Here is a 54,499-nt window from a genome sequence, read left to right as displayed (position 1 = left end):
TGTTCGGCTTGTGCGTTTGTGCTGTGGTACGACGTCGTTGGCTGAATGACCTTGCCATGCGCCAGGCGTGTCCGTGTTGTTGTCGGGCGGACTCGAGCAGCGAAGGCATCCCCACACAGGCCCGTCACCCGGTTGTACGCGGGGGCAGGGAAATGCACACATGAACAGGGACGCTCTACCGGCGCCCACAAGGATCCACCGATGAACTGGCTCAACGATGCAAAGCTTTCGACCAAACTGATTTCCTCCTTTTTCCTGTGCGCGCTGATCACGCTCGCCGTGGGCATGCTTGGCATCAGTGGCGTTTCCGCACTGTCGGCGCGCCTGCAGGCGGTGTTCAGCAACAACCTGGTTTCGGTCGCCAACACCTCGCAGACCAAGACCAAGGCGGTCGGCCAGACCCGTGACATGTACCGGCTGTATGTCGCCACCGCGGGCAATGCCCCGCAGAGCGTCAAGGATGAGTTCCTGGCCTCGATGAAAGCCAACCAGTTGGCCAGCGAGCAGGCGTTCGCCGCCTACCGCAAGGGGCCGCTGGCCGAGGACGAGCGCATTGCCGGTGACCAGATGGCGCGCGACTGGCCGATCTACCAGGCGCTGGTGCAGCGCTATGTGGCGATGATGGCGGCGGGCGACCTGGAGAACGGCCGCGTCTTGCTGCTGGGTGACCTGCAGAAGGCCTACCGCAAGGTCATGGACCAGTTGACCATCATGATCGACTCCAACGATCGCCAGATCAGCGAGGACGCCAAGGCGGCGGCAGCCCAGGAGGCGACGGCCAGGGCGGTGCTGTACAGCGGTATCGGCATCGCCTTCATTGCGGCCGTGCTGCTGGGCTTTTTCATCAGCCGCCTGATCAGCCGGCCGATCGCCACTGCGGTCGACTGTGCCCAGCGCATCGCGGAGGGCGACCTGACCCAGCGCATCAGCAGCCACGGCCGCGACGAGGCCGGCCAGTTGCTCAAGGCCCTGGGCGACATGCAGGACAGCCTGAAGAACACCATCCAGCAGATCGCCAGCGCCGCCGACCAACTGGCGTCCGCCGCCGAGGAACTGACGGCGGTCACCGATGACGGCAGCCGGGCGCTGACCCGCCAGAATGACGAAATCCAACAGGCCGCCACCGCCGTCACGGAAATGACCTCGGCGGTCGAGGAAGTGGCGCGTAATGCCGTGTCGACTTCACAGGCTTCGCAGTCGACCAGTTCGCAGGCCAGCAGCGGGCGCGACCAGGCCCGCAGCGCGGTGCAGGCGATCAACAACGCGACCCGGGAAATCACCTCGTCCACCGGCCTGGTGAAGGACCTGGCGGTGCAGGTGCGCGATATAGGCCAGGTGCTGGACGTGATTCGTGGTATCGCCGAGCAGACCAACCTGCTGGCGCTCAACGCGGCCATCGAGGCGGCCCGCGCCGGTGAGCAGGGCCGCGGCTTTGCCGTGGTCGCCGATGAGGTGCGGGCCCTGGCGGCGCGGACCCAGGCGTCCACCGGCGAGATCGAGGCCATGATTCATGCGGTACAGGACCGGGCCGACAGCGCGGTCGAGGCCATGGGCAAGAGCCAGGCGCTGGTCACCGAGACCCAGGATCTGGCGCGGGCCACCGGTGAGGCGCTGGAACAGATTGCCGACGGCATCGCGCAGATCAACGGCCGCAACCTGGTGATCGCCACCGCGTCCGAGGAGCAGGCCCATGTGGCTCGCGAGGTGGATCGCAACCTGGTGAACATCCAGGATCTTTCGACCCAGACTGCCGCCGGGGCGAATCAGACCAACGCGTCGAGCCAGGAACTGTCGAACCTGGCGCTGTCCTTCAACTCGCTGGTCAGCCGTTTCCGGCTCTGATTCCACTGGGCCGTCCGGCCCGGTTTGTCGCCTGGCGCCATAACGGCGCCGGGTGCTTCATTCCTGGGTGGGCGCCAGCCGTGCTTCCAGTTCGGCGACCTTCGCCTCCAGGCTCTCCAGGCGCGCACGGGTGCGGGCCAGGACCACCATCTGGCTATCGAATTCTTCCCGGCTGACCAGGTCCAGCTTGCTGAAGCCGCTCTGCAGCAGGGCCTTGAACTGGCTTTCGATTTCGTTGCGCGGCAACGGGCTTTCGCCACTGAACAGGCGGGAGGCTTGACCGCTCAGGGCGTCGAGGAAGTCTTTGGGCGCGAGCATGATGTGGATTTCCGGATACAGGGTCGGCCCAGTGTACCACGCAGTGTCTATAGTGATTTTCGTGGGCGGCGGTGCACGCTTTTTGCGCAGGCCGCCGGGCGCCCGCGCACCGTTGTTGTGCGTGCCATTGGGGCGTGGCGCGGCTTTTCCCTGGCCATGAGGGGCAAGAGCTTGAAAATCATGGGTTTTGCAGAGATGGCAAGGTTTCTGCTTAGACACTCATGACCCATGCACTGATGCAGTCGCTGTGACCAGGCAGTGCGGCGGGCTCGGCCAATCGGCAACGGTTGGCTGACGTCGACGGGCTGATCAGGGCTGACGGCGCGTTACAAAGCCAGGCACTGCGCTTAGACTTGAGTCGGGTTTGTTTTCCTGGGGCAAGTCCACCAATTCGGGAGAGAGTTTCATGAAGCTAGTCACTGCCATCATCAAGCCGTTCAAACTGGACGATGTGCGCGAGTCGTTGTCCGAGATCGGCGTGCAGGGCATTACCGTCACTGAGGTCAAGGGCTTCGGTCGGCAGAAAGGCCACACCGAGCTGTATCGCGGCGCGGAATACGTGGTCGACTTCCTGCCCAAGGTGAAGATCGACGTCGCCATCGACGACAAGGATCTCGATCGGGTTATCGAGGCGATAACCAAGGCCGCCAACACCGGCAAGATCGGTGACGGCAAGATCTTCGTGGTCAATCTGGAACAGGCTATTCGCATCCGTACCGGCGAAACCGATACCGACGCCATTTAAGCCGCCCAAACCCCAACGCCCCAGGAGAAAACAATATGACTCTGCGTAAATTCGCAGGGCTAGGAGCCCTGTTGTCCCTAATAATGCCAGCCATGGCCATGGCGGCGGATCCTGCTCCCGCGCCCGTGCTCAATGCCGGTGACACCAGCTGGATGCTGACCTCCACAGCCCTCGTGCTGTTCATGACCATTCCGGGCCTGGCGCTGTTCTATGGCGGCATGGTGCGTTCGAAAAACATTCTTTCGGTGATGATGCAGTGCTTCGCCATCACCGGCCTGATCACCATCCTGTGGTTCATCTACGGCTACAGTCTGGCGTTCGACAGCACCGGGATGGAAGCCGGCGTGGTCAATTTCAATTCCTTCTTCGGCGGCATGAGCAAGGCGTTCCTGGCCGGTATCACGCCTGCCAGCATCACCGGTCCGGCGGCGTTGTTCCCCGAGGCCGTGTTCGTCACCTTCCAGATGACCTTCGCCATCATCACTCCGGCGCTGATCGTCGGTGCCTTCGCCGAGCGCATGAAATTCTCCGCGATGCTGATCTTCATGGGCGTCTGGTTCACTCTGGTCTATGCGCCGATTGCGCACATGGTCTGGGGCGGCGCCGGTTCGCTGCTGGGCGACTGGGGCGTGCTGGACTTCGCTGGTGGCACCGTGGTGCACATCAACGCCGGTATCGCCGGTCTCGTGGCCTGCCTGGTGCTGGGCAAGCGCAAGGGCTACCCAACCACTCCGATGGCCCCGCATAACCTGGGCTACACCCTGATCGGCGCGGCCATGCTGTGGGTCGGCTGGTTCGGCTTCAACGCCGGTTCCGCTGCCGCGGCCAACGGTACCGCCGGCATGGCGATGCTGGTGACCCAGATCGCCACCGCCGCTGCCGCGCTGGGCTGGATGTTTGCCGAGTGGCTGACCCACGGCAAGCCAAGCGCACTGGGTATCGCCTCGGGCGTGGTTGCCGGCCTGGTTGCCATTACGCCGGCTGCCGGCACCGTCGGCCCGATGGGTGCACTGATCATCGGCCTGGCCGCTGGCGTGGTGTGCTTCTTCTGCGCCACTTCGCTCAAGCGCAAGCTCGGTTACGACGATTCCCTGGACGCCTTCGGCGTGCACGGCATCGGCGGTATCCTCGGCGCGATCCTGACCGGTGTGTTCGCCGCTCCGTCGATGGGTGGCTTCAACGCCGCGACCACCGACGTGGCCGCCCAGGTCTGGGTACAGTGCAAGGGTGTTGGCTTCACCGTCATCTACACCGCGATCGTCACTTACGTGATCCTGAAAGTGCTGGATGTAGTGATGGGCCTGCGGGTGACCGACGAGGAAGAATCGGTCGGTCTCGACCTGGCACAACACAACGAGCGCGGCTACAACCTCTAAGCGCCTCGGAAAAAAATGCCCGGCTTGCCGGGCATTTTTTTGTCCGGATTTTGTCCATGCGAAAAGGCCTGAAAGGATTTATCCAGAGGCATTGCGGACAAAACACCGGGCCCTGTTCCCATGGGGCAATGGCTTACAGCATGGCAGGCGTATTAGGCGCTTTGCTTTTTTCCTGAGCGCGCTAGAATGCGCGCCGATGGGCGGAGAACTGTATGTGGCAACAGACACTGATCACCTTGCGGGCCAAGCCCCGGGGTTTTCATTTGGTGACCGATGAGTTGCTCGCGGGCCTGCCTGAACTCAAGGCATGTCGGGTCGGTCTGTTGCACTTGTGGCTGCAGCATACCTCGGCCTCGTTGACCATCAACGAGAATGCCGATCCGGCGGTTCGTCGCGACTTCGAGCGTTTTTTCAATCGACTGGTCCCGCAAGGCGACCTCGACTATGAACACAACGACGAAGGTGCGGACGATTTGCCGGCGCACTTCAAGGCCAGTTTGCTAGGCTGTCAGCTGACTTTGCCGGTAACGGCGGGGCGGCTGGCGCTGGGTACCTGGCAAGGCGTCTATCTTGGCGAGCACCGCGATCATGGCGGTGCCCGTAAAGTCCTTGCCACCCTTCAGGGTGATGGGGCATAAGCCGCTGGACACCAGTGGATGTTGATTTTTTTCCGGCAGCCTTCGACAGTCGGCATAGCTGGGCTATAACTAATCTGCTTTTCGCAAGTCATGAGGTAGAACATGAGCGACGATGATCTGGAAAACGATGACCTCGAAGTAGGTGACGAAGACGAGAACGAAGAAGGCCTGGAAGCGTCTGCAGAAGACGTGGACGTTGCCGACGACGATGGCGGCGACGTTCCTGCTCCGACCTCCAAGGGCAAGGCCAAGGCTGCGGTATCGGTCGATGAGCTGCCCAGCGTCGAGACCAAGAACAAGGAGCGCGATGCTCTGGCGCGGGCCATGGAAGAATTCCTGGCGCGCGGCGGCAAGGTGCAGGAAGTGGAGGCCAATGTGGTCGCCGATCCGCCCAAGAAGCCGGATAACAAGTACGGCAGCCGCCCTATCTGAGTGGCGCTATCTGCTTGTCGAAAAGCCCGCCGTCGCTGCGGGCTTTTTCATGCCTGGGATTCGGGCCTGGCGCCTCTGCGTGGGCCTATCGGGTCGTGGTGTTCCAGGCGGTCAGCAGGGCGGGCAGTTCGGTGAGGCTGCGAATCTCGGCATCCGGGCGGCGCTCGGCTTCCCAGGCCTTGCCCGCGGGGTTGTACCAGACCGCCCGCAGGCCCGCCTGCTGGGCCCCGGCGATGTCGTCGCCGGGATGGTCTCCGATATGCACCGCGGCGCTGGCGGCAATGTTGCCGCCGCGCGCCAGGGCCTCGTGGAACAGCCGTGCATCCGGCTTGGCGATACCGATGTCCTCGGCGCACAGGGCAAAGCGGAAGTAGTCGGCCAGGCCCAGGCGACGCACGTCGGCGTTGCCATTGGTGACCACGCCGAGGGCGAAGCTGCTGCCCAGGGCTTGCAGGGTCGGCTCGACCTCGGGGAACACGTCGATCTGGTGCCGCGCGTGGATGAACACCTCGAACGCCTCGTCGGCCAGTACCGTCGCCTGCGCCTGGGGGTAACCGGCTTCCTCCAGGGCATGGAACAACACTCGGCGGCGCAGGGCGCTGATACGGTGCTTGAGTGTCGGCTCCCGGAGCAGCACGCGTTCGCGGATGGCCCACAGGTGCTCGATCGGGATGCCGCCGAGGTCCGGCGCATGGCTGGCCAGCCACTCGCGCAGCACGTTTTCCGCACTGTGGATCACCGGAGCGGTATCCCACAGGGTGTCGTCGAGGTCGAAGGTGACCAGCTCAATCGTCATTGCGAGGAATCCTTGCTGCGTTTGGCCCGGGGGTGGGCGCTGTCATAGACGGTGGCCAGGTGCTGGAAGTCCAGGTGGGTGTAGATCTGCGTGGTCTTGATGTCCGAGTGGCCAAGCAGTTCCTGCACGCCGCGCAGGTCCTGGGACGATTCCAGCAGGTGGCTGGCAAAGGAATGGCGCAACATGTGCGGGTGCAGGTTCTGCCCCAGTTCGCGTTCGCCCGCGGCCTTGACCCGCAACTGGATGGCCCGTGGGCCGAGGCGCCGGCCCTGCTGGCTGACGAACACCGCATCGTCCGCCGGATTGCTCAGGGCGCGCAGCGGCAGCCACGCCTGCAGGGCTTCGCGAGCCTTGCGGCCGACCGGCAGCACGCGGGTCTTGCTGCCCTTGCCGTGGACCTGCACCAGGCCATCGGCGAGGTCCAGCTGGTCGAGATTGAGCCCGGTCAGTTCCGACAGGCGCAGACCCGAGGAGTAGAACAGTTCGAGGATGGCCTGGTCGCGATGGGCGAGGAAGTCGTCTTCCACGGCGCCATCGAGCAACTGCTGGGCGCGATCGGTGTCGAGGGTCTTGGGCAGCCGGCGTTCGCTCTTGGGCGGTGCCAGGCCGGTGGCCGGGTCGTGATCGCAGAGGCCTTCGCGATTGAGGTACTGGTACAGGCCGCGTACCGCCGACAGCAGCCGCGCCAGGCTGCGCGAGGACTGCCCCTGCTGATGCAGGCGGGCGACCAGCCGGCGCAGTCGCTGGATATCCAGGGCGGACCAACTGCCGAGCTGTTCCTTCTCGCAGAAGGCCAGGACCTTGTTCAGGTCGCGGCGATAGGCCTCGAGGGTGTGGGGCGACACCTGACGCTCACTGCGCAGGTGCTCGCAGTAGGCGTCCAGCTGTCGTTCCATGGCTAGCGCACCGAGCGCAGGGAGTGGGTGAAGCGCGGGACGACGCGGCCCAGGACTTCGGCGATATAGCTGAGGAACAGGGTGCCGACCGAACTCTTGTAGTGCTGCGGGTCGCGGCTGGCGATGGCGAGCACGCCATGCAGGCCCAGGTGACTGATGGCGACCACGGCGGTGGAGCCGATCTGCTTGCGCTGTTCCTCGCCGAACAGGAAGTCCAGCTCATGTTCGCGCAGGCTGCCGCTGACGCTCTTGCCTTCCGAGAGCAGCCCGCCGATCGCCTGCTGGGCTTCGGCGCCGCTGACCCAGCGGCCCACCGGCATGGCGTTGTCACTGAACAGGATCAGGCTGACGAAGGGCACCTGGAAGTCCTGGCGCAGGCTGTCCTCGACGGCCATCACCAGGTCGTCGAGGCTGCCGGCGTCCATCAGGGCGAGGATCAGCCGGCGGGTCTTGTCGAACAGCCGGTCGTTGTCACGGGCGACGTCCATCAGTTGCGACAGCCGGTGGCGCATCTCGATGTTGCGTTCGCGCAGGATCTTCATCTGCCGCTCGACCAGCGACACCGTGTCGCCACGCTGATGCGGGATGCGCAGCGCCGGCAGCAGTTCCTCGTGGGTGACGAAGAAGTCCGGGTGAGCCTCCAGGTAGGCGGCGACGGCGGCCGCCTCAAGGCTCTGTTCTGGCAGTTCGTGGGGCTGTTCGGCTGGAACCTTGGGCTGGTCGGTCATGACGTTCGCTCGCTTATAGACGCACTTGTCCTTCATACACCCGCACGGCCGGTCCGGTCATCATCACCGGCTGGCCGACGCCCGCCCACTCGATGGACAGGCGTCCGCCGGGCAGGTCGATGGTCACCGGCGAATCCATCCAGCCCTGGCTGATGGCGGCCACCGCGGCGGCACAGGCGCCGGTACCGCAGGCCTGGGTTTCCCCGGCGCCGCGCTCCCAGACGCGCAGTTGCGCGCGATGGCGGTCGATCACCTGGAGGAAGCCGACGTTGACCCGTGCCGGGAAGCGCGGATGGTGTTCGATCTTCGGACCCAGCTCGTGGACGGGCGCCGCATTGATGTCGTTGACGCGCAGCACCGCATGGGGGTTGCCCATGGACACGGCGGCCAGCTCGACGGTGCGGCCATCGACCTCGAGCGGGTAGCTCAGGGCCTGGGCCGGTGCCTGGAACGGGATGTCCGCCGGCACCAGGCGCGGGGCGCCCATGTCGACGCTGATCTGGCCGTCCTGGCGGACGTCCAGTTCGATGATGCCGCTCTTGGTCTCGACGCGGATCCGGCGCTTGGCGGTCAGGCGCTTGTCCAGCACGAAACGGGCGAAGCAGCGCGCGCCGTTGCCGCACTGCTCCACTTCCGAGCCGTCGGCGTTGAAGATCCGGTAGCGGAAGTCCACGTCGGGGTTGCTCGGCGCCTCGACGATCAGCAACTGGTCGAAGCCGATGCCGGTGTGGCGGTCGCCCCACTGTTTGGCGTGCTTGGGCAGGATGTGCGCGTGCTGGCTGACCAGGTCGAGGACCATGAAGTCGTTGCCCAGGCCGTGCATCTTGGTAAAACGCAGCAGCATGGGGTTACTCCGGCAGCAGGCTTTCGCCAGCGTACAGTTCGGCCAGGGTTTCGCGGCGGCGGATCTCGATCACCTGCTCGCCATCGACCAGCACTTCGGCGGCGCGGCCGCGGGTGTTGTAGTTGGAGCTCATGACGAAACCATAGGCACCGGCCGAATGCACGGCCAGCAGGTCGCCTTCCTCCAGCGCCAGCTGACGGTCCTTGGCCAGGAAGTCGCCGGTTTCACAGATCGGGCCGACCACGTCGTAGGTGCGCGGCTGGGCATCCCGTGGGCGCACGGCGGTGACGTTCATCCAGGCCTGGTACAGCGACGGGCGGATCAGGTCGTTCATCGCCGCGTCGACGATGGCGAAATCCTTGTGTTCGGTGTGCTTGAGGTATTCGACCCGCGTCAGCAACACGCCGGCATTGGCGACGATGAAGCGGCCCGGTTCGAACATCAGCGCCAGGTCGCGGCCGGCGGTGCGCTCGCGCACGGCCTTGATGTAGTCGGCCACCTGCGGTGGCTCCTCATCGCGATAACGCACGCCGACGCCGCCACCGAGGTCGATGTGCTGCAGGTAGATGCCGCACTCGCCAAGACGGTCGATCAGCGCCAGCAGGCGGTCGAGGGCATCGAGGAACGGGTCCAGGCTGGTCAGTTGCGAACCGATGTGGCAATCGACGCCGAGCACTTCCAGGTTCGGCGACTGCGCGGCGCGAACGTAGGCCTCCTCGGCGTCGGCAATGGCGATGCCGAACTTGTTTTCCTTGAGACCGGTGGAGATGTACGGGTGGGTACCGGCATCCACGTCCGGGTTGACCCGCAGCGAGACCGGCGCACGTACGCCCATCTCGGCGGCCACCTGTTGCAGGCGCTCCAGTTCTTCGGCGGATTCGACGTTGAAGCAGTGGACGCCGACTTCCAGGGCGCGACGCATGTCCTCGCGGGTCTTGCCGACGCCGGAGAAAACGATGCGGTCGGCGCGGCCGCCTGCGGCCAGTACACGCTCCAGCTCACCACGGGACACGATGTCGAAACCGGCGCCCAGGCGGGCCAGCAGGTTCAGCACGCCGAGGTTGGAGTTGGCCTTGACCGCGAAGCAGACCAGGTGCGGTACGCCTTCGAGGGCGTCGGCATAGGCGTGGTACTGCGCCTCGATATGCGCGCGGGAGTAGACATAGGTGGGCGTGCCAAAGCGCTCGGCAATGGCGGACAAAGCCGCACCTTCCGCGAACAGCTCACCGTCGCGGTAGTTGAAAGCGTCCATGGTGATCCCTTACTCGTAGGTGTCGTGCTTGTGCGCCTTGCTCTGCGAGGACTTGGCCTGGTCGTTGGGGTTCTGGCCGTCATCGGGGAGGTACAACGGACCCTTTTGACCACAGGCGGAGACCAGGCAAGCGATCGCGAGGAGCGCAGCAAGGGAAGAGATCAGGCGCTTCATGGCGAAATCCTTTGTAAAAGCATTGATTGCGCCCGAGTATACCGGCCACCCGGCGGCTTGCCTATGCGAGCCGCCAGCCGGACGGTGGCAGGCCGATTCTTGGTGTCTCGTCGCCCCGGGCTGGTTATGCTTTGCAAACATCCGGCGACGCGCTTATCTTCGCCCGCCTGGAGTGACACGCATTTTTCGAGGTTTGTGCAATGAGTTTGACTGAAGCCCGCTTTCACGACCTGGTCGATAGCCTCCAGCAGAATCTGGAGGATGTGTTCGACGAGAGTGACCTGGATCTGGACCTGGAAAACTCCGCCGGAGTGTTGACCGTCAAGTTCGACGGCGGCAGCCAACTGATCTTCAGCCGCCAGGAGCCCTTGCGCCAGCTGTGGGTAGCGGCGCGCTCGGGCGGCTATCACTTCGACTATGACGAAGAGAACAGCCAGTGGGTCTGCGACAAGAGCGAGGAGCTGCTCAGCGAGATTCTCGCCCGGGCGACCTGGGAGCAGGCCGGCGTCAAGCTGGACTTCGACGAGATCTGATGGTGACGCAGCCCGCCGCTTCCGTCCGACCCGCCAAGCCGTTGTACAGCAATGTCAGCCCGGCGGTGCCTTCGCCCTGCGTGAGCCTTTGCCGGCTCGATGAGCAGAAAATTTGTATCGGATGTTTTCGGCACGTCGAGGACATCCGCGAATGGCGCTCGGCGGACGATGAGCGTCGGCGGGTGATCTGCGCGCAGGCCAGGGCGCGCAAGGCTCGGGCCTGAGCCGCTCTCTGTAGGAGCGGCTGGCCGACGCTCGGTTGCCCGCGAAGCTTTTGGCGGCCTCAAGGTCCTCTTCGTGGGCAAACCCGCTCCTGCAGGGATAGCTGCCCGGTAGGGCTGGTACGCTGGGGGTGGCTTGTGTATTTACGCTGCTGTGGTAGTGTCCGGCTATACCCCGCACTGAAGCGGGAAGTGAGAACCCCGCCTTTCGTGGCGGGGTTTTGCTTTTATCGTGCAGAAAAAAGGAGTCTGCCTGGATCATGAGCACCGCACCTTCCATCATTCTTACCCGCCTCGACGTGCAGCGTCTGGAGCGCCTGATCGACAGCCTCGACGACTCGCTGCCGGGCGTCATCGCGCTGCAGGCCGAACTGGACCGCGCTGAAAACGTCGTGGGCCACGAAGAAGTGCCAGCCGGTGTCGTGACCATGAACTCCCGGGTGCATTGCCGCGAGGAAGGCAGTGGCAAGGACTACCGGCTGACCCTGGTCTACCCCCAGGACGCGAATGCCGACGAAGGCAGGATTTCGATCCTGGCGCCGGTCGGCAGTGCCTTGCTTGGCCTGCAGGTCGGCCAGCACATCAATTGGCCGGCCCCGGGCGGCAAGACCCTGAAGCTGGCCTTGCTCGACGTCGAATACCAGCCGGAAGCCGCTGGCGACTACCACCTCTGAACCGGCTTCAGACCAGATCCAGCGCGATGTTCAGCGAGTTCTCCAGCTCGGCCTTGTAGCGCAGGTGCAGGTTGGTCGAACCCGCTCCTTCGCCGACCAGGCCGCTGAGGTCCAGGTCGGTGATGTAGCAGCGGTAACGCTCGATCTCGCGGCGTTGGCCAACGATTTCCTGGGCCACCGCGATGTACAGCTGGTTGCCGTATTCCAGCTCGGAAAACTCCCGCTGATTGCAGTACAGGGTGACCTGCACCTCGTCCTGGCCGGTCTTGCCGACGATAGCCTGGACGTCGTAGAACGGCTTGTTGACCGGCGTCCGCGGTGCCGGTCGGGCCTCGACCCGGCGCGCCCGGCCCGGCGCTGAAGGCAGCAACTGGTAGTACAGGACTTCCAGCGTGCGGCTGGACGCCGAGTCCATCGGCATCAAGGCTTCGCGACGGTAGAGGATCGACTGCAGGAAGCGTTGCAGCGGCACCAGCAGGCTCTGTTCGTCGTGGAACGGCAGGCGCTGCTGCCACAGGGCATTGAACTCATCCAGCACATACAGCTCGGCCTGGTCTTCGTTGATCCGGTAGAACACCTGCACGCAGTCGGGCTGGCCCATCGGCAGCACCAGGGCCAGGTCGTGTTCTTCCATGGCGCGCAGGTCCAGATGCAGCGGGCTGTAGGCCGACAGGTCGCTGCTCAGGTAGTCGAGCAGCAGCGAGATGCTGTCCAGGGCGATGTGCTTGACGTGGCCGGGCACCAGCTCCAGCACGTGGTAATGCTGCTGGACCTGCACCAGATAACGGTGGTTGAGATTGCCCAGCAGCAGTTCCTGGGCTGTGTTGAGCACTTCCTCGACCCGCTGGGCGATGAACTGCGCACGGTTGTGGCAGAAACAGCGCACCTGCAGCCGCGGCATGTCGCGGCCCAGGGGCAGGTTGTTGAGGTAGTCGCGTACGCAGTCGAGCAGCGCATGCGGCCCGTCGTAGCGGTTGATCAGCACCTCGTTCCAGCTGTTGAGGGTGACCTGGTCGAGGGTCAGCACCAGGTTTTCCCGGACTCCGGCATAACTCAGGGAGTCGGTGCGCTCGGTGGTCATCAGGATATTCAGGTCGCGGTGGTGCTTGAGCGGGTCGACCCCGACGTTGACCAGGATCAGCACCTCGCCGGGGATGCTGGGGCGCAGCAACTGTTCTTCGTCGACACTGCTCAGTGGCAGGGCGATCAACTGCTGCAGGCTGCCGAGCAGGTTGAACAGCTCGAACTCGGTCAGGTCGCTGCTGCCGGGGTGCAGGGCCAGGCGGGTGCTGCTGTCGATCACGCCGTTGCGATGGCACCAGGTGAGCAGTTCGAGCAGCTCGCGGCTGCGCTTGATCGGCGCGAAATGCTCCCATTCCTGGGCGCCCAGGCTGCCGTTGTACAGGCCCCAGTGGGTCTGCCCCGGCTCCTTGCGGTTGGGCGACTGCACCAGGGTGAGGGTGTCCTCGGCCATGTCCGGGGCGATTCCGGGGTTGATGAATTCGATCTTGCCGGCCTTGCGCTCGAAGGCCGCGTAGAGCCGGCGGCCGAGCACGTTGAGGTCGCGCTTGTTGATCAGGCTGACCGCCTGCTCGCTGCGGGCGAACTGGGTCAGGAAGCGATAGCTGTAGTTCAGCTCGTTGACCAGCGCCCGGCGTTCGGCGCTGACCTGGCGGACCTTCCACTGACTGCGGCTGTCGAGCAGCGTCAGTTGCCGGCGGTCCCAGCCCCACTCGCCGGCCAGGCGGATCAGCAGCAGACGCTGCCAGCTGCTGTTGCGCGTGTTGCCGCCGGTGAGCTTGCGGTTGACCTTGAGATACAGGCTGCGCCGCACCAGCTCCAGCCGCTCCGGTTCGTTGCGGGCCTTGAGGTATTCCTCGATCCGCCGGTAGACCACGACATAGGGGTCCAGCTCGTCCAGGTCCAGCCGGTTGGCGAACACCGCCTGCTTGAAGCGCAGGCTCAGGCATTCGACCTGTGGGTGTTCGCTGGCATAGACCTCGGTCAGCAGCAGCTTGAGCACCGACTTGTAGGGCGACTCGATGCCCTTGAACAGTTGCCAGAGCCCGGCACCGATGAACTCTCCCGGCGGAATGTGCGCCAGGTGACCGAGGTCCAGGCACTCGTCGGCGCGGATGAAACGCTTGGACAGCAGGGTGTGGGTGTACTGGTCGTAGCGCGATTCCTCGTACACCGGCACCAGCCACCACAGCGGCGTGCGTCCGGCGAGCCAGATGGCGGTGCGGTAGAACTCGTCCAGCAGCAGGTAATGCTGGGTGGTGCCGCAGTCTTCCGAGCTCAGTTGCGCGTCGCGCTCGCCACGGACGAAACGGGCCGGATCGATCAGGAAGAAGTGCGCCTCGGCGCCCTGGCTGGCCGCCCAGGCTTCGAGCAACTGGCATTTCTTGCGCAGTTCGGCCAGTTCGCCCTGGCTCAGGTCGCTGGCATGGCAGACCCAGAAGTCCATGTCGCTCTGGTCGGCCTGGGCCAGGGTGCCCAGGCTGCCCATCAGGAACAGCCCGTGGATCGGCCGTGGCAGGCTGGCGGGGCGGCTCTTGTAGGAGAACGAGCGGGTCAGGCGCTGGGCCTCGACCAGGGCCGCATCGTTCGGTTCGTAGTTCGACAGACCGGCGGGCGTGCTGCCCGAGACGTAGCCGGGCAGCAGCGGATGATTGACGTGGAAGAACAGCGGCAGCACGTTCAGCACCACCTGCTGGCGCGGCGACAGGCCTTCCAGGGCGCGCTCCAGTCGCCCCTGATTGAGTTTCAGGAAGCGCGAGCGCAGTTGACTGAGCACCTGGCGGTCAATGCCCTCGTCCAGGTTAGGGCGTATTTCGTGGGTGCGCGTCATCGGCTTGCGGCGCTCGGCATTAGGAAATATCTGAAAGACGCAGTTTACAGGCTAAGCGGGCCCCGCTTTAAGCTGAATTTGTCGATGGGTGTCAGATGGTCGGCTCACTGATCACGGGGAGCCCGCGCAGTCCGGGCAGAGGCGGGACCGCGTGGGCAATCTGCGCAATCAGGCAGCTTCTCTGACGCTCAGGATGGTCAGCAGGCCCTGGGCATGCTCGGCGGCATCGCGGCCCAGGCTGGTCAGGTAGCCACCATCGACCTGGGTGATCAGTTCCTTGTCGAACAGGCGTTTGGCGGCAGCGATGGCTGAAGGGGCGGCGGTCTGATGAATTTTCAGGCCCTCCTGGGAGCTTCCCAGGTTGAACAGTGCAAGGATTTCCAGTTCGGCAACCAGCTCAGGGGTATACGACATAAGGACTCCAGACTTTCAGGAATTATTATCGGGCGACGCACCACTAAGGTGATCCCACTTGCCCGGGCTGTCCAGTGCCGGGGCGTTTTCAGTGTAGACGGAGCGGGGATGGGTGTTGTTTTATCGGCCCTGTTCGCGGGCAAGCCACGCTCCTACAGGACGGAGCCAAACACAAGTCTTGTGCTCGACACGGACCTGTAGGAGCGTGGCTTGCCCGCGAATGGTCTCTGACGTCGCCGAAATCCCCTGAGGTTCATTCCTTTTCGGGCGGCAGCTCTGGCAAGGCGCGCAGGGCTGTTTCGTACCACTCGCTGTCGAACGGGCGATCGTCGTCGAGCATGGCGTCGATCTCCACCGCCAGCACATGGGCCATCAGGTTGAGGATCTCGTCGCGCTCGTAGCCGACCAGGGTCAGCTTGTTGAAGGTGGCCTTGGCGGCCGGCGGGTTGCCGCTTTCGATCTGGTTTTCGATGGCCTGGGTCAGGGTGGTCTCGGCGAACGCTTCGTCGTCGTTGTCGATATCGCTTGGCTCGCTCATGGCAGGCTCCTGTGGGTGAGGGCGCCAGTTTACCCGTATTGGGCGCCACGGTGCTGCTGGTCAATTTTTATCCAGTGCACTATAACTGCCTGCGCCCACCCCGCACGGCCTGGAGGCTCTGTGATGCTCAAGCTTTATGGATTTTCGGTCAGCAATTACTACAACATGGTGAAGCTGGCCCTGCTCGAAAAAGGACTGCCTTTCGAGGAGGTCGCTTTCTACCCCGGACAAAGCCCGGAAGCCCTGATGATCAGCCCGCGCGGCAAAGTACCGGTGCTTGGCGTTGAACAGGGCTACATCAACGAAACCACGGTGATTCTCGAGTACCTGGAAGACACCCAGGGCGGCCAGCCGCTGCTGCCGCGCGAGCCGTTCCAGCGGGCCCAGGTCATGGCGCTGGCCAAGGAGATCGAGCTGTACATCGAGCTGCCGGCGCGGGCCTGCTTTACCGAGGCGTTCTTCGGTATGCCGGTGCCGGAAGCGATCAAGGAAAAGACCCGTGGTGAATTGCTGCTCGGATTTGCCGCGCTCAAGCGCCATGGCAAGTTCGCCCCCTATGTGGCGGGCAGCGAGTTCACTGTGGCGGACCTGTATTTCCTCTACAGCGTCGACCTGGCCTGTGCGGTGGGTGGCAAGCTGTTCGGTATCGACCTGCTGGCCGACATGCCGCAGGCGAAGGCGTTGCTGGAGCGGTTGCAGCAGACCGAGCATGCCAGGCGGATCGCGGCGGACAAAGAGGCGGCGATGCCGGCGTTTCTGGCGATGATTGCGGCGAAGAAGTAGCTCTCCGACCTGTGGGGGCCGGCTTGCTGGCAGTCCGCCGAGGGCGGCCAGCAAGCACTCGTGTGGCGCCAGCTATCGCCAGCAAGCGTCCCGCCCCACCGGCTCCCACAAGGGTTGGACGGGTGTCCGGCTTTCTGGGGGCCGTCCAAACCGTGGGAGCGGGCTTGCCCGCGAATAGGCCCCACAAGTTCCGTGGGAGTCGACCGGGCTGGCGATCCGTTCCTAGCGGCTGGCGAGCAGGGCCTGGCCGCGGGCGACCGCTGCCTTGACCTGGGCCGGGGCGGTGCCGCCGATATGGTCGCGGGCATTGACCGAACCTTCTAGGGTCAGTACGGCGAACACGTCCTGTTCGATCTGGTCGCTGAACTGGCGCAGTTCCTCCAGGCTCATTTCCGCCAGGTCCTTGCCGGTCTCCACGCCATATTTCACCGCATGGCCAACGATTTCGTGGCAATCACGGAACGGCAGGCCACGGCGCACCAGGTAGTCCGCCAGGTCGGTGGCGGTGGAGAAACCGCGCAGCGCCGCTTCGCGCATCACCGCGTGGCGCGGCTTGATCGCCGGGATCATGTCGGCGAACGCGCGCAGCGAATCGCGCAGGGTGTCGGCGGCGTCGAACAGCGGCTCCTTGTCTTCCTGGTTGTCCTTGTTGTAGGCCAGCGGCTGGCCTTTCATCAGGGTCAGCAGGCCGGTCAGCGAGCCGAACACCCGGCCGGTCTTGCCGCGTACCAGTTCCGGCACGTCGGGGTTCTTCTTCTGGGGCATGATCGAGCTGCCGGTGCAGAAGCGGTCCGGCAGGTCGATGAACTGGAACTGCGCGCTGGTCCACAGCACCAGCTCCTCGGAGAAACGCGACAGGTGCATCATCGCGATGCTGGCCGCCGAGCAGAATTCGATGGCGAAGTCGCGGTCGGAAACGTTGTCCAGCGAGTTGCCGCCCACGGCCTCGAAGCCCAGCAGCTGCGCGGTGTACTCGCGGTCGATCGGGTAGGTGGTGCCGGCCAGCGCGGCGCTGCCCAGGGGCATGCGGTTGGTGCGCTTGCGGCAGTCGACCAGGCGCTCGTAGTCGCGGCTGAGCATCTCGAACCAGGCCAGCAGATGGTGGCCGAAGGTCACCGGCTGGGCGGTCTGCAGGTGGGTGAAGCCGGGCATGATGCTCCCTGCCTCGCGCTCGGCCTGTTCCAGCAGGCCTTTCTGCAGGCGGGTGATTTGCGCCAGGATCAGGTCGATCTCGTCACGCAGCCACAGGCGGATGTCGGTGGCGACCTGGTCGTTGCGGCTGCGCCCGGTGTGCAGCTTCTTGCCGGTGATGCCGATGCGGTCGGTCAGACGCGCCTCGATGTTCATGTGCACGTCTTCCAGGTCCACGCGCCAGTCGAAGTGGCCGGCCTCGATTTCGCCCTGGATGGTGGTCAGTCCGTCGATGATGCTGTCGCGCTCGGCATCGGTCAGCACGCCGACCTTGGCCAGCATCGTCGCGTGGGCGATCGAACCCATGATGTCGTGGCGGTAGAGGCGCTGGTCGAACGTGACGGAGGCGGTGAAGCGGGCGACGAAGGCGTCGACCGGTTCGCTGAAACGGCCGCCCCAGGACTGATTGGTCTTGTCGGTGCTCATGGATTCGCTCGTGATCTGCTGAAGATGGATTGCCGGAAAAATTGTTGCCGATCATAGCAGGGTTGCTCCGGCTGGGGCTGACACCGGTCGTGCGGTTTTTATTTCGACCGAATCGGTCGCATGGCTTGTCGTCGACAGCACAGACGTCGACACTGGGGGTATGCCAACCTCACGAACGAACACCGGGCGTGATGCGCCCGCGACACCGGAATTCTTCCTGCCGGAGCTCTGCCTGCCCGAGGCGCTGCTGGTGCTGGTGGTATTGGCCGAGCTGCTGGTGATGGTGCTGGTGCTCAGCGAACCGATGCCCGCCGGCTTCGATTGGGTGCGCCTGGCCCTGACGTCGCTGTATGTGCAGTGGATCGTGCTGCTCTCGGCGGCCGTGCTGTGCGCCGCCCGGGCCTGGCTGGCGCGCCTGCGCCCCGGCGTGGCCGGGGTATTGTGCTGTCTCCTGGTGGTCGGGCTGACACTGGCCTGCACCGCGCTCACCGAATACTTTTCCCTCGTCGCCACCCAGGCCGACAGCGGCAGCCCCGGCCGTTATCTGCGCCATGCGCTGATCAGTCTCATCATGTCGGCGCTGATGCTGCGCTACTTTTACCTGCAGAGTCAGTGGCGGCGCCAGCAGCAGGCGGAGTTGCAGGCCCGGCTGGAGGCCTTGCAGGCACGGATCCGCCCGCACTTCCTGTTCAACAGCCTGAACAGCATCGCCAGCCTGGTGGCGAGCGACCCGCGCCAGGCCGAGCAGGCGGTGCTGGACCTGTCCGATCTGTTCCGGGCCAGTCTCGCCAAGCCGGGAAACCTGGTGACCTGGCGCGAAGAACTGGAATTGGCGCAACGATATTTGTCGATCGAACGCTATCGTCTCGGCAACCGTCTACAGTTGGACTGGAGGGTCGGCACAATTCCGGAGGATTTGCCGATCCCGCAACTGACCTTGCAGCCTTTACTGGAAAACGCTCTGATCTACGGCATCGCTCCGCGTGTCGAAGGCGGGGTGGTCAGGGTCGAAGCCGACTATAGAGAGGGGGAGTTCGTATTGTGTATCAGCAATCCCTATGACGCCGCCGTGCAGCAGGCGTCCAACGGTACTCACCTGGCACTGGTGAACATTGGTGCACGACTTGCGGCACTTTTTGGGCCTCGCGCTAGTCTTAGCGTGGATCGCCGTGACGGCCGTCACTTCACCTGTCTACGCTATCCTTGTGCGAGACTCACTCAGGAATCCAGCGCAATATGAATGTCCTGATCGTTGATGACGAACCCCTGGCCCGCGAACGCCTGACCCGTCTGGTCGGCGAACTCGAGGGTTACAGTGTATTGGAGCCCAGCGCCACCAATGGCGAAGAGGCATTGGCCCTGATCGACAGCCTCAAGCCGGATATCGTCCTGCTCGACATCCGCATGCCCGGCCTCGATGGCCTGCAGGTGGCTGCGCGCCTATGCGAACGCGAAACACCGCCAGCGGTGGTGTTCTGCACCGCCCATGACGAGTTCGCCCTGGAAGCCTTCCAGGTCAGCGCGGTGGGCTATCTGGTCAAGCCGGTACGCCCCGAGCATCTGCTCGAAGCCCTGAAGAAGGCCGAGCGGCCCAACCGTGTGCAACTGGCCGCGTTGACCCGGCCGGCGGCGGAAAGCGGCAACGGGCCGCGGACCCATATCAGCGCGAGGACCCGCAAGGGCATCGAGCTGATCCCCATCGGCCAGGTGATCTACTTCATCGCCGACCACAAGTACGTGACCCTGCGCCATGAAGGAGGCGAGGTGCTGCTCGACGAGCCGCTCAAGGCCCTGGAAGACGAGTTCGGCGAACGCTTCGTGCGCATCCACCGCAACGCACTGGTGGCCCGCGACCGTATCGAACGCCTGCAGCGCACGCCCCTCGGACACTTCCAGCTGTTCCTCAAGGGCCTCAACGGTGATGCACTGATCGTCAGCCGGCGGCATGTCGCCGGTGTGCGCAAGATGATGCAGCAGCTTTAACCCGGGGCTTGCAACAGGCCCCGGGGTTCATCCGTCCGCTGTTCCAGGCCAGGGAGGCTGCGGACTTCCTGATACAAGTCAAAGCTGGCCGGGCTGAACTGTTATTATCTGCCGTATCTATTCAGTACGGACCGTTCCATGTCTTCTCGCGAAATCCGCATCGCTACCCGTAAGAGCGCGCTCGCCCTGTGGCAGGCCGAATACGTCAAGGCCCGCCTGGAACAGGCTCACCCGGGGTTGCTGGTGACCCTGGTGCCGATGGTCAGCCGCGGCGACAAGCTGCTCGACTCGCCCCTGTCGAAAATCGGTGGCAAGGGCTTGTTCGTCAAGGAGCTGGAAACCGCCCTGCTCGAGAACGAAGCGGACATCGCCGTGCACTCCATGAAAGACGTGCCGATGGATTTTCCCGAGGGGCTGGGCCTGTTCTGCATCTGCGAGCGTGAAGATCCCCGCGACGCCTTCGTCTCCAATACCTACGCCAGCCTGGACGCCCTGCCGGCCGGGGCGGTGGTCGGCACGTCGAGCCTGCGCCGCCAGGCCCAGTTGCTGACCCGCCGGCCCGACCTGCAGATCCGCTTCCTGCGGGGCAACGTCAATACCCGCCTGGCCAAGCTCGACGCGGGTGAATACGACGCGATCATCCTGGCGGCGGCGGGGCTGATTCGCCTCGGCTTCGAAAACCGGATCAGCTCGGCCATCAGCGTCGAGGACAGCCTGCCGGCGGGTGGCCAGGGAGCCGTGGGCATCGAATGCCGCAGTGCCGACCACGAGATCCATGCGTTGCTCGCCCCCCTGCACCACGCGGACACTTCCGTGCGGGTCACGGCCGAGCGGGCGCTGAACAAGCATCTCAACGGCGGCTGTCAGGTGCCGATCGCCTGCTACGCGGTGCTGGAAGGCGGGCAGGTCTGGCTGCGCGGCCTGGTCGGCCAGCCGGCCGGCGGCCTGCTGCTGACCGCCGAGGCCCGCGCCCCGCAGGCAGACGCCGAGGCCCTGGGCGTGCGGGTTGCCGAGGACCTGCTGGGGCAGGGCGCCGATGCCATTCTCAAGGCGGTCTACGGCGAGGCCGACGGCCAATGAGTGGCTGGCGCCTGCTGCTGACCCGGCCGGCGGACGAGTCGGCCGCGCTCTCGGCGACTCTGGCCGAAGCCGGAATTTTCAGCAGTGCCCTGCCATTGCTGGCGATCCAGCCGCTGGTCATCGAAGGTGCCGAACTGAGCAAGATTCTCGAACTGCCTTTCTATGCGGCGGCGATCGTCGTCAGCAAGCCGGCTGCGCGCCTGGGCCTCGACCTGGTCGACCGCTACTGGCCGCAGCCGCCGATGCTGGACTGGTTTACCGTGGGCGCCGCGACGGCGGGCCTGCTGGACGACTATGGCCTGCGCGTGCACTACCCGGCCGAAGGGGACGACAGCGAAGCCCTGCTGGCGTTGCCAGCCTTGCAGGAGGCGTTGGCCCAGCCCGAACCGAGGGTGCTGATCCTGCGTGGAGAGGGCGGACGTGAACTGCTGGCCGAGCGTTTACGCGCCCAAGGTGCTAGTGTCGACTATCTGGAATTGTACCGCCGCCTCCTGCCCGAATACGCCGACGGCACCCTGACCCGGCAGATTCAGGCGGAACGCCTGAACGGGCTGGTGGTCAGCAGTGGACAGGGTTTTGACCACCTGCGACAGGTGGCGGGAGCGGATTGGCCTGAAGTGGCCCGGTTGCCGTTGTTCGTTCCAAGCCCGCGGGTGGCGCAGATGGCCCGTGCCGCCGGGGTGGAACATGTTGTGGATTGTCGTGGTGCCAGCGCCACGGCCTTGCTGGCGGCGTTGCAGGAGTACCCTGTGCCCGCTTTCTGAATGCAAAGGATGGACACGTGAGCGATACAGCCTTGCCAAAAGAACAAGCTCAACCGGCGCCCGAGACGCCGGCCAAACCGCCGGCGGCGCCTGTCGAGCGCCGTGGCAACGGTCTGGCGATCCTTGCCCTGCTGCTGGGGGCCGCCGGTGTGGCCGCCGGTGGCTGGGGGATCTGGCAGGTGCGCAACCTGCAGGCCAATCACCAGCAGCAGAGCGGGCAACTGCAGGACCTGGGCAACCAGGCGCAGTCGCTCAAACTCAGTGAACAGCAACTGTCCGCGCGCCTGGACCAGTTGCCGGCCGCCTCCGAGCTGGAGGACCGGCGCCGCCTGGTGGCGCAGTTGCAGGGCGACCAGCAGCGACTGAGCCAGCGCCTGGAAAGCGTGCTGGGGGCCAGCCGCAAGGACTGGCGTCTGGCCGAGGCGGAGCATCTGCTGCGCCTGGCCACACTGCGCCTGTCCGCCTTGCAGGACGTGACCAGTGCCCTGGCGCTGGTACAGGGTGCCGACGACATCCTGCGTGAGCAGAACGACCCGGGTTCGTTCGCCGCCCGTGAACAACTGGCCAAGAGCCTGGCGGCGCTGCGCAGCACCGAGCAGCCGGACCGCACCGGGTTGTTCCTGCAACTGGGCGCACTGCGCGACCAGGTTGCCCAGCTCAACGAACTGGCGCCGGAATACAAGGATCGTGGCGACTCGTTGCTGGGCCTGACTTCCGATGGCGATGGCGCCAGCCGCTGGGCCCAGTGGTGGGACGAGATCTCGCGCTACATCCGCATCGACTTCAACGCCAACAAGAACATCCGGCCGCTGCTGGCCGGGCAGAGCCTGACCCAGGTCCGCCTGGCCCTGAGCCTGGCCCTGGAGCAGGCGCAGTGGGCGGCCCTGAACGGCCAGGCGCAGGTGTACACCCAGGCCCTGACCGAGGCCCGTGACGTGTTGACCGGCAGCTTCAACCCGGACAATCCGCAGAGCAAGGTCATGGTCGAGCAGCTCGCCGAACTGAGCCGCAAGCCGGTGACGGTGCTGACACCTGATCTCGCCGCGACCCTGGGCGCCGTCCAGGCCTACCTCGAGCGGCGGCACGTGGAAACCGAGACGCCGGTACGCGGCGAGGCGAAACCGGCGCAGGAGACCAGCCCATGAAGCGATTCATCGCCATTGCCCTGCTGGTCATCGCCGTTGTCGGCCTGGTGGGGTACGCGATTTACCGGCATGCCGGCTACGTGCTGATCGCCTATGACAGCTTCCGTTACGAATCCAGCCTGTGGGCGTTCCTCGCCGTGCTGCTGGTGTTGTGGCTGGTCTATCGACTTCTGAAGTTGCTGGTCGGTCTGGTCACGGCATCCAGCTCGGCGGCCAATCCCTGGTCCCGGCGCAACCGCAGCCGACGCGTCCAGCTGGCCATCGAACACGGCCAGATGGACCTCGCCGAAGGCCGCTGGGCCAGTGCCCAGAAGCATCTGCAGCGCGCCGCCGAGGCTGAGCGCCAGCCGTTGCTTTATTACCTTGGCGCGGCGCGCGCGGCCAACGAGCAGGGCAAGTATGAGGAATGCGACAGCCTGCTGGAGCGGGCCCTGACACGCCAGCCGCAGGCCGAACTGGCGATTGCCCTGAGTCACGCGCAGTTGCAGGTCGACCGTGGCGATACCGACGGGGCCTTGGCTACCCTGCAGGCGATGCACGATCTGCATCCCCACAGTGTCCAGGTGCTGCGGCAGTTGCAGCGTTTGCACCAGCAGCGTGGCGACTGGTCGGCGGTGGTCCGGCTGCTGCCGGAGTTGCGCAAGGACAAGGCCCTGCCGCCCGCCGAACTGGCGGAACTGGAGCGACGTGCCTGGGGGGAAAACCTGAGCCTGGCGGTGCGCCGCGAGCAGGATGGTGAAGCCGGGCTGAAATCCCTGGAGCGCGCCTGGCAGCAGTTGTCCGCGGCCCAGCGCCAGGAGCCGCAACTGGTGCTGGCCTATGCCGAGCAACTGCGTCAGCTGGGGGCGGACGGCGAGGCCGAGGAGGCTTTGCGTACGGCGCTCAAGCGCCAGTACGACAGCCATCTGGCCCGGCTCTACGGCCTGTTGCGCGGGCGTGACCCGGTGCGCCAGTTGCAGACCGCCGAGGGCTGGCTCAAGGAGCATCCGGGCGATGCCAGCCTGCTGCTGACTCTGGGCCGCCTGTGCCTGCAGAACAGCCTGTGGGGCAAGGCGCGGGATTACCTGGAAGCCAGCCTGCGGGTGCAGCGCAATCCGGAGGCCTGCGCCGAGCTCGCCCGGTTGCTGGCCCAGTTGGGCGATACCGAGCGCAGCAACCAGCTGTTCCAGGAAGGTCTCGGCCTGCTGGATGAGCGCCTGCTCGCGCGGCCGCTGCCGGTTCCGGTCAGCGCCTGACGGCGGCAAGGGACGGGGCGCCTGTGGTGGGCGTTCCGTCCCGGACACGCGGCCTATTTCCCTGTAATGCCTTGATACCGAAATCCTACTTGCCACGTAATGGTTTCATCGGACGCCTATCGGTAATTCCTTACAGGCTTGAGGAATTATCTGCGCTGGCTTGCCTTGAAAGGGCCGCGGCCTTTCCTCTACCGTAACTGCCTGTCTCTCCTGTTACGGAATAGCCATGTTCCTGGCCCGCTCACGTTCTCTGTTCTCCCTGGCCTTCCTGGCAGCGGCGCCGGTCATGGCGGCTTCGTTGTACCTGGAGTATGGGGTGGGACTGGAGCCTTGCTCGTTGTGCCTGGTCCAGCGGCTGTTCCTCGCCGGCTTCTGCCTGGTCAGCCTGTTGGGCGCATTGCACGGGCCGGCGCGAGTCGGCTGTCGGGTGTATGGCGCGCTGGGCCTGCTGTTCGCCCTGGCCGGCGCGGCGACCGCGGCCCGTCAGGTCCTGCTGCAGCAGGTGCCACCGGAGGAGTTGATGATCTGCCAGCCCGGCCTGCATTGCCTGATGGAGCAGGTATCGCCGTTGCAGGCGCTGCAACTGATGTTCCGGGCCACCGCCGAGTGCGCGCAGATCCATTGGACGCTATTCGACCTGAGCATTCCCGAGTGGAGCCTGCTGGCCTTTGTCGGCATGAGCCTGGTGGCGGTCTATCAGATGATCGGCCCGGTTCTCGGTGGTTGGCGCGGTGCCTCGCGCGACCGATAGTCGCCCCCGCGGATTAAACGCTTGTATGAACTTTCTCGTCTGCGTACCTTGAAGCAGGTGTCGTGCGGGCATAATCTGGCCCGCACGCATCCAACGCAAACAAGGTTGCCCTGTTTGGCCAAGTCAGGATCCTCGGTGGGTACGAGGTGTCGGGCGGCATGACCCTGAAGGGAAGAAATCACCATGCTCGAAAGTTGTCAGAATGCCCAGGAACGCTGGGGCGGAGTCCATCTGCTGATCGATCGCTGGTTGCAGCATCGCCATGAGCTCGTGCGGGCCTATGATGCGCTCGGCGCCGAGCCCGGAGCCCTGGCGGACAGTCGCCAGCCGTTGCAGGAGTTCTGTGGGGTCCTGGTGGACTATGTGTCGGCCGGACACTTCGAAATCTATGAACAGCTCACCAGCGAGGCCAAGGCCTTTGGCGACCAGCGCGGGCTGAAACTGGCCGATACCCTCTACCCCCGTATCGATGTGATCACCGAAAAGCTGCTGGCCTTCAACGATCTGTGCGACGCCGGCAAGTGCGTGGCGGAGAAGTTCAAGGAACTCGGTGGCCTGTTGCATGAGCGCTTCGAGCTTGAGGACTGCCTGATCGAAGTGCTGCACAACGCCCACAAGGAAGAGGCCGTCGCCCAGGCTTGAGCGGTAATGGGCAGTCCCTGAAGACGGTGCGCATGGCGCACCGTTTTTCGTTTCAGGCCAGGTTCAACTGGCGACGCCGAGCAGTTCGATATCGAAGACCAGCGGGGTGTAGGGCGCGATCAGGTCGCCGGCACCGTCCGCACCATAAGCCTGTGCCGACGGCAATACCAGGCGCCATTTGGCCCCGACCTGCATCTGCGGCAGGGCGCTGCGCCAGCCATTGATCACACTGTCCAGGCGAAACCACTGCGGCTGGTCGTTCTGGTCGAAGACCGTGCCATTGGGCAGGTGCCCGACATAGCGCACCTGGACCCGTCCGTTGGCGGCTACCTTTTCGCCGGTGCCCGGTGTCAGCTCGGTCACCAGGATACCGTCGGCCAGTTCGCGGACACCTGGCTTGGCTTTCTCTTCGGCGAGGAATTTCTTCTCGGCCTCGAGTGCGACTTCGCTTTGCGGCTTGGTCGAATCGTCGGCGGCCTGCGCTTCGTGGGCGGCGAGGAGCTGTTCGATCCGTTCGTTCGTGAGTGCCAGCGGCTTGCCCTGATAGGCCTGTTGCAGACCCTCCACCAGCGCCTTGAGTTGCAGGTCCGGCACCTCCTGGCGCAAGCGTTCGCCCAGGCTGGCGCCGAGGCTGTAGGCGAGGTCATGGGCGTCGTCGGCTTTTCCCTCCGTTGCGCCGTGGGCCAGCGGCAGAACAAGACACAGCGACAGCATTAGGTAACGCGACATGGCAACTCTCCGACCTGAGACCCGACGGATTATGCCAGTGCCGCACACCGGTTGTGGGGCTGCGCGAATGATCCCCGAGAACATTTTTTGCCGCATGCAACGTCGGCCCTCCAATACTGTCAACATGCCCTAGCGGCGGTAGTCACAGAAGGTCTAGTATGAGCCGCACTCACGTCAGCCAGGAGGTAAACCATGTCGGCCACCAAGAAGCCTGTAAATACTCCGTTGCACTTGCTCCAACAACTGTCGGGCAGCCTGCTCGAGCATTTGGAAAACGCTTGCTCGCAAGCCTTGGCTGATGCTGAAAAACTGCTCGCCAAACTGGAAAAACAACGCGGCAAGGCTCAGGAAAAACTGCACAAGTCGCGCACCAAATTGCAGGACGCCGCCACTGCCGGCAAAGCCAAGGCGCAAGCCAAGGCCAAGGCCGCTATCGGTGAGCTGGAAGAGCTGCTCGACAAGCTGAAAACCAGCCAATCGGAAACCCGCGCCTACATCCTGCAACTCAAGCGTGATGCACAGGAAAGCCTGAAGTTGGCGCAAGGCGTTGGTCGTGTGAAAGAAGCCGTGACCAAGGCGCTTTCGACCCGTGAAACCAAACCGGCCGCACCGGCCAAGGTCGCTGCCAAGCCTGCCGCCAAGCCAGCCGCGAAACCTGTCGCTGCTAAAACTGCCGCCGTCAAACCTGCCGCTGCCAAGCCTGCTGCCGCCAAGCCAGCTGCTGCTAAAACGGCTGCTGCCAAACCCGCTGCGAAACCTGCCGCTGCCAAGACTGCTGCCGCCAAACCCGCTGCGAAACCGGCTACTGCCAAGCCTGCTGCCGCCAAACCCGCTGCGAAACCGGCTACTGCCAAGCCAGCTGCCGCCAAGCCCGCCGCGAAACCGGCTACTGCCAAGCCAGCTGCCGCCAAGCCCGCTGCGAAACCGGCTGCTGCCAAGCCAACTGCCGCCAAGCCTGCGGCGAAACCGGCTACTGCCAAGCCAGCTGCCGCCAAGCCCGCGGCGAAACCGGCTACTGCCAAGCCAGCTGCCGCCAAGCCCGCTGCGAAACCGGCTGCTGCCAAGCCAACTGCCGCCAAGCCCGCTGCGAAACCGGCTGCTGCCCCTGCCGCAGCCAAGCCGGCCACTCCGGCAGCCGCTCCTGCGGCTTCGGCTTCGGCTCCAGCGACTGCCGCTGCTCCTGCTTCGGCCCCTGCCGCGCCAGCGACCACACCGGCCGCCAGCAGCACCCCTACCAGCGCTTCCTAAGCCTGGCTCACCACGACGCGCAGCTGGTGCAGCGCGTCGTGGTTCAGGTGCGCCGCTTCACCGGCCGCACTTTCCAGCCACACCGCCAGATCATCGGCCGCTTCCCTTGGCCAATCCCCGCTCAAGGCCTCCAGGCGCGACAGCAACTGCTGCTCGGCTTCCAGTTCGAGGGCCTTGATCCGATCACGCAGCCTCTTCAGTTCGCTGTCCTGCAGGGCCATGGCCCGCCATTGCCCGCGCAGTTGCCGCAGGGGCTGCACCACCTGTTCGTGCCAGGGGTGCGCGACCCGCCGCAAGCCCTCCAGCCGCCCAGGCGCGTACTTCACGCCGCGTACTCCGAGCCAGGCCGCGCAGAGCAGCAGGCAGACATTCGCCCCATGCCCCTGCAGCGCCAGGCAGGTTCCTTCCACGCCAGGCTTGGCGTAAATATCCAGGGAAAACGTCCACAGGTCAGCATGCATGGTGAGATCCGCGCCAGTTGCGAGGGAAGCTGGTAGACTCCGCCGCCATTATGATTCGACTTCAGAACCTGACTTTACAGCGTGGCCCGCAGCGTCTGCTAGAAGACGCCGAGCTGACCCTGCACGCCGGCCAGAAAGCCGGCCTGATCGGTGCCAACGGCGCCGGCAAATCGAGCCTGTTCGCCCTGCTGCGGGGCGAGCTGCACCCGGACTCGGGTGACTGCTTGCTGCCGGCCGATTGGCGTATCGCCCACATGCGCCAGGAGGTCGATACCCTCGAACGCCTGGCGGTCGACTATGTGCTCGACGGCGACGTGCGCCTGCGTCAGGTGCAACGCGACCTGGCTGCCGCCGAGGCGGCCCAGGACGGTTCGGCGCTGGCCCGCCTGCACTCGGAACTCGACAGCGCCGACGGTTATACCGCCGATGCCCGTGCCCGCAAGTTGCTGGCCGGCCTGGGTTTCACCAACGAGCAGATGGATCGTCAGGTCGGCGACTTCTCCGGTGGCTGGCGGATGCGCCTGAACCTGGCGCAGGCACTGATGTGCCCGTCGGATCTGCTGCTGCTCGACGAACCGACCAACCACCTCGATCTCGATGCGATCATCTGGCTGGAGGAGTGGCTCAAGAGCTACCCCGGTACCCTGCTGCTGATCTCCCATGACCGTGACTTCCTCGATGAAGTGGTCGATCACGTGGCCCATGTCGACCAGCGCAAGCTGGTGCTCTACCGCGGCGGCTATACCGCGTTCGAGCGGGCCCGTGCCGAGCGCCTGGCGCAGCAGCAACAGGCCTACGAGAAGCAGCAGGCACAGCGTGCGCACATGGAAAGCTACATCGCCCGCTTCAAGGCCCAGGCCACCAAGGCCCGCCAGGCGCAGAGCCGGATCAAGGCCCTGGAGCGGATGGAGGAGCTGTCGGCGGCCCATGTCGATTCGCCGTTCGACTTCACCTTCCGCGAGTCGCACAAGATCTCCAGCCCGTTGCTGGACCTCTCCGATGCGCGCCTGGGCTATGGCGAGAAGACCATCCTGGAGAAGGTCAAGCTGCAGCTGACTCCGGGGGCGCGGATCGGTCTGCTAGGCCCCAACGGCGCGGGCAAGTCGACGCTGATCAAGAACCTCGCCGGCGACCTGTCGCCCCTGTCGGGTCGCCTGACCCGTGGCGAGAACACCGTGGTCGGCTACTTCGCCCAGCACCAGCTCGACTCCCTGGATTCCAAGGCCAGCCCGTTGCTGCACCTGCAACGCCTGGCGCCGACCGAACGCGAGCAGACCCTGCGCGACTTCCTCGGCGGTTTCGATTTCCGTGGCGCGCGCATCGACGAGCCGGTACTGAATTTCTCCGGTGGCGAGAAAGCCCGGCTGGCCCTGGCGTTGATCGCCTGGGAGCGGCCGAACCTGTTGCTGCTCGACGAACCGACCAACCACCTGGACCTGGAAATGCGCCTGGCGCTGACCATGGCCCTGCAGGAGTTCAGCGGTGCGGTGCTGGTGGTTTCCCACGACCGCCATCTGCTCAAGAGCACCACCGACAACTTCTTCCTGGTCGCCGACGGCAAGGTCGAGGAGTTCGATGGCGACCTGGATGACTATGCCCGTTGGCTGGTGGAGTATCGTCAGCGCAGCGCACCGGTCAGCAGTGCGCCGGTCAACCCCGACAAGACCGACAAGAAGGCCCAGCGTCAGGCCGCCGCAGCCCTGCGTCAGCAACTGGCACCGCACAAGCGTGAAGCGGACAAGCTCGAAGCCGAGCTGGGCAAGCTGCACGAGCGCCTGGCGACGGTCGAGGCGAGCCTCGGCGACAGCGCACTCTACGAAGCCGCCCGCAAGGACGAGCTGCGTGATCTGCTGGCCGAGCAGGCCAAGCTCAAGGGCCGTGAGTCCGAGCTGGAGGAGGCCTGGATGGCGGCCCTGGAACTGCTGGAAAGCATGCAGGCGGAACTGGAGGCGTTGTCCTGACGGACGCGCCCTCGCTGCTTCAAGAAAACGGTGGTCAAGTTCACGCCTTCGGATTAGCTTAGAGGTTTGTTACAACTCTTATCCGAGGTGCGTGATGCTGCTTGAGACATGGCTGGCCTTTTTCGCTGCATGCTGGGTGATCAGCCTGTCTCCAGGGGCGGGCGCCATCGCCTCGATGTCCAGTGGCCTGCAATACGGCTTCCTGCGTGGCTACTGGAACGCCCTCGGCCTGCAACTGGGACTGGCGGCACAGATCGCGGTCATCGCTGCCGGTGTCGGGGCGATCCTGGCGGCATCCTCTACCGCCTTCTACGCCATCAAGTGGTTCGGTGTGGTCTACCTGGTCTACCTCGCGATCAAGCAATGGCGTGCGCTGCCCAGCGACATGACCGAAGAGGCGACGATCCGTTCGGTCGGCAAGCCGCTGACCCTGATGTTCCGCGGTTTCCTGGTCAACGTCAGCAACCCCAAGGCCCTGGTGTTCATGCTCGCGGTACTGCCGCAGTTCATCGACCCCCATGCGCCGCTGGTACATCAGTACCTGATTCTCGGGGTCACCATGATCGCTGTCGACATGATCGTCATGGCCGGCTACACGGGCCTGGCGGCCAAGGTCCTGCGCCTGCTGCGCACGCCACGGCAGCAGCGGCGGATGAACCGGACCTTTGCCGGGTTGTTCGTGGGTGCGGCGGGCTTCCTGGCGACCCTGCACAAGGCCACCACCTGAAACGCGGGCGAGGCAAAGAAAAAGGCGACCTTGATGGTCGCCTTTTTTGTCGCGTCTGGAACTACTGCAGAACCCTGGCCGGTTCATCCGGTGGCAGGTTGTTGCGTTGCAGTGGCGGGCGCGAGTCCGGAGACATGTCCGGACCACCCAACTGCAGGCTCAGTTGCCGTGCGACATCTTCGCCCAGGGATTTCGACACATCGCGTACCACCCGCGGGCGGTTCAGCGACACGCGGATATCCCGGCTGTTGACCAGCTTGGTGTCCTGGCCTTCGCCCATGGCGGTGAACGCCGAGGTGATCTGGTAGGTACGGGTGTTGATCAGGCTGAAGTCGCCCACCAGGGTCAGGCCCAGCACCGCCGAGTAGCTGTTGGTGTTGGCCAGTTCATTGATGTCCTGGGTGAAGTCGATGTCCGATACGGTGCCGAACAGCACGTAGTCGGCCCCCTTGAAGCTGCCGCCCTTGATCCGCTTGATGACGTCGTAGACGTCACCCTTGGAGTTGGACGTATAGGGCGTGCCCTGGACCAGCTGGAACATGCCGCTGCGCAGGATCTCACCCTTGATGTCGCCGGTGAACTTGCGCAGTTCGCCCTGCTCGATGTAGCTGCTGCGGCTTTCGTACTCGTCGTAGCTCGCCGAGCCGGACGAACCGTAATAGCCCTGCTGGAAATTGCCGCGTGCCGAGACGCTGCGGATGTACTGCTCCACCTTCGCCTGATACGCGAGGTCCGCCACCGCGACTTTCGGCGCGGCCTGTACGCCAAAGGCCCAGGCCAGGCCGATAATGCCAATCCATGCTCGCATAGCTTAACGCTCCGTGGTTTTGCGGATCTCTTTCTCGTCCATCCATTCGGCCAGGCCGCTTTCGACGTCGATCAGTTGCAGGCTGAACTTGTAGAACACGTCCTTGTAGTCGCTGCTGCGCTTGACGATCGAGCTGATCGAGCCTTCCAGGCGGTACTTGGCGGCGATCATGTTGCCGGTCTTGCTGATGGTGCTCTTCTTGTACAGGCCGCTCTGGTTCTGCAGCTTGAGCTGGTCGACCTGGCTCTGCATCTCGGTGTTGTCGCTGGCGAAGCGGGCAGTACCGGATTTCATCAGCTGGGTCTTGATCGAGGTGGTGATCTCGCGGGTGTCGATGTATTCGCTGGTCTTGTTCTTCACGTCATACACCTGAACCACCGGGCGGCCTTGCAGCACGCCGGACTGGGCCAGGGAGCGGGTCATGGATTCGGCGATCATCTGCAGGTCGGTGGAGCCGAACTCGTTGGTGACCAGCTCGACAGCCTTGGTATCCCCGTAGCTGATGTTCTTGCCGCCGAGGACCGGCGAAGTGTTCTGGGCGCAACCGCTGGCCAGCAGGGCAACGACGGCGAGGAGCGAAAGGCGTGCAAACATGGAGAGGTTCTCTTCAAAGGGGCGCAAGGGATGGCTTCGCGTCAAGGCGTCTTGACTTCGAGGCGGAAGTCGACGGCCTTCGGCGTCGGCGCGATGGCGGGCAGGAAGGTGCTCTGGGCGCCATACAGGCTCAGGGTCTTCCAGGCTTCCTCGTCGGCGATCGGGAAGCCGTCGTTGCCCAGCCAGGCAAAGCGGTAGTACATCATCTTGTTCTTGGTGCGCGTGTTGCTCAGTTGCACCTTCACGGTCAGGAAGCCGTTTTCCCGGGCAACGCGAATGGCGCCGACCTGGATGTCTTTCATTTCGCCCATGACGACGATCTTGCTCGCGGCGCTGCCCGGCGCCGGTGGTGGCGCAGGGGTTGCACAGCCGGCCAGCAGGGCCAGGGCAACGACAGCGGTCAGTTTGAAACGCATGGAAAAAGACTCCGTTCTCAAGGTTGTTTGATACTGGCCACGGCGGTCGGGCTGGTGCTCGGGATCCGCTGGGCCGCCAGGCCGCTGGTGAATACCTGGTTGCCGATGGCCCGCAGGCTGATCACCTGGTAGTGCCGATCGACGTTGATCCTGACCAGCGAACCGCCAGCGGCGCTGGGCAGCGAGACCTGGTGCTCGCCCTTCTTCAGGCGCAGGCGGACCACCTGGGTGGTGTCCGGCAGGGTGCGCCAGGTGCGGGTATCGGCGCCCTCGAGCACGGCGGAAGTGATGCCCACGGCCAGGCCCGCGATCGGGTTGACCTTGTTCAGGTTCTTCTGGGCGATGCCGCGGCTGATGGCCCGTACGCTGGTACGCAGGATGATGCCCGGCATGTCGTCGCGCAGGGCGCGGCTGGACATGGCGGTGGTGCTGTTGAGGGCGGTCAGGTTGACCTGCTGGCCATCGATGCCGATCTGGCCGAAGCCGGGGGTCGAGGTGTCGGCCTTGATGATCGGGAACGACAGCGGGGTGATCACCACGTTGTCGGAGATCAGCAGCGGCAGCGGGATGCGGATCGAGTCGCGGGCCGGCGCCAGGCCGCTCTGCACGACGATCAGGATATCGCTGTCATCGTCCTTGCCGGCCGGCTTGTCGAGATTGACCAGGGCCTGTTCGAGCAGCGGGGTGTTGGGGCGCAGTTCGGCCGCCTGGCGATAGCCCGGCGCGGCCAGGTCCTTCTCGCCCAGCGCTTCATAGATGTAGCCGGCGAGGTAGTGGCTGAAGGCGCTCTGGTAGCTGTTTTTCAGGCTGACCACTTCGGGCGCGTCCAGGCTGGCCACCGGGTAGCCCTTGAGGTCCTTGTACTGGGTCTTGATGCCTTGCTTGTCGGCTTCCTCTTCGCGCTTGAGGTATTCCTTGTCGCGTAATTCGGCGATCACCGCTTCGCGTTCGTGGGTCTTCTTGATCGCGGTGCGGGCGCTCTCGAAGTCGTTGGTGGCGAGGAAGTTCAGCGCCATCTGGGTGGTCAGCATGACCTTTTCGTAGTCGTAGCCTTCGTAGCGGCGGACCTTGTCGTTGACCAGGAAGCTGCCGAACTGGGCGGCATACCTGGCGTAGTCGACCTTGACCGCATCCTCCCACTGGCCAACGACCTGGTCGGCGCTGTTCCAGGCCTGCTGGCTGCCGGTGATGTCGCCCTTGGCCCGCAGCAGTTCGCCTTTCTCGAAGTAGTACAGCAGGTCACGGTCTTCGCCGGTGTTGTTCTTCTCCAGCAGCGACAGCGCCGCGTCGACATTGCCGGAGGCCAGTTGCTGGTTGGTCTGCGCCAGCTCACCGTCGTAGTTGCGGAACACCGAGCAGCCGGACAGCAGGGTCACGGCCCCAAGGGCGATAAGAAGGCGGGTGCTGGGTGTCATGAGCGACATCTTCCCTGATGGTGAAAGCAGCCGGAGGGCGGGTCTGGCTGGATGAACCCATTGGCAGGGCAGGCTACCCTAACAATTCCTCATTAAAAGAGGAGCTTTTATTGCGTTTGCCCATAACGCCGGCGCGGCATTATAGGCGGCGAGTGCTGGCTATGTAATGGCTTTTTTGTTCCAAAATGATGGCTCATTACCGCGTCGAGCGATGACGGCGCCTGACCACGTTAAAGGGGGGCGGGTTGTGGCGTCGACGTGTCGGGGGAGGAAGATCGCGTAGGAGTCCGCGTCTGTCTGCGCAGGTCGGATCCGGGAGTTGTAGGGTGATTGCGCAACTGTCGTGGCCTGCGCCTGGGTGTCCTACCCACGTGCAGGAAACTTCAGGGTTTCGCCGGGGACGAGTGAATCGCGTAGCCGCTGGCGAATACCCGCGGCAGATCGAGCAACTGCCCATCAGGCGGCAGAGCGGCAAGGGAGTGAGCAGGCGCCAGGCCGTGGTTTTGACTCTCTTCCTGGCGGGCGTTCGGAGCGGCTATTTGTCTGTTTGCACCGCGTAATGCTTGAGTGAGGCGCGGTGAGAGGGAACAATATGTTACTTCGCATTTCCATTTAGGTCGTTTCAATGATTGTTCCCACGCGTTTCCTGGCCTGGCTGATGCTGCCGATGTTCGTCCTATGCAGCTCCAGCCTGCTGGCGAATACGGTGGAAGGCGCTCCCCAGGCCCTGCACCTGATCGATTACATCGGCGCGGACTACCCGGCCACGGTGGCGGATGGCAAGGTCATCGACGAAACCGAATACCACGAGCAACTGGAGTTCCTCAGCGCGTTGCAGAAGCTGGTCGTCGCGTTGCCGGCCCGTGCCGAAAGGGCGGAGCTGGAGCAGGGCGTTGCCGACCTGCGCAAGGCCATCAGCGAACGCCAGGAGGGCTCGCTGGTGGCGCGTCAGGCCCGCCAACTGGGCGCCAGGCTGGCCGTGACCTATGAGGTCAGCCAGGCTCCGGCCATTACCCCGGACCCGGCCCGTGGTGCGCCGCTCTATGCCCAGCAATGTTCGGTCTGCCATGGCGAAAGCGGGGCCGGCGACGGCCCGGCGGGCAGCGGCATGACGCCGCCGCCGGCCAACCTGCGTGACGCCTCGCGACTCGATCGCCTGAGCCTGTACGGCATCTACAACACCCTGACCCTGGGGGTCGAAGGGACGGACATGCCGTCGTTCGCCGATCAGCTCGACGAACGCCAGCGCTGGGACCTGGCGACCTACATCGCCAGCTTCAGTGCCGCACCGGTTGCGCAGACCGACAAGACCTACAATATCGCCGACCTGGCGCGCCAGACGCCCAGCGAGATCCAGGCCGCCGAAGGCGACGAGGCCGCGGCGCTGTTCCGCGCCCAGCGGGCCCAGCCGCCGCAGGTCAAGCGGGGGCCATCGCAACTGCTCGACTACACCGCGACGACCCTGGACAAGAGCCTGGCCGCCTACCGTGCCGGCGACCGCGAGCAGGCCTACGACCTGTCCGTGGCGGCCTACCTGGAAGGCTTCGAACTGGTCGAAAGCTCCCTGGACAACGTCGATGCCAACGTGCGCAAGGACACCGAGAAGTCGCTGATGGCCTATCGGCAGTCCCTGCAGGACGGCCTGCCGGTGGAGCAGGTCGAACAACGCCTGGCGTTCGCCAAGGACAAGCTCAAGACGTCTGCCGGTCTGCTCGGCAACGATGGCCTGAGCCAGTCGCTGAGCTTCATCTCCGGCCTGCTGATCCTGTTGCGCGAAGGCCTTGAGGCGATCCTGGTGCTGGCGGCGATCCTGGCGTTCCTGCGCAACACCGGCCAGCAATCGGCGGTGCGCAGCGTCAACATCGGCTGGGGCCTGGCCCTGCTGGCGGGGGCTGGCACCTGGGCACTGGCGGCCTACGTGATCGACGTCAGCGGCTCCCAGCGCGAACTGCTCGAAGGCTGCACCGCGCTGTTCGCCAGTGTGATGGTGCTCTGGCTCGGTGTGTGGATGCACGATCGCCGGCATGCCGCGGCGTGGCAGGACTACATCAAGAGCAGCCTGGTCGGTGGCGGCGGTCGTTTCGGTTTCGCCGTGCTGGCGTTCTTCTCGGTGTATCGTGAACTGTTCGAAGTGATCCTCTTCTACGAAACCCTCTGGCTGCAGGCCGGCCCTGCCGGGCACAGCGCGGTGCTGGCCGGCGGGGCGACGGCGCTGGTGCTGCTGGTGGGCCTGGCCTGGGTGATCCTGCGCGGTTCGGCGAAATTGCCGCTGGCGCTGTTCTTCGGCATCAATGCCGGGTTGCTCTGCGCCCTGTCGGTGGTGTTCGCCGGCCACGGCGTCAAGGCACTGCAGGAGGCCGGGATCTTCGGTACGCGGCCGGTGGCATTCTTCGACTTCGAGTGGCTGGGCATTCACGCCGACGCCTACTCGTTGGGTGCCCAGGTCGTCGCGTTGCTGGCGATCATCGTGCTCTACGGCCGTAGCCGGCTGGCGGAGAAGCGCCAGTTGCAGGCGTCCTGAGCATGCGCGTGTGGATCGATGCCGACGCTTGCCCACGGATCGCCCGTGACCTGGTGGTGAAGTTCGCCCTCAAGCGGCAGTTCGAGGTGGTGCTGGTGGCGGGGCAACCGCAGCCCCGGCCACCCTTCGCCTGCGTGCGGCTGATCGTGGTGCCCAGCGGGCCGGATGCCGCCGATGACTATCTGGTGGAGCATGCGGTGACGGGGGAACTGGTGATCTGCAGCGACGTACCGCTGGCCGATCGCCTGGTGAAAAAGGGCGTGGCGGCACTCGATCCCCGGGGCAAGCCGTTCGACGAGCAGAACATGGGCGAGCGGCTGGCGGTGCGCAACCTGTTCACCGATCTGCGCGAGCAGGGGCAGGTCGGCGGTGGCCAGGCGCCCTATGGCGAGCGCGAGAAGCAGGCGTTCGCCAATTCGCTGGATCGGATCCTGACCCGGCTCGCTCGCGCCACCTAACCTTCCTGGGCCAGTTCCAGCACCCGGTCCACCAGCTTGTTGATCCCCGCCGCCGCTTCGCCAATCGACCGGGCGAGCATGTAGGCGGGGGTCGTGACCAGCTTGCGGGCCTTGTCCTCGACAATTTCATCCACCGCGCACTCCTGGTGGTTGGCGCCCATGCGGCCCAGGGCCGCGGCGGTGTCGGCGTCGTTGCCGATGGTGCAGGTCACGCCCGGGCCGTAGATCTTCGCCGCCAGCGCCGGGGTGATGCAGATCAGCCCCACCGGCTTGCCGGCCTCGGCGAAGGCTTCGGCCAGCGCCAGGACTTCGGCCTGCACGCTGCAGCCGGCGCCTTCGATGGCAAAATTGGAGAGGTTCTTCGCCGCGCCGAAGCCGCCCGGCACGATCAGCCCGTCGAATTCCCGCACATCGGCCTCGCGCAGGTCGCGGACCTGGCCGCGGGCGATGCGTGCCGACTCCACCAGCACATTGCGCGACTCGGGCATTTCCTCGCCGGTCAGGTGGTTTATCACCTGCATCTGTGCGATGTTCGGGGCGAAGCACTGCACCTGGGCGCCACGCTGGTCCAGGCGCAGCAGGGTCAGCACGCTTTCGTGGATCTCGGCGCCGTCGTAGACGCCACAGCCGGATAGGATTACCGCGATTTTCCTGGTCATGTTGGATCTCCCGATGTCTGGCGTTAAATGTCTACCAATCTGGCATTCATTGTCAGCGGAATTTGCAGCGACTACACCTAATCTTGGGCCAATCGTTCCTCTTGGGTAGCGCCATGGACCTCATTCCTTATGCGATTCCGTTTTTCGTCGTACTGATCATCGTCGAGCTGCTGACCGACTATCGCCGCGGTACCCGCAACTATCGGGTGGCCGACGCGATCAACAGCCTCAGCACCGGCGTGCTGTCGACCACCACCGGCCTGCTGACCAAGGGCGTCGGCCTGGTGACCTACGCCGTGGCCCTCGACCACCTGGCGCTGTTCGATCTGCCGGCCGACAGCCCGTGGGTCTGGGTCATGGCCTTCGTGGTCTACGACTTCTGCTACTACTGGCTGCATCGCATGGGCCATGAGCGCAATATTCTCTGGGCCGCGCATTCGGTGCATCACCAGAGCGAGGACTACAACCTGTCCACCGCCCTGCGCCAGACCAGCACGGGCTTCCTGCTGAGCTGGATCTTCTACCTGCCGCTGGCGGTGCTCGGTGTGCCACTGTCGGTGTTCATCACCGTGGCGGCGCTGAACCTGCTCTACCAGTTCTGGGTGCACACCCGGCACATTCCCAAGCTCGGCTGGTACGAGTGGTTCTTCGTCACGCCGTCCAACCATCGCGCGCATCATGCGCAGAACCCTCTCTATATGGATCGCAACTACGGCGGCGTGTTCATTCTCTGGGACCGGCTGTTCGGCACCTTCCAGGAGGAGGACGACGCCGAGCCGGTGGTGTTCGGGGTGACCACGCCGCTGGCCAGCTGGAACCCGCTGTGGGCCAACCTGCAGTTCTACGCGCAACTGGCCGCTGACGCCCGGCGTGCCGAGCGCTACCGGGACAAGCTGCGTATCTGGTTCATGCCCACCGGCTGGCGCCCGGCGGACGTCGCGGCGAAGTACCCGATGGCGAAGCATGACCTGGCGCACTTTCGCAAGTTCGAGGTGCCGCTGGAGCCACGTCAGCAGGTCTATATCGCCTTGCAGTTCGCGGTGTACGTGGCGCTGGGCAGCTACCTGATGAACTTCGCCGAGAAACTGCCCCAGGCGGCGCTGGTGCTCGGCTGGGCGGCGATGCTGCTGGGGCTGTTCGTACTCGGGGCGGGCCTGGAGAACCGGCCATGGGCGTTGAAGCTGGAGGTGACGCGGCTGCTGCTGAATGTGCCGTTGGCCTGGCTGGCGCCGCTGGTCGGGCTGTGGCCGGCCAGCCCGTTGGGCTGGATCGGCCTGCTCAGCTACAGCCTGCTGAGCTTGATCGGGCTCTACTGCAGCAGGGGGCGGGTCATTCGGCTGGCGGGTTCGTAGGGCCGGCCAGGGACTGTTCGGCCTCGGCCCTGCGGGCCAGGCGGGCGCTCTTGAAGCGCCGCCAGCTCCAGAGGACCAGGCCGACCAGCAGCAGGCCGCCGAGCACCCACAGCTCGTACTTCTTCACGCTGCCGAGCATGCCTTCGAGGATCGCCCCGAAGTGATAGGCCGCCGCCGCCAGGGCCGCGGCCCAGATGGCCGCGCCGATGCCGTTGAGCAGCAGGTAGCGCCCCGGTGGATAACCTGACAGGCCGATCGCCACCGGCATCACCGTGCGCAGGCCGTAGACGAAACGGAAGCTCAATACCCAGATGTCCGGATGGCGGCGGATATGTTCCAGGGCCCGGTCACCCATCGACTGCCAGCGCGGCTTGCGCGCCAGCAACTTGCGGCCATGCTTGCGCCCCAGGAAGTACCACAGCTGGTCGCCGGCATAGCTGCCGAAGAACGCCACGATAACCACCAGGTTGATGTCCATGTATCCGCGAAACGCCAGGAAGCCTGCGAGTACCAGAATGGTCTCGCCTTCGAAGAACGTTCCGAGAAACAGGGCGAAGTAGCCGAAATCCTGCAGAAATTGTTGGAGCATTGTCTGGATGCTGGCGAAATGAACGCGCAGCCTAACCCTTCGACGACAGAGAGGAAAGTGTCCAAATGTGTCTCGACGTTAACATTTCCTACAAAAGTCGCGACTGCGGCGCCCGGTCGCAGGAGTAAGCACAACTGTCATTCCTTCGTCATAATGGCCGCTTATAACTGCCATGCTCGCCCGCCCGCGCGGGCTCAGGAGTCTGCCGTGAGCTTTACCCCCGCCAATCGCCTGTTTCCCGCCACCCGCCTGCGCCGCAATCGTCGCGACGACTTTTCCCGACGCCTGGTGCGCGAGAATGTTCTGACAGTCGACGACCTGATCCTGCCGGTATTCGTGCTCGATGGTGAGAACCGTCGCGAGACGGTGGCGTCGATGCCGGGGGTCGAGCGCCTGACCATCGATCTGCTGCTCGAAGAGGCGGCGAAGTGGGTCGAACTGGGGATTCCCGCCCTGGCACTGTTCCCGGTGACGCCGGCCGGGCTCAAGTCGCTGGATGCCAGCGAGGCCTGGAACCCGCAAGGCATCGCCCAGCGCGCCACCCGCGCGTTGCGGGAGCGCTTCCCCGAACTGGGGGTGATTACCGATGTGGCCCTGGACCCGTTCACGACCCACGGCCAGGACGGTATCCTCGACGAGGAAGGCTATGTTCAGAACGACATCACCGTCGACGCTCTGGTGCGCCAGGCGCTGTCCCACGCCGAGGCCGGTGCCCAGGTGGTGGCACCCTCGGACATGATGGACGGTCGGGTCCAGGCGATTCGCGAGGCGCTGGAGCTGGCCGGTCACGTCAACGTGCGGATCATGGCCTACTCGGCGAAATACGCCAGCGCCTACTATGGCCCGTTCCGCGATGCGGTCGGTTCGGCCTCGAACCTGGGCAAGGCGAACAAGGCTTCGTACCAGATGGACCCGGCCAACGGCGACGAAGCCCTGCATGAAGTGGCTGCGGACCTCGCCGAAGGCGCCGACATGGTCATGGTCAAGCCGGGCATGCCGTACCTGGACATCCTTTACCGGGTCAAGAATGAATTCAAGGTGCCGACCTTTGTCTATCAGGTCAGCGGTGAATACGCCATGCACATGGCGGCGATCCAGAATGGCTGGTTGAGTGAAGGGGTCATTCTCGAATCCCTGACCGCCTTTAAACGTGCCGGTGCCGATGGCATCCTGACTTACTTTGCCGTTCGTGCCGCTCAATTGCTACGAGAGCAAAAATAGCCCTCACAGGAACACTCGATGAATACCGAAGGACTCAGCGAAGTTGAAGTAAAAGAAGCTCAACCGGTGGTCGAGCAGATCGTCGAAACCCCGCCGGAACTGGAACCGGCGCCGGTGGTGGCCGAGGCGCCGCATGTGGCGGTGCCGTCGGTGGTGGCGATCCCGAACCTGGATGACAGCAGTCTCTACATCCACCGCGAGCTGTCGCAGCTGCAGTTCAACATCCGCGTGCTGGAGCAGGCGCTGGACGAGTCCTATCCGTTGCTGGAGCGGCTCAAGTTCCTGCTGATCTTCTCCAGCAACCTCGATGAGTTCTTCGAGATCCGTGTCGCCGGGCTGAAGAAGCAGATCACCTTCGCCCGCGAACAGGCCGGCGCCGACGGCCTGCAGCCGCACCAGGCGCTGGCACGCATCAGTGAGCTGGTCCACGGCCAGGTCGATCGCCAGTACGCGATCCTCAACGACATCCTGTTGCCGGAGCTGGAGAAGCACCAGGTCCGCTTCATCCGTCGGCGCTACTGGACCACCAAGCTCAAGACCTGGGTCCGCCGCTATTTCCGCGACGAGATCGCGCCGATCATCACCCCGATCGGCCTCGACCCGACGCACCCCTTCCCGTTGCTGGTGAACAAGAGCCTGAACTTCATCGTCGAGCTCGAGGGTATCGATGCCTTTGGCCGCGACTCCGGTCTGGCGATCATTCCGGCACCGCGCCTGCTGCCGCGGATCATCAAGGTCCCGGAAGACGTCGGTGGCCCTGGCGACAACTATGTATTCCTGTCGTCGATGATCCATGCGCACGCCGATGACCTGTTCCAGGGCATGAAGGTCAAGGGCTGCTACCAGTTCCGCCTGACCCGCAACGCCGACCTGGCGCTGGACTCCGAGGATGTCGAGGACCTGGCCCGCGCCCTGCGCGGCGAACTGTTCTCCCGTCGTTACGGCGATGCCGTACGCCTGGAAGTGGCCGACACCTGCCCGAAACACCTGTCGGACTACCTGCTCAAGCAGTTCAACCTGTCCGAGAACGAGCTGTACCAGGTCAACGGTCCGGTGAACCTGACCCGCCTGTTCAGCATCACCGGCCTGGACAGCCATCCGGAGCTGCAATACACGCCGTTCACCCCGCAGATCCCGAAACTGCTGCAGAACAGCGAGAACATTTTCAGCGTGATCAGCAAGCAGGACATCCTGCTGTTGCATCCGTTCGAGTCCTTTACCCCGGTGGTCGACCTGCTGCGCCAGGCCGCCAAGGACCCGCATGTCCTGGCCGTGCGCCAGACCCTGTACCGCAGCGGTGCCAACTCGGAGATCGTCGACGCCCTGGTGGACGCGGCGCGCAACGGCAAGGAGGTCACCGCGGTGATCGAGTTGCGGGCGCGTTTCGATGAAGAGTCCAACCTGCAACTGGCCAGCCGTCTGCAGGCGGCCGGTGCGGTGGTGATCTACGGTGTGGTCGGCTTCAAGACCCACGCCAAGATGATGCTGATCCTGCGCCGCGAGGCTGGCGAGATCGTTCGTTACGCCCACCTGGGCACCGGTAACTACCACGCCGGCAACGCCCGCCTGTATACCGACTACAGCCTGCTGACTTCCGACGACGCCCTGTGCGAAGACGTTGGCAAACTGTTCAGCCAACTGATCGGCATGGGCAAGACGCTACGCATGAAGAAGCTGCTGCATGCGCCGTTCACCCTGAAGAAGGGCATGCTCGACATGATTGCCCGGGAGACCCAGTTCGCCATCGATGGCAAGCCGGCGCACATCATTGCCAAGTTCAACTCGCTGACCGATCCGAAGATCATCCGTGCGTTGTACAAGGCCAGCCAGTGCGGCGTGCGCATCGACCTGGTGGTGCGAGGCATGTGCTGCCTGCGTCCGGGTATCGCCGGGGTTTCGCACAATATCCATGTGCGTTCGATCATCGGTCGCTTCCTGGAGCACACCCGGGTGTTCTACTTCCTCAACGGCGGCGAGGAGCAGCTGTTCCTGTCCAGTGCCGACTGGATGGAGCGTAACCTCGACAAGCGGGTCGAGACCTGCTTCCCGGTCGAGGGCAAGAAGCTGATCCTGCGGGTCAAGAAAGAGCTGGAAAGCTATCTCACCGATAACACCCACAGCTGGAGCCTGCAGTCGGACGGTCGCTACATCCGTAACACGCCAACCGGCAACCAGAACCCGCGCAGTGCCCAGACGACCCTGCTCGATCGTCTGAGCAGCCCGGTCCTCAGCGTACGTTGAGGGTGATGCTGACTCGGGTCAGCCACTCCGCCTCCAGGGCGAAGTCGGCCTGAGTCAGCTGGTTCTGCTCCAGCCAGCCCTTGGGGAACACCACATCCAGGGTATCGCCGTCGGCGCGCAAGGCGACCTGCGGCATTTCCTGGGTGCCGCGGATGTGATGGAACAGGATCGCGAAGCGCAGCAGCACGCACAGGCGAATCAGCTTGATGCCGTCGTCGCCGAACTCGGCGAACTTGTCCTTGGGAATGTTGCGACGATGCCCGCGAACCAGTAGCGCGAGCATCTGCTGGTCTTCCCGGGAGAAACCGGCCAGGTCGGAGTGCTCGATCAGGTAGGCACCGTGCTTGTGGTACTGGTAGTGGGCGATGTCCAGGCCGACTTCGTGGACCTTGGCTGCCCAACTGAGCAGCTCGCGCCAGACGCCGTCTTCCAGCTCCCAGTCCTTGGCCACCTGGTCGAAGGCATGCAGTGCCTTGCGCTCGACGCGCACCACCTGTTCCTGGTCGACGTGGTAACGCTCCATCAGCGAGGTGAGGGTGCGTTCGCGCACGTCTTCATGGTGGTGGCGGCCCAGCAGGTCATAGAGCACGCCTTCGCGCAGGGCGCCGTCGCAGTGGTCCATGCGCTGCAGGTCGAGGGAGTCGAAGATCGCTTCGAGAATCGCCAGGCCGGCAGGGAAGATGGCGCGGCGGTCCGGCTTGATCCCTTCGAAATCGATCTTCTCGATTTCGCCGAGCTTGAACAGCTTGCGCTTGAGCCAGGCCAGGCCTTCGGCATTCACCTCGCCGTTGCCCTGGCCACCGGCCTTGAGGGCCAGGCCGATGGCGCGGATGGTCCCGGACGAACCGATCGCCTCGTCCCAGGTCAGGCGGTGCAGGGCGTGTTCGATGCTCATGATCTCCAGGCGCGCCGCGGTGTAGGCCTGGGCGTAGCGGGCCGGGGTGATCTTGCCGTCGCGGAAGTAGCGCTGGGTGTAGCTGACGCAACCCATCTGCAGGCTTTCGCGCAGCAGCGGTTCGAAGCGTTGGCCGATGATGAATTCGGTACTGCCGCCGCCGATGTCGGCGACCAGGCGCTTGCCCGGGGTGTCGGCGAGGGTGTGGGAGACGCCGAGGTAGATCAGGCGGGCCTCTTCGCGACCGGAGATGACCTCCACCGGGTGGCCGAGAATCTTTTCGGCGCGGTGGATGAATTCGGCGCGGTTGCGTGCCTCGCGCAGGGCGTTGGTGCCGACGATCCGTACGGCGCCCAGGGGCATGCCGTTGATCAGTTGGGCGAAGCGCTTCAGGCAGTCGAGCCCGCGTTGCATCGATTCTTCGCTGAGTTTGCGCTCTTCATCGATGCCGGCGGCCAGCTGAACCTTTTCGCCGAGCCGCTCCATGATCCGGATTTCACCGTTCTGGGCCTTGGCCACGACCATGTGGAAGCTGTTCGAGCCCAGGTCGATAGCGGCGATCAGGGAAAGATTCTTGGCTTGGGAATGGGGCATGGTTGAAGGATCTCGGTCGATAACCCCTCCATCGTGCCACGATCAGGCTCTGACGCCAACGTAGGGCGCCCGGGAGCAGCCGGTCAGGGTCGGTTGCGGGGTGGGTGGAACATCATTGCGTCAATTTTCCTACATGAATATGTCACATTCATTACTTGTTTGGCATGGTCAAGGTGACACCGATATCCAAGGCATCCGATTCCGCCTGTTCTTTATTCAACTAACCGATTGCGAACGCTCCGGTTTTTCTGGCGTGGATCAATAGGGAAACTAGCGCCCGGCAATCTTGCCTTGGTGTCAGTTATTTAATTGTTGCTGGCTGTAGAGACTGAAGTGTCCTGGGTGCAGTGGGGTTTCGGTTAAAACAGACGGCCTTGAATAACTCATGCCCGCTAAAAACAGAATGACATGGAGGGGGAAAATGAAGTTGTTATCCAAGTTGACGCTCGGCGCCCTGCTGGTTGCAGTCGGAGGTTATGCCAGTGCCGCTGACCTGCTGGTGACAGGCACGATCATCCCGCCGGCTTGCACGTTGACCCTGCAGAACGGCGGTATTGTCGACTACAAGAAGATTGATGGCGGCTCCCTGAAACCGGACAACTATACGCGCCTGGAGGCCAAGAGCGTGCCGTTCCTGGTCAAGTGCGAGGGTGGCACCCGGGTGGGCGTGAAGACCATCGACAACCGCGCCGGCAGCAAGGTCCCGGGTATCGTGCAGGCGTCCATCAATCCGGGCTACGACGACATCTACAACTATGGCCTGGGCACGACGTCGGGTGGCCAGCGGATCGGCGGCTATGCGTTGATCATCAAGAAGTCCTTGGCCAACTTCCCGTTGGTCAACACCATAGTGTCGGGTAACAACGGACTGAACTGGAAGCGTGGCGACGGTGCCCTGGGCCAGTATCAGAACATCATGTCCTGGAGTGGTTTCATGGCCACTCATCCCGCTTCGGTGGAACGGGTCAGTGGCGTACTGGAAGTTCAGGCGGTCATCAACAAGACTTCCGAGCTTGATATAAAAGAAGCAGTAAGCCTGGACGGTTCGGCAACCCTGGAACTGCGCTATCTCTGAATAACTTGGATTCAAATGGCAACTAACCAGTAGAGAAGAAGCCGGCACGCAAGTGTGTGCCGGCCATCTCGTCATGTCTGTATCAAACGGATCTTAATATATGTTCGCCAGGGAGCGTGTCACTTGGAGACCATGCCTCGTATGCCCTATTTTGCCGGTGCGTTGTTCTTTCTTCTGGGTGTGTTATGGGGGAACGCCCGGGCCGATGGTGTGCAACCGGAAACCACGGTGGTCATTCTCCATGAGGAGGAGGGTCAGGCCAGTATCCATGTGCGCAATACCGAGAGCGGCACGGTCCTGCTGAATTCGGCCATCGAGTCCATTCCCGAGGACCTTGAGGCGCTGGTGGTGGTGGCGCAGCCGGTCTCCCGGCTCGACGGCGGCGAGACGCAGGTGGTGACCTTTCTTGCCATCAACGACCAACCGCTCAAGACCCAGCGCCTGAAGCGGGTCACCTTCGAGGGCATACCGCAGCGCAAGTCCGCGGACGGCGCCACGGTAGGTATCAACCTGCGCCAGAACCTGCCGCTGATCCTGCATCCCAGAGGCTTGGCACGTAATGGCGAGCCCTGGAAGGCGTTGACGTGGCACCAGCGCGGATCCAGGCTGCTGGTACGTAATGACAGCCCTTATGTCGTGCGCCTGGCGCCGGAGCTCCAGCTCAACCCGCACAAGACCAGCGTGATGCTGGGCCGCAGTTACGTGCTGCCGGGGGAGGTGCTTGAGATCGAAATGGACCCGGCGCTGCCGAGGAGTACGTCGGTCACTCTGCAGCCGGCAACGGTCTACGGATTTGCGGTAGCCAGCTACGAAGCACCGATTCTTGCCGAAGCACTGTGATGCTTGCATGAGAACGCCTGAGCGACGAGCCGGTGAGGGCCATGGCCGATGCCTGCCGATTTCCAGGTCGGCCCAGTGGCTGATCAGGGGGCTGGGGCTGGTCTTGCTGGGGTTTGGCGAGCCTGTCTCGGCCCAGAAGAAGGAGGAGGCCGCCGAGGTGGAGTTCGACTTGTCGGTGCTCTCCGGACGCGGCATCGATCCCGCAGTTGCTGATTATTTTCGCCTGGCACCGCGCTTTCGCGAAGGGCAGCAGGTGGTGAATCTGGAGCTCAACGGCGATTCGCTGGGCCTTGCCAAGCTCCATTTCGACCAGGAGGGCCAGTTGTGTTTCACCACGGCGTTGCTGGACAAGGCCGGCTTGAAGCCGATCGCCACCACTGCCGGCAGGGTACTTGACCAGGACTGCCATGACTTCTTGCAGGCATATCCGCAGACCCGGGTTTCCCTGCGACCCCGTCGCGAGGAGGTGGCCCTGCTGGTGCCGACCCAGGCCCTGCGCGGCCAGCGGCTCGACGAGGGTGCCTACAGCCGTGGCGGTACGGCGGCCTTGCTCAATTACGAGGTGTTGGCGGTCGACACCCGTTCGCAGCAGCGGACCGAACGTTTTCTTTCGGCGGCGACCGAGGCGGGGTTCAATGCAGGCGACTGGGTCGTGCGCAGTCGCCAGTTGCATGTCGCCCACGATGGGAAACGGCAAACGGAGCATCTGTATGCCTACGCGCAACGGGACCTGAACGCCTGGCAGACAACGTTCCAGGCCGGCCAGATCAGCAGTGCAGGGCCGATATTCGCCGGTGTCCCACTCTCCGGTGTGCAGTTCATGCCCGGCGGTTCGTTGGTGGGTCGGGCCGGGCATGGCGTGGTGGTCCGGGGCGTGGCGTTCGATTCCTCGCGCGTGGAGGTTCGCCAGTCCGGCGTATTGATCCATACCACCCTGGTCCCCCAGGGACCCTTCAGCCTGGCCGGTCTGCCGTTGCTCGGCGACAGCGTCGACCTGGAGGTCCGGGTCATCGGCGAGACGGGCGGCGAACAGCGTTTTGTCGTACCTGCGGCATCCTTCCCGGGGGCCGCGTCGGTCCCGCCGGGTTACCACCTGGCCCTGGGGCGGCTGCGTGAGGGCGATGGCGACGGTGCGGATGAGCCATTGCTGGCGACCGGTAGCGGCACCTGGGGGCTAGGCCGATTCGGCTCGTTGAGCAGCGGGCTGTTGGCCAGCGACGACTATCGTGCCACCGGTTGGGCGTTCGACAGCCGAGTCTGGGAGCGGGTCGGCCTGGGTTTGCGCAGCACCCTGTCCCAGACGACCCGGCACTCCCTGACAGGGCGGCAGGACAGCCTCTCGCTGAGCAGCCCATTCGTGGCGGATATCGACCTGAGCCTGAGTGCTACCCTGCGCACTGCCGGTTATCGCGATCTGTTCGAGGTGCACAGTGCAGATCGCAATAATGATTCCAGCCTGCGCCTCAGGCGACAGTACACCACTGCACTCGGCTGGTCGGATGCGCAACTGGGCGGTTTCAGCCTGGGCTACTCGCGCAACCTGATGTTCGATGGGCGTTCGTCCCAGCGCCTGCATGGGCTCTGGAGCAGGGACTACCGGTATGCCAGCGTCAACCTGAGCGTCGACTCCAGTGTCGGGCCACGCGAGGGGCGTCATGCGTCGGACCCGGGGCTGGGGATGCGCCTGGGCGTCAGCATCCCGTTGGGTGGGGATCGGCGGATTGGTTCCTACGTCAGTCGTCGCGGCGACCGGCTCAATGTCGGTGGCGATTACCGTGAGCGGGTCAGCGACACCCTGAGCTACGACCTGGGGCTGGAGCGCGATCTCGACAACCGGCAGCAGCTCACCAGGGCCAACCTCAGTCTGCTGCCGCGCTACACCCAGGTAGGGCTGGGGGCGACGCGCAACCCTTCCGGCACCCGTTACAGCGGGCAGTTGTCCGGAGGCGTCGCCCTGCATGGGGGAGGGCTGACGTTCTCGCCCTACGCCATCCAGGAAACCTTCGGGGTGGCCTCGGTGGGTGAGCTGTCCGGCATCCGCCTGGCCACGCCGCAAGGCCCGGTCTGGACCGATTTCAGCGGGCAGGCGGTGCTGCCCGGCCTGTCGGCCTATCGGGAGAGCCAGGTGGAAGTCGACAGCCGCTCGTTGCCGCGGCGTGTCGACCTGATCAATGGGGTGAAGCGTCTGGAGGCCGGGCGCGGGTCGTTCAACCGGGTTGATTTCTCGGTGGTCAGTGCCCGCCGGCTGCTGCTCAAGGTCACCGACGAAAATGCCGAACCGCTGCGTCAGGGAGCATTGGTGTCCAGCGTCGAGGGCGGGCTGCTCACCACGGTCGTCGGCGAAGGCATGGTTTTCCTGAATGATGCCGAGGCTGGGCAGCGACTGAGTATCCGCCTGGCCGAGCATACCCACTGCGTCCTGACTGTCGAACTGGCCGAAGCCGTCGACAACGACAGGCCCTACGAAACGGCCACGGCGGTTTGCCGGGCGATCTGATCCAGAGGACACCGTCATGACTTCTTGCGCCAGCAGCATCCTGCGCCGTTGTTGCCTTGCTCTTGCCTTGTGTTCGTTACCCGTTGCCGCCCATGACTGCACGTTGTCCCTGAGCCAGGCGCAGATTGATCTCGGCTCGCTGCGCCTGGGGAGTCTGCCAATCCAGCCCGGGCAGTCCGAGTTGTCGCTGGGTCTTCGCCGACTGAGCCTGACGATCGTCTGCCCCCGGTCCACGGCCATGCTGTTGCGTTTCGAAGGGGCCGCGGCGGGGCCGCAGGCCTACCGTCTGGCTCGGGGCTACTTCACCGTCGGCCTGGGCAACGCCCGGCTGGATGGCGAGCCCGTCAGCCTGGCGGTGGAGGGCCGCCCGGAAGAGCACGGGGCCGATTGGCTGATGGCCCCAGGCCGGACTGTGCGAGTGCTGGCGCAAGGGCTGCCGGCCAAGGGGCGGTTTTTCTCGGCGCAGGTCGAGGTCGAACCGCGCCTGCCCCTGGCCATGAGCCGAGTCGGCGACGAGACTGAAATCCAAGGCCGCGGGCGTTTCGAACTGGTGCCGGGCGAATGAGCGGTCTCAGGCGGGGGCTTCCACGCTGCCGATGAAGTTCGCCAGCTCCGCGGTCTGCGGATTGGCGAACAGCACCTTGGGGTCACCGACCTCATGAACCTTGCCCTGGTGCATGAACACCAGTTTGTCGCCGACTTCCCGGGCGAAGCGCATTTCATGGGTGACCATGATCAGGGTCATGCCGTCCCTCGCCAATTGGCGCACCACGCTGAGCACTTCATTGACCAGCTCCGGGTCCAGCGCCGAGGTGATCTCGTCGCACAGCAGCACTTTCGGCGACATCGCCAGGGCCCGGGCAATCGCCACCCGCTGTTGCTGGCCGCCGGAGAGACGATCCGGGAAGGCATCGAACTTGTCGCCCAGGCCGACCCGTTCGAGCATCTGCCGTGCGAGTTCGGCCGCCTTGGCTTTGGGAACCTTCTGTACCACCTGCGGGGCGAGCATGACGTTTTCGCCCACACTCAGGTGCGGGAACAGGTTGAACTGCTGGAACACCATGCCGACCTTCTGCCGTAGGCTGCGCAGGTCGGCACGGGCCGCATCGAGGTATTCGCCGTCGACCTCGATCACGCCGTCGTTGATCGATTCCAGGCCGTTGAGGGTGCGCAGCAGGGTGCTCTTGCCCGAGCCGCTGCGGCCGATAATCGCCACCACCTGGCCTTGCTCGACACTCAGGTCGATGCCCTTGAGCACATGATGGTCGCCGTAGTACTTGTGCAGGGCGGAAATTCTAAGAAGCGACATGCAGTCTCCTTTCCAGGTAGCGCGCACTGAGGGACAAGGGGTAGCAGAGGAGGAAATAGCCGACGGCCACCAGGCCGTAGACCATGAAGGGTTCGAAGGTGGCGTTGGCGAGCATGCCGCCGGTCTTGGTCAGTTCGGTGAAGCCGATGATCGAGGTCACCGCGGTGCCCTTGATCACCTGCACCGAAAAGCCCACGGTCGGTGCGATGGCGATGCGCAGTGCCTGCGGCAGGATCACGTGGCGCAGTTGTTCGTAGCGGTTGAGCGCCAGGCTGGCCGAGGCCTCCCACTGGCCGCGGGCGATGGATTCGACGCAGCCGCGCCAGATCTCCGCCAGATAGGCGCCGGTGAACAGGGTCAGGGCGATGGCGGCCGCCAGCCAGGGCGAGATGTCCACCCCGAGCAGGGCCACGCCGAAAAACACCATGAACAGCTGCATCAGCAGCGGCGTGCCCTGGAACAGTTCGATATAGGCGCGGGCCAGGCCGCGCAGCAGGGGCTTTTCGGCAATGCGCAGCACCATCACCAGCAGGCCGAGCAGGCCGCCGCCGAGGAAGGCCACCAGCGACAGCACCAGGGTCCACTGCAATCCGCTCAGCAGGTTGTTGAGGATGTCCCAGAACGTGAAATCCATCAGCGACTCCTCGCCAGGTAGCGCCGTCCCAGCCAGTTGAGCAACTGGCGGATCAGCAGGGCCATGCCCAGGTAGATCAGGGTGGTCAGGGCATAGGTTTCAAAGGCGCGGAAGTTGCGCGACTGGATGAAGTTGGCGGCGAAGCTCAATTCCTCGGTGGCGATCTGCGAGCACACCGCCGAGCCAAGCATGACGATGATGATCTGGCTGCTCAGGGCCGGCCAGACCTTGCCCAGCGCCGGGCGCAAGACCACATGGCGGAAGGCCTCGAAGCGGCTCATGGCCAGGGCCGCGGCGGCTTCCAGCTGCCCGCGGGGAATCGCCTCGATGCCGGCGCGGATGATCTCGGTGCTGTAGGCGCCGAGGTTGATCACCATCGCCAGCACCGCCGCCTGCCACTCGGAAATCTGCAGTCCCAGGGACGGCAGGCCGAAGAAGATGAAGAACAGTTGCACCAGGAACGGCGTGTTGCGGATCAGTTCCACATACACCCCGAACAGGGCCGAGAACGGCTGGATCTTCCAGGCACGCACGGCTGCGCCGAGAATGCCGAGACCGACTCCCAGCAGGGTGCCGATGGCAGTCAGCTCCAGCGTGAACAGGGCGCCGCGCAGCAGCAGGTCGGCGTTGTGCAACACCGGCAGAAAGTCGAACTGATAAGCCATGGAGCGGGCCTCGGGAAAACCGGATCAGAGATCGGCGGGCAACGGTTGCTTGAGCCATTGCTGGGCGTTCCTGTCCAGGCTGCCATCGGCCTTGGCGGCGCTCAGGATCTGGTTCACCTTGTCCAGCAAGGCCGGCTCGTTCTTGTTCACGCCGACATAGACCGGGGAGTCCTTGAGCTTCACCTTCATCGCCGGCACCCGTTTCGGGTTGCGTTCGGAAATGGCCACCATCACCACGTTGCCGCTGGCGATCAGGTCGACCTGGCCGGCGAGGTAGGCGGCGATGGTCGAGTTGTTGTCCTCGAAGCGCTTGATCGTCACGCCCTGGGGCGCCACGGCGGTCAGTTCGATATCCTCGATGGCGCCACGGGTGACGCTGATGGTCTTGCCCTTGAGGTCATCCAGGCCATTGATCGCGGCTTCGGGCGGGCCGAACACCGCGAGGTAGAAGGGCGCGTAGGCCCGGGAGAAGTCGATGACCTTTTCCCGCTCGGCGTTCTTGCCGAGGCTGGAGATCACCAGGTCGACCTTGCCGGTGGTGAGGAACGGGATGCGGTTGGTGCTGTTGACCGGGGTCAGTTCCAGCTTGACCTTGAGCTGGTCGGCCAGCAGTTTCGCGGTGTCGATGTCCAGGCCGCGGGGTTTCATGTCCGGCCCGACCGAGCCGAAGGGCGGGAAGTCCTGAGGCACGGCGACCTTGAGTGTGCCACGGGCGACGACATCGTCCAGGCCATTGGCATGGGCGACTGCCTGGCCCAGCATCAGGCTGGCGAAGAGGGCGGCGAGCAGGGCGTTGAAGCCTTTGGTCATGGCGGATCTCCGAATGCGAAAAGGGGAGGGTTACGGTTCGATATGCATTGCACAGCCCATGCCATACCGTGCGAAAAGCCCTGTATTCCGGGCCTCGTCAGGGTTTTCATGGTCTTACTGGTCTGAACAGTTGCTATTCTTTTCGCACCGTTATCGCGCATGGGTCATGGGGCGCGAACCAGTGCTGGGCGTGACTTGCCGCCCGCCTGTAATAGCTTTACAACTAGCGCTTTATCGGACCTTCCAGCCTGGGCACCATGAACTCGATTTCCCGCGCCGTACCTGAAGTGGCGCTGCAAGCCATTCGTAAATTGATCAGCGAGGAGGGCTACGGCCCGGGCGACGCCCTGCCCTCGCAGCGTGACCTGGCGCAGCGCCTGGGGATCAGCCGGGCGTCGCTACGCGAGGCACTGTCGTCCCTGAGTGCGCTGGGGGTGATCAGCGTGCAGCCGGGCAAGGGGGTGTTCGTCCAGGCGCAGGGGCAGGCGCCGTCCGGCAGCGGGCTGGCCTGGCCGTTCGCGGCCCAGGCTTCGGCCGAGGACATTTTCCAGTTGCGCTATGCCCTCGAAGGGTTTGCCGCCGGGCTGGCGGCGGTCACGCTGACGGCGGATGAGCTGGATATCCTGCAGGACAATGTCGACGCCATGCGTGCCGAGCTGCTCGCCGGGGACTTCGAGGCTGCCGCCCGGCTGGATTTCGACTTTCACCGGCGGATCCTCCTGGCCAGCGGCAACCAGGCCATGGTCGGCATTCTCAGTGCCACGGCCGAATTGTTCCTGGAGAGCCAGAAACTGCCGTTCATCCGGGCCGAACGGGCCATGGAAACCTGGCAGGAGCACCGCAAGATCCTCCGGGCTTTGGCCCGGCATGCGGCGGGGCCGGCGCAGAAGGCCATGCAGGAGCATGTGCGCAATGCGGCGCTGCGCACCGGGATCGCTTTCGTCACGCCGGCCTGATTCTGCGTTGCACGGAGCGGGGCATCGGCCCCACAGTGTGCACACGGGATTTTTGTAGTCACCCGTACCTTGTGAGAGCAGGATCCATCGGCGAAAGCGCCGGTACAATCACCGCCACCCCTGGGCTTTCTTGACCGCTTGTCGGCTGTGAGTCCAGGACAGTTGGCTCCCACGGATTGGGTGATACTCAAACTCATGGAGTACCATAGTTAGACTCAATCATCTGCGGCTTCCTGTACGTAGGAAGGGCGGCTATGATGGGCAACGTTTTTTTGGGTTTACCACTGCGGAGAATTCCATGAGCAGCCATCATCACCACCACCTTATCAAGCACGTCACCGACGCGTCCTTCGAAGCAGACGTCCTGAAGGCCGAAGGCCCTGTGCTGGTTGACTACTGGGCTGAGTGGTGCGGTCCTTGCAAAATGATCGCTCCGGTCCTGGACGATATCGCCGCTCACTTTGAGGGCAAGCTGACCGTCGCCAAGCTGAACATCGACGAAAACCAGGATACTCCGGGCAAGCACGGTGTGCGTGGTATCCCGACCCTGATGCTGTTCAAGAACGGCCAGGTCGAAGCGACCAAGGTCGGCGCCCTGTCGAAGTCGCAGTTGCAAGCTTTCCTCGACGCGCACCTCTGATCGTCGTTAAAAGGCCCCGCAAATAGCGGGGCTTTTTCGTTGTTTGGGGCTAGACTCTGTGAAATGCAGGTGTTACATTCGGCCCCGCACTGGTTTCGCCATTGCCCCCTGCTAGCCGTCGCCGACGCTCTCCTTTTCGAACAAGTACGCGATCCTGTCGCCTTCTCTGCGGCGCGGCCTCATTAAGCCAAAAGCTTAATTTCCCCCCTCCATAAATGATTACGTCATTCCTATATGAATCTGACTGAACTCAAGCAAAAGCCGATTACCGAACTGCTCGAATTGGCCGAACAGATGGGCATAGAGAACATGGCCCGTTCGCGCAAGCAGGATGTGATTTTCTCCCTGCTGAAAAAGCACGCGAAAAGCGGTGAGGAAATCTCCGGTGATGGCGTGCTGGAGATCCTCCAGGACGGCTTCGGCTTCCTTCGTTCTTCCGACGCGTCCTACCTGGCCGGCCCTGACGACATCTACGTGTCGCCGAGCCAGATCCGTCGTTTCAACTTGCGCACCGGTGACACCATCGTTGGCAAGATCCGCCCTCCAAAGGAAGGCGAGCGTTATTTCGCCCTGCTCAAGGTCGACACGATCAACTACGATCGTCCGGAAAACGCCAAGAACAAGATCCTGTTCGAAAACCTGACGCCGCTGTTCCCCAACGAGCGCCTGAAGATGGAAGCCGGCAACGGTTCCACCGAAGACCTCACCGGCCGCGTCATCGACCTCTGCGCCCCGATCGGCAAGGGCCAGCGTGGCCTGATCGTCGCCCCGCCGAAAGCGGGCAAGACCATCATGCTGCAGAACATCGCGGCCAACATCACCCGTAACAATCCCGAGTGCCACCTGATCGTCCTGCTGATCGACGAGCGTCCGGAAGAAGTGACCGAGATGCAGCGCACCGTACGGGGTGAA

The 54,499-nt window shown here is 64.2% G+C and carries 56 protein-coding genes (1 of these 56 only partly in view); 32 read left to right on the top strand and 24 right to left on the bottom strand.

From position 1 onward, the window contains the following. The first annotated feature begins 201 nt into the window (after positions 1-201). Positions 202-1,842: a methyl-accepting chemotaxis protein gene (locus tag ACMGT0_RS30710; RefSeq protein WP_273825881.1), complete on the top strand. Its 1,641-nt coding sequence runs from the start codon at positions 202-204 to the stop codon at positions 1,840-1,842. A 57-nt stretch (positions 1,843-1,899) separates the two neighbouring features. On the opposite strand, the gene ACMGT0_RS30705 is transcribed toward ACMGT0_RS30710, so the two are convergent. Further along, positions 1,900-2,160, bottom strand: coding sequence for an accessory factor UbiK family protein (locus ACMGT0_RS30705; protein ID WP_054059369.1), 261 nt, complete (start codon positions 2,158-2,160; stop codon positions 1,900-1,902). Positions 2,161-2,566: 406 nt separating this feature from the next. Between ACMGT0_RS30705 and glnK the strand changes: the two genes are divergently transcribed. From glnK to sutA, 4 genes are all read left to right on the top strand, one after another. Next, on the top strand, positions 2,567-2,905 hold the full coding sequence (gene glnK, locus ACMGT0_RS30700; RefSeq protein WP_002555808.1) for a P-II family nitrogen regulator: 339 nt from the start codon (positions 2,567-2,569) through the stop codon (positions 2,903-2,905). 35 nt (positions 2,906-2,940) lie between these two features. Then, complete coding sequence (locus ACMGT0_RS30695; RefSeq protein WP_054059368.1) at positions 2,941-4,281, top strand: ammonium transporter; 1,341 nt, start codon at positions 2,941-2,943, stop codon at positions 4,279-4,281. A gap of 212 nt (positions 4,282-4,493) precedes the next feature. Continuing rightward, positions 4,494-4,919: a secondary thiamine-phosphate synthase enzyme YjbQ gene (locus ACMGT0_RS30690; protein WP_054059367.1), complete on the top strand. Its 426-nt coding sequence runs from the start codon at positions 4,494-4,496 to the stop codon at positions 4,917-4,919. Positions 4,920-5,021: 102 nt separating this feature from the next. Beyond that, positions 5,022-5,351: a transcriptional regulator SutA gene (sutA, locus tag ACMGT0_RS30685; RefSeq protein ID WP_017901763.1), complete on the top strand. Its 330-nt coding sequence runs from the start codon at positions 5,022-5,024 to the stop codon at positions 5,349-5,351. 85 nt (positions 5,352-5,436) lie between these two features. Here the strand turns inward: sutA and ACMGT0_RS30680 are convergent, their stop codons facing one another. Genes ACMGT0_RS30680 through lptM form a run of 6 tightly spaced genes read right to left on the bottom strand, consistent with a single transcriptional unit; the run spans position 5,437 to position 10,041 of the window. Further along, on the bottom strand, positions 5,437-6,147 hold the full coding sequence (locus ACMGT0_RS30680; RefSeq protein ID WP_054059366.1) for an HAD family hydrolase: 711 nt from the start codon (positions 6,145-6,147) through the stop codon (positions 5,437-5,439). Beyond that, a complete protein-coding gene (gene xerC, locus ACMGT0_RS30675; RefSeq protein ID WP_054059365.1) occupies positions 6,144-7,043 on the bottom strand; it encodes a tyrosine recombinase XerC in 900 nt (299 codons plus the stop codon). Before xerC ends, ACMGT0_RS30680 begins: the two co-directional genes overlap by 4 nt. Before the next feature lie 2 nt (positions 7,044-7,045). Next, positions 7,046-7,771 carry a DUF484 family protein gene (locus tag ACMGT0_RS30670; protein WP_054059364.1) on the bottom strand — a complete coding sequence of 242 codons (726 nt, stop codon included), beginning with the start codon at positions 7,769-7,771 and terminating at the stop codon, positions 7,046-7,048. Between the two features lie 13 nt (positions 7,772-7,784). Further along, a complete protein-coding gene (gene dapF, locus ACMGT0_RS30665) occupies positions 7,785-8,615 on the bottom strand; it encodes a diaminopimelate epimerase (RefSeq protein ID WP_416770974.1) in 831 nt (276 codons plus the stop codon). Positions 8,616-8,619: 4 nt separating this feature from the next. Beyond that, a complete protein-coding gene (gene lysA / locus ACMGT0_RS30660; protein ID WP_054059362.1) occupies positions 8,620-9,867 on the bottom strand; it encodes a diaminopimelate decarboxylase in 1,248 nt (415 codons plus the stop codon). Between the two features lie 9 nt (positions 9,868-9,876). Further along, entirely contained in the window at positions 9,877-10,041 is a 165-nt protein-coding gene (gene lptM / locus ACMGT0_RS30655) for an LPS translocon maturation chaperone LptM (RefSeq protein ID WP_081006013.1), read from the bottom strand. Between the two features lie 200 nt (positions 10,042-10,241). On the opposite strand from lptM, the gene cyaY reads away from it, so the two are divergent. From cyaY to rnk, 3 genes are all read left to right on the top strand, one after another. Next, positions 10,242-10,574: an iron donor protein CyaY gene (gene cyaY, locus ACMGT0_RS30650; RefSeq protein ID WP_054059361.1), complete on the top strand. Its 333-nt coding sequence runs from the start codon at positions 10,242-10,244 to the stop codon at positions 10,572-10,574. Next, entirely contained in the window at positions 10,574-10,798 is a 225-nt protein-coding gene (locus ACMGT0_RS30645; RefSeq protein WP_416770971.1) for a DUF1289 domain-containing protein, read from the top strand. Before cyaY ends, ACMGT0_RS30645 begins: the two co-directional genes overlap by 1 nt. Before the next feature lie 257 nt (positions 10,799-11,055). Next, positions 11,056-11,469: a nucleoside diphosphate kinase regulator gene (rnk, locus tag ACMGT0_RS30640; RefSeq protein ID WP_054059360.1), complete on the top strand. Its 414-nt coding sequence runs from the start codon at positions 11,056-11,058 to the stop codon at positions 11,467-11,469. Between the two features lie 7 nt (positions 11,470-11,476). Here the strand turns inward: rnk and ACMGT0_RS30635 are convergent, their stop codons facing one another. From ACMGT0_RS30635 to ACMGT0_RS30625, 3 genes are all read right to left on the bottom strand, one after another. After that, positions 11,477-14,320: a class I adenylate cyclase gene (locus tag ACMGT0_RS30635; RefSeq protein WP_054059359.1), complete on the bottom strand. Its 2,844-nt coding sequence runs from the start codon at positions 14,318-14,320 to the stop codon at positions 11,477-11,479. A 168-nt stretch (positions 14,321-14,488) separates the two neighbouring features. Further along, positions 14,489-14,734 (bottom strand): TIGR02647 family protein, encoded by a 246-nt coding sequence (locus ACMGT0_RS30630; protein WP_017901999.1) that lies wholly within the window; start codon positions 14,732-14,734, stop codon positions 14,489-14,491. A gap of 253 nt (positions 14,735-14,987) precedes the next feature. After that, positions 14,988-15,272: a hypothetical protein gene (locus ACMGT0_RS30625; protein WP_054059358.1), complete on the bottom strand. Its 285-nt coding sequence runs from the start codon at positions 15,270-15,272 to the stop codon at positions 14,988-14,990. 123 nt (positions 15,273-15,395) lie between these two features. On the opposite strand from ACMGT0_RS30625, the gene ACMGT0_RS30620 reads away from it, so the two are divergent. Continuing rightward, on the top strand, positions 15,396-16,055 hold the full coding sequence (locus ACMGT0_RS30620) for a glutathione S-transferase (protein ID WP_054059357.1): 660 nt from the start codon (positions 15,396-15,398) through the stop codon (positions 16,053-16,055). 222 nt (positions 16,056-16,277) lie between these two features. Here ACMGT0_RS30620 and argH read toward each other — a convergent pair whose 3' ends face one another. Next, on the bottom strand, positions 16,278-17,672 hold the full coding sequence (gene argH, locus ACMGT0_RS30615) for an argininosuccinate lyase (RefSeq protein WP_054059356.1): 1,395 nt from the start codon (positions 17,670-17,672) through the stop codon (positions 16,278-16,280). A 160-nt stretch (positions 17,673-17,832) separates the two neighbouring features. Here argH and ACMGT0_RS30610 point away from each other — a divergent pair, with 160 nt between their 5' ends. The 8 genes from ACMGT0_RS30610 to ACMGT0_RS30575 all read left to right on the top strand — a co-directional run bounded on the left by ACMGT0_RS30610 (position 17,833) and on the right by ACMGT0_RS30575 (position 25,272). Continuing rightward, positions 17,833-18,912, top strand: a complete 1,080-nt coding sequence (locus tag ACMGT0_RS30610; protein ID WP_054059355.1) for a sensor histidine kinase — start codon at positions 17,833-17,835, stop codon at positions 18,910-18,912. Further along, positions 18,909-19,655 (top strand): LytR/AlgR family response regulator transcription factor, encoded by a 747-nt coding sequence (locus ACMGT0_RS30605; RefSeq protein ID WP_054059354.1) that lies wholly within the window; start codon positions 18,909-18,911, stop codon positions 19,653-19,655. The genes ACMGT0_RS30610 and ACMGT0_RS30605 overlap by 4 nt, the downstream gene beginning before the upstream one ends. A gap of 138 nt (positions 19,656-19,793) precedes the next feature. Further along, the gene (gene hemC, locus ACMGT0_RS30600; protein ID WP_054063616.1) at positions 19,794-20,735 is read left to right on the top strand and encodes a hydroxymethylbilane synthase; all 942 of its coding nucleotides are present in this window, start codon (positions 19,794-19,796) and stop codon (positions 20,733-20,735) included. Then, the gene (locus ACMGT0_RS30595) at positions 20,732-21,499 is read left to right on the top strand and encodes a uroporphyrinogen-III synthase (protein WP_054063615.1); all 768 of its coding nucleotides are present in this window, start codon (positions 20,732-20,734) and stop codon (positions 21,497-21,499) included. Before hemC ends, ACMGT0_RS30595 begins: the two co-directional genes overlap by 4 nt. Positions 21,500-21,516: 17 nt before the next feature. Continuing rightward, positions 21,517-22,644 (top strand): uroporphyrinogen-III C-methyltransferase, encoded by a 1,128-nt coding sequence (locus ACMGT0_RS30590; protein WP_054061395.1) that lies wholly within the window; start codon positions 21,517-21,519, stop codon positions 22,642-22,644. Continuing rightward, on the top strand, positions 22,641-23,879 hold the full coding sequence (locus ACMGT0_RS30585) for a heme biosynthesis protein HemY (RefSeq protein WP_054061394.1): 1,239 nt from the start codon (positions 22,641-22,643) through the stop codon (positions 23,877-23,879). Before ACMGT0_RS30590 ends, ACMGT0_RS30585 begins: the two co-directional genes overlap by 4 nt. Positions 23,880-24,105: 226 nt before the next feature. Next, entirely contained in the window at positions 24,106-24,630 is a 525-nt protein-coding gene (locus ACMGT0_RS30580; RefSeq protein WP_416770965.1) for a disulfide bond formation protein B, read from the top strand. Between the two features lie 183 nt (positions 24,631-24,813). Beyond that, positions 24,814-25,272: an Rsd/AlgQ family anti-sigma factor gene (locus ACMGT0_RS30575; protein WP_054061392.1), complete on the top strand. Its 459-nt coding sequence runs from the start codon at positions 24,814-24,816 to the stop codon at positions 25,270-25,272. 63 nt (positions 25,273-25,335) lie between these two features. On the opposite strand, the gene ACMGT0_RS30570 is transcribed toward ACMGT0_RS30575, so the two are convergent. Next, complete coding sequence (locus tag ACMGT0_RS30570; protein ID WP_416770964.1) at positions 25,336-26,001, bottom strand: FKBP-type peptidyl-prolyl cis-trans isomerase; 666 nt, start codon at positions 25,999-26,001, stop codon at positions 25,336-25,338. Positions 26,002-26,193: 192 nt separating this feature from the next. Here ACMGT0_RS30570 and ACMGT0_RS30565 point away from each other — a divergent pair, with 192 nt between their 5' ends. Continuing rightward, positions 26,194-27,249 carry an AlgP family protein gene (locus ACMGT0_RS30565; protein ID WP_416770963.1) on the top strand — a complete coding sequence of 352 codons (1,056 nt, stop codon included), beginning with the start codon at positions 26,194-26,196 and terminating at the stop codon, positions 27,247-27,249. Here ACMGT0_RS30565 and ACMGT0_RS30560 read toward each other — a convergent pair. Continuing rightward, positions 27,246-27,710 carry a TIGR02444 family protein gene (locus ACMGT0_RS30560; RefSeq protein WP_054063612.1) on the bottom strand — a complete coding sequence of 155 codons (465 nt, stop codon included), beginning with the start codon at positions 27,708-27,710 and terminating at the stop codon, positions 27,246-27,248. The genes ACMGT0_RS30565 and ACMGT0_RS30560 overlap by 4 nt on opposite strands. Positions 27,711-27,760: 50 nt before the next feature. On the opposite strand from ACMGT0_RS30560, the gene ACMGT0_RS30555 reads away from it, so the two are divergent. Together ACMGT0_RS30555 and ACMGT0_RS30550 are read left to right on the top strand one after the other, a co-directional pair. Beyond that, positions 27,761-29,671, top strand: coding sequence for an ATP-binding cassette domain-containing protein (locus ACMGT0_RS30555; protein WP_054058763.1), 1,911 nt, complete (start codon positions 27,761-27,763; stop codon positions 29,669-29,671). A gap of 94 nt (positions 29,672-29,765) precedes the next feature. Then, positions 29,766-30,398, top strand: coding sequence for a LysE family transporter (locus tag ACMGT0_RS30550; RefSeq protein ID WP_416770961.1), 633 nt, complete (start codon positions 29,766-29,768; stop codon positions 30,396-30,398). Between the two features lie 61 nt (positions 30,399-30,459). Here ACMGT0_RS30550 and ACMGT0_RS30545 read toward each other — a convergent pair whose 3' ends face one another. Genes ACMGT0_RS30545 through ACMGT0_RS30530 form a run of 4 tightly spaced genes read right to left on the bottom strand, consistent with a single transcriptional unit; the run spans position 30,460 to position 33,631 of the window. After that, the gene (locus tag ACMGT0_RS30545) at positions 30,460-31,206 is read right to left on the bottom strand and encodes a penicillin-binding protein activator LpoB (RefSeq protein WP_054058764.1); all 747 of its coding nucleotides are present in this window, start codon (positions 31,204-31,206) and stop codon (positions 30,460-30,462) included. A gap of 3 nt (positions 31,207-31,209) precedes the next feature. Further along, positions 31,210-31,800: a penicillin-binding protein activator LpoB gene (gene lpoB, locus ACMGT0_RS30540; protein ID WP_054058765.1), complete on the bottom strand. Its 591-nt coding sequence runs from the start codon at positions 31,798-31,800 to the stop codon at positions 31,210-31,212. A 41-nt stretch (positions 31,801-31,841) separates the two neighbouring features. After that, a complete protein-coding gene (locus ACMGT0_RS30535; protein ID WP_054058766.1) occupies positions 31,842-32,216 on the bottom strand; it encodes a YcfL family protein in 375 nt (124 codons plus the stop codon). 17 nt (positions 32,217-32,233) lie between these two features. Next, entirely contained in the window at positions 32,234-33,631 is a 1,398-nt protein-coding gene (locus ACMGT0_RS30530) for a COG3014 family protein (protein WP_416770958.1), read from the bottom strand. 625 nt (positions 33,632-34,256) lie between these two features. Between ACMGT0_RS30530 and ACMGT0_RS30525 the strand changes: the two genes are divergently transcribed. Together ACMGT0_RS30525 and ACMGT0_RS30520 are read left to right on the top strand one after the other, a co-directional pair. Continuing rightward, the gene (locus ACMGT0_RS30525) at positions 34,257-36,152 is read left to right on the top strand and encodes a cytochrome c/FTR1 family iron permease (protein WP_273825868.1); all 1,896 of its coding nucleotides are present in this window, start codon (positions 34,257-34,259) and stop codon (positions 36,150-36,152) included. Positions 36,153-36,154: 2 nt separating this feature from the next. Beyond that, the gene (locus ACMGT0_RS30520) at positions 36,155-36,610 is read left to right on the top strand and encodes a YaiI/YqxD family protein (RefSeq protein WP_054063608.1); all 456 of its coding nucleotides are present in this window, start codon (positions 36,155-36,157) and stop codon (positions 36,608-36,610) included. Here ACMGT0_RS30520 and elbB read toward each other — a convergent pair. Then, the gene (elbB, locus tag ACMGT0_RS30515; protein WP_054058483.1) at positions 36,607-37,269 is read right to left on the bottom strand and encodes an isoprenoid biosynthesis glyoxalase ElbB; all 663 of its coding nucleotides are present in this window, start codon (positions 37,267-37,269) and stop codon (positions 36,607-36,609) included. The genes ACMGT0_RS30520 and elbB overlap by 4 nt on opposite strands. A gap of 113 nt (positions 37,270-37,382) precedes the next feature. Between elbB and ACMGT0_RS30510 the strand changes: the two genes are divergently transcribed. Further along, the gene (locus ACMGT0_RS30510; RefSeq protein ID WP_416770955.1) at positions 37,383-38,621 is read left to right on the top strand and encodes a sterol desaturase family protein; all 1,239 of its coding nucleotides are present in this window, start codon (positions 37,383-37,385) and stop codon (positions 38,619-38,621) included. Here ACMGT0_RS30510 and ACMGT0_RS30505 read toward each other — a convergent pair. Then, on the bottom strand, positions 38,599-39,210 hold the full coding sequence (locus tag ACMGT0_RS30505; protein ID WP_054058485.1) for a DedA family protein: 612 nt from the start codon (positions 39,208-39,210) through the stop codon (positions 38,599-38,601). The genes ACMGT0_RS30510 and ACMGT0_RS30505 overlap by 23 nt on opposite strands. A gap of 207 nt (positions 39,211-39,417) precedes the next feature. Here ACMGT0_RS30505 and hemB point away from each other — a divergent pair, with 207 nt between their 5' ends. Then, on the top strand, positions 39,418-40,431 hold the full coding sequence (gene hemB / locus ACMGT0_RS30500) for a porphobilinogen synthase (protein WP_416770953.1): 1,014 nt from the start codon (positions 39,418-39,420) through the stop codon (positions 40,429-40,431). A gap of 18 nt (positions 40,432-40,449) precedes the next feature. Continuing rightward, a complete protein-coding gene (ppk1, locus tag ACMGT0_RS30495) occupies positions 40,450-42,672 on the top strand; it encodes a polyphosphate kinase 1 (RefSeq protein ID WP_416770951.1) in 2,223 nt (740 codons plus the stop codon). Here the strand turns inward: ppk1 and ppx are convergent. Then, on the bottom strand, positions 42,659-44,161 hold the full coding sequence (ppx, locus tag ACMGT0_RS30490) for an exopolyphosphatase (RefSeq protein WP_054058488.1): 1,503 nt from the start codon (positions 44,159-44,161) through the stop codon (positions 42,659-42,661). The two genes, ppk1 and ppx, sit on opposite strands and share 14 nt — an antisense overlap. 421 nt (positions 44,162-44,582) lie before the next feature. On the opposite strand from ppx, the gene ACMGT0_RS30485 reads away from it, so the two are divergent. The 4 genes from ACMGT0_RS30485 (at position 44,583) to ACMGT0_RS30470 (ending at position 49,138) form a co-directional block, all read left to right on the top strand. Beyond that, positions 44,583-45,236: a DUF1120 domain-containing protein gene (locus tag ACMGT0_RS30485; protein WP_416770949.1), complete on the top strand. Its 654-nt coding sequence runs from the start codon at positions 44,583-44,585 to the stop codon at positions 45,234-45,236. 132 nt (positions 45,237-45,368) lie between these two features. Next, positions 45,369-46,076 (top strand): fimbria/pilus chaperone family protein, encoded by a 708-nt coding sequence (locus tag ACMGT0_RS30480; RefSeq protein ID WP_416770948.1) that lies wholly within the window; start codon positions 45,369-45,371, stop codon positions 46,074-46,076. A 7-nt stretch (positions 46,077-46,083) separates the two neighbouring features. Then, positions 46,084-48,573, top strand: a complete 2,490-nt coding sequence (locus tag ACMGT0_RS30475) for a fimbria/pilus outer membrane usher protein (RefSeq protein WP_416770946.1) — start codon at positions 46,084-46,086, stop codon at positions 48,571-48,573. A gap of 16 nt (positions 48,574-48,589) precedes the next feature. Further along, entirely contained in the window at positions 48,590-49,138 is a 549-nt protein-coding gene (locus ACMGT0_RS30470) for a hypothetical protein (protein ID WP_416770945.1), read from the top strand. Between the two features lie 6 nt (positions 49,139-49,144). On the opposite strand, the gene ACMGT0_RS30465 is transcribed toward ACMGT0_RS30470, so the two are convergent. Genes ACMGT0_RS30465 through ACMGT0_RS30450 form a run of 4 tightly spaced genes read right to left on the bottom strand, consistent with a single transcriptional unit; the run spans position 49,145 to position 51,991 of the window. Then, positions 49,145-49,882 carry an amino acid ABC transporter ATP-binding protein gene (locus tag ACMGT0_RS30465; protein WP_054058491.1) on the bottom strand — a complete coding sequence of 246 codons (738 nt, stop codon included), beginning with the start codon at positions 49,880-49,882 and terminating at the stop codon, positions 49,145-49,147. Then, a complete protein-coding gene (locus ACMGT0_RS30460; protein WP_081005959.1) occupies positions 49,869-50,519 on the bottom strand; it encodes an amino acid ABC transporter permease in 651 nt (216 codons plus the stop codon). The genes ACMGT0_RS30465 and ACMGT0_RS30460 overlap by 14 nt, the downstream gene beginning before the upstream one ends. Further along, complete coding sequence (locus ACMGT0_RS30455) at positions 50,516-51,181, bottom strand: amino acid ABC transporter permease (RefSeq protein ID WP_054058493.1); 666 nt, start codon at positions 51,179-51,181, stop codon at positions 50,516-50,518. Before ACMGT0_RS30455 ends, ACMGT0_RS30460 begins: the two co-directional genes overlap by 4 nt. A 24-nt stretch (positions 51,182-51,205) precedes the next feature. Further along, positions 51,206-51,991 carry a transporter substrate-binding domain-containing protein gene (locus ACMGT0_RS30450; RefSeq protein ID WP_054058494.1) on the bottom strand — a complete coding sequence of 262 codons (786 nt, stop codon included), beginning with the start codon at positions 51,989-51,991 and terminating at the stop codon, positions 51,206-51,208. Positions 51,992-52,248: 257 nt separating this feature from the next. Here ACMGT0_RS30450 and ACMGT0_RS30445 point away from each other — a divergent pair, with 257 nt between their 5' ends. The 3 genes from ACMGT0_RS30445 to rho all read left to right on the top strand — a co-directional run. Beyond that, a complete protein-coding gene (locus tag ACMGT0_RS30445; protein ID WP_054058495.1) occupies positions 52,249-52,947 on the top strand; it encodes a FadR/GntR family transcriptional regulator in 699 nt (232 codons plus the stop codon). Positions 52,948-53,245: 298 nt separating this feature from the next. Beyond that, positions 53,246-53,587: a thioredoxin TrxA gene (gene trxA / locus ACMGT0_RS30440; protein WP_054058496.1), complete on the top strand. Its 342-nt coding sequence runs from the start codon at positions 53,246-53,248 to the stop codon at positions 53,585-53,587. 234 nt (positions 53,588-53,821) lie between these two features. Further along, positions 53,822-54,499, top strand: partial view of a transcription termination factor Rho gene (gene rho / locus ACMGT0_RS30435; protein WP_054058497.1) — the 5' portion only. It continues 582 nt past the right edge of the window; the window shows 678 of its 1,260 coding nt (coding positions 1-678); its start codon is at positions 53,822-53,824; its stop codon lies beyond the right edge, outside the window.

This window comes from Pseudomonas sp. RHF3.3-3, from assembly GCF_048069595.1.
Taxonomy (GTDB): Bacteria; Pseudomonadota; Gammaproteobacteria; order Pseudomonadales; family Pseudomonadaceae; genus Aquipseudomonas; species Aquipseudomonas fuscovaginae_B.
This window is presented reverse-complemented; position numbering and strand designations above follow the sequence as displayed.

Bases quoted from the DNA above. Each gene is read 5' to 3' on its own strand.
- ACMGT0_RS30710 (WP_273825881.1), top strand. From the start codon at position 202: ATGAACTGGCTCAACGATGCAAAGCTTTCGACCAAACTGATTTCCTCC.
- ACMGT0_RS30705 (WP_054059369.1), bottom strand. From the start codon at position 2,160: ATGCTCGCGCCCAAAGACTTCCTCGACGCCCTGAGCGGTCAAGCCTCC.
- glnK (WP_002555808.1), top strand. From the start codon at position 2,567: ATGAAGCTAGTCACTGCCATCATCAAGCCGTTCAAACTGGACGATGTG.
- ACMGT0_RS30695 (WP_054059368.1), top strand. From the start codon at position 2,941: ATGACTCTGCGTAAATTCGCAGGGCTAGGAGCCCTGTTGTCCCTAATA.
- ACMGT0_RS30690 (WP_054059367.1), top strand. From the start codon at position 4,494: ATGTGGCAACAGACACTGATCACCTTGCGGGCCAAGCCCCGGGGTTTT.
- sutA (WP_017901763.1), top strand. From the start codon at position 5,022: ATGAGCGACGATGATCTGGAAAACGATGACCTCGAAGTAGGTGACGAA.
- ACMGT0_RS30680 (WP_054059366.1), bottom strand. From the start codon at position 6,147: ATGACGATTGAGCTGGTCACCTTCGACCTCGACGACACCCTGTGGGAT.
- xerC (WP_054059365.1), bottom strand. From the start codon at position 7,043: ATGGAACGACAGCTGGACGCCTACTGCGAGCACCTGCGCAGTGAGCGT.
- ACMGT0_RS30670 (WP_054059364.1), bottom strand. From the start codon at position 7,771: ATGACCGACCAGCCCAAGGTTCCAGCCGAACAGCCCCACGAACTGCCA.
- dapF (WP_416770974.1), bottom strand. From the start codon at position 8,615: ATGCTGCTGCGTTTTACCAAGATGCACGGCCTGGGCAACGACTTCATG.
- lysA (WP_054059362.1), bottom strand. From the start codon at position 9,867: ATGGACGCTTTCAACTACCGCGACGGTGAGCTGTTCGCGGAAGGTGCG.
- lptM (WP_081006013.1), bottom strand. From the start codon at position 10,041: ATGAAGCGCCTGATCTCTTCCCTTGCTGCGCTCCTCGCGATCGCTTGC.
- cyaY (WP_054059361.1), top strand. From the start codon at position 10,242: ATGAGTTTGACTGAAGCCCGCTTTCACGACCTGGTCGATAGCCTCCAG.
- ACMGT0_RS30645 (WP_416770971.1), top strand. From the start codon at position 10,574: ATGGTGACGCAGCCCGCCGCTTCCGTCCGACCCGCCAAGCCGTTGTAC.
- rnk (WP_054059360.1), top strand. From the start codon at position 11,056: ATGAGCACCGCACCTTCCATCATTCTTACCCGCCTCGACGTGCAGCGT.
- ACMGT0_RS30635 (WP_054059359.1), bottom strand. From the start codon at position 14,320: ATGACGCGCACCCACGAAATACGCCCTAACCTGGACGAGGGCATTGAC.
- ACMGT0_RS30630 (WP_017901999.1), bottom strand. From the start codon at position 14,734: ATGTCGTATACCCCTGAGCTGGTTGCCGAACTGGAAATCCTTGCACTG.
- ACMGT0_RS30625 (WP_054059358.1), bottom strand. From the start codon at position 15,272: ATGAGCGAGCCAAGCGATATCGACAACGACGACGAAGCGTTCGCCGAG.
- ACMGT0_RS30620 (WP_054059357.1), top strand. From the start codon at position 15,396: ATGCTCAAGCTTTATGGATTTTCGGTCAGCAATTACTACAACATGGTG.
- argH (WP_054059356.1), bottom strand. From the start codon at position 17,672: ATGAGCACCGACAAGACCAATCAGTCCTGGGGCGGCCGTTTCAGCGAA.
- ACMGT0_RS30610 (WP_054059355.1), top strand. From the start codon at position 17,833: ATGCCAACCTCACGAACGAACACCGGGCGTGATGCGCCCGCGACACCG.
- ACMGT0_RS30605 (WP_054059354.1), top strand. From the start codon at position 18,909: ATGAATGTCCTGATCGTTGATGACGAACCCCTGGCCCGCGAACGCCTG.
- hemC (WP_054063616.1), top strand. From the start codon at position 19,794: ATGTCTTCTCGCGAAATCCGCATCGCTACCCGTAAGAGCGCGCTCGCC.
- ACMGT0_RS30595 (WP_054063615.1), top strand. From the start codon at position 20,732: ATGAGTGGCTGGCGCCTGCTGCTGACCCGGCCGGCGGACGAGTCGGCC.
- ACMGT0_RS30585 (WP_054061394.1), top strand. From the start codon at position 22,641: ATGAAGCGATTCATCGCCATTGCCCTGCTGGTCATCGCCGTTGTCGGC.
- ACMGT0_RS30580 (WP_416770965.1), top strand. From the start codon at position 24,106: ATGTTCCTGGCCCGCTCACGTTCTCTGTTCTCCCTGGCCTTCCTGGCA.
- ACMGT0_RS30575 (WP_054061392.1), top strand. From the start codon at position 24,814: ATGCTCGAAAGTTGTCAGAATGCCCAGGAACGCTGGGGCGGAGTCCAT.
- ACMGT0_RS30570 (WP_416770964.1), bottom strand. From the start codon at position 26,001: ATGTCGCGTTACCTAATGCTGTCGCTGTGTCTTGTTCTGCCGCTGGCC.
- ACMGT0_RS30565 (WP_416770963.1), top strand. From the start codon at position 26,194: ATGTCGGCCACCAAGAAGCCTGTAAATACTCCGTTGCACTTGCTCCAA.
- ACMGT0_RS30560 (WP_054063612.1), bottom strand. From the start codon at position 27,710: ATGCATGCTGACCTGTGGACGTTTTCCCTGGATATTTACGCCAAGCCT.
- ACMGT0_RS30555 (WP_054058763.1), top strand. From the start codon at position 27,761: ATGATTCGACTTCAGAACCTGACTTTACAGCGTGGCCCGCAGCGTCTG.
- ACMGT0_RS30550 (WP_416770961.1), top strand. From the start codon at position 29,766: ATGCTGCTTGAGACATGGCTGGCCTTTTTCGCTGCATGCTGGGTGATC.
- ACMGT0_RS30545 (WP_054058764.1), bottom strand. From the start codon at position 31,206: ATGCGAGCATGGATTGGCATTATCGGCCTGGCCTGGGCCTTTGGCGTA.
- lpoB (WP_054058765.1), bottom strand. From the start codon at position 31,800: ATGTTTGCACGCCTTTCGCTCCTCGCCGTCGTTGCCCTGCTGGCCAGC.
- ACMGT0_RS30535 (WP_054058766.1), bottom strand. From the start codon at position 32,216: ATGCGTTTCAAACTGACCGCTGTCGTTGCCCTGGCCCTGCTGGCCGGC.
- ACMGT0_RS30530 (WP_416770958.1), bottom strand. From the start codon at position 33,631: ATGACACCCAGCACCCGCCTTCTTATCGCCCTTGGGGCCGTGACCCTG.
- ACMGT0_RS30525 (WP_273825868.1), top strand. From the start codon at position 34,257: ATGATTGTTCCCACGCGTTTCCTGGCCTGGCTGATGCTGCCGATGTTC.
- ACMGT0_RS30520 (WP_054063608.1), top strand. From the start codon at position 36,155: ATGCGCGTGTGGATCGATGCCGACGCTTGCCCACGGATCGCCCGTGAC.
- elbB (WP_054058483.1), bottom strand. From the start codon at position 37,269: ATGACCAGGAAAATCGCGGTAATCCTATCCGGCTGTGGCGTCTACGAC.
- ACMGT0_RS30510 (WP_416770955.1), top strand. From the start codon at position 37,383: ATGGACCTCATTCCTTATGCGATTCCGTTTTTCGTCGTACTGATCATC.
- ACMGT0_RS30505 (WP_054058485.1), bottom strand. From the start codon at position 39,210: ATGCTCCAACAATTTCTGCAGGATTTCGGCTACTTCGCCCTGTTTCTC.
- ppk1 (WP_416770951.1), top strand. From the start codon at position 40,450: ATGAATACCGAAGGACTCAGCGAAGTTGAAGTAAAAGAAGCTCAACCG.
- ppx (WP_054058488.1), bottom strand. From the start codon at position 44,161: ATGCCCCATTCCCAAGCCAAGAATCTTTCCCTGATCGCCGCTATCGAC.
- ACMGT0_RS30485 (WP_416770949.1), top strand. From the start codon at position 44,583: ATGAAGTTGTTATCCAAGTTGACGCTCGGCGCCCTGCTGGTTGCAGTC.
- ACMGT0_RS30480 (WP_416770948.1), top strand. From the start codon at position 45,369: ATGCCTCGTATGCCCTATTTTGCCGGTGCGTTGTTCTTTCTTCTGGGT.
- ACMGT0_RS30475 (WP_416770946.1), top strand. From the start codon at position 46,084: ATGAGAACGCCTGAGCGACGAGCCGGTGAGGGCCATGGCCGATGCCTG.
- ACMGT0_RS30470 (WP_416770945.1), top strand. From the start codon at position 48,590: ATGACTTCTTGCGCCAGCAGCATCCTGCGCCGTTGTTGCCTTGCTCTT.
- ACMGT0_RS30465 (WP_054058491.1), bottom strand. From the start codon at position 49,882: ATGTCGCTTCTTAGAATTTCCGCCCTGCACAAGTACTACGGCGACCAT.
- ACMGT0_RS30455 (WP_054058493.1), bottom strand. From the start codon at position 51,181: ATGGCTTATCAGTTCGACTTTCTGCCGGTGTTGCACAACGCCGACCTG.
- ACMGT0_RS30450 (WP_054058494.1), bottom strand. From the start codon at position 51,991: ATGACCAAAGGCTTCAACGCCCTGCTCGCCGCCCTCTTCGCCAGCCTG.
- ACMGT0_RS30445 (WP_054058495.1), top strand. From the start codon at position 52,249: ATGAACTCGATTTCCCGCGCCGTACCTGAAGTGGCGCTGCAAGCCATT.
- trxA (WP_054058496.1), top strand. From the start codon at position 53,246: ATGAGCAGCCATCATCACCACCACCTTATCAAGCACGTCACCGACGCG.